Source organism: Mycoplana ramosa, from assembly GCF_041930185.1.
GTDB classification, from domain to species: domain Bacteria; phylum Pseudomonadota; class Alphaproteobacteria; order Rhizobiales; family Rhizobiaceae; genus Mycoplana; species Mycoplana ramosa.
The window spans coordinates 55,974-112,223 of the sequence record NZ_JBHEEW010000017.1 but is presented as its reverse complement, the minus strand read 5'-3'; the positions used below and the strand labels follow the sequence as shown (position 1 = coordinate 112,223).

Annotated in this window: 53 protein-coding genes (2 of these 53 running past the window's edge); 23 read left to right on the top strand and 30 right to left on the bottom strand. The window is 63.7% G+C overall.

Annotated features, from left to right (window positions below):
• The 6 genes from JNC62_RS19525 to polA form a co-directional block, all read right to left on the bottom strand.
• Window positions 1–908, bottom strand: partial view of a glycosyl hydrolase 2 galactose-binding domain-containing protein gene (locus tag JNC62_RS19525; RefSeq protein WP_374840988.1) — the 5' portion only. Its footprint begins 1,558 nt before the window's first position; the window shows 908 of its 2,466 coding nt (coding positions 1–908); the start codon lies at window positions 906–908; the stop codon falls past the left edge of the window.
• A gap of 11 nt (window positions 909–919) precedes the next feature.
• Window positions 920–1,942 carry a DUF1839 family protein gene (locus JNC62_RS19520; protein WP_374840986.1) on the bottom strand — a complete coding sequence of 341 codons (1,023 nt, stop codon included), beginning with the start codon at window positions 1,940–1,942 and terminating at the stop codon, window positions 920–922.
• Window positions 1,896–2,807, bottom strand: a complete 912-nt coding sequence (locus tag JNC62_RS19515) for an amino acid--[acyl-carrier-protein] ligase (protein WP_374840985.1) — start codon at window positions 2,805–2,807, stop codon at window positions 1,896–1,898. Before JNC62_RS19515 ends, JNC62_RS19520 begins: the two co-directional genes overlap by 47 nt.
• Window positions 2,808–2,812: 5 nt before the next feature.
• Window positions 2,813–3,985, bottom strand: a complete 1,173-nt coding sequence (locus JNC62_RS19510; RefSeq protein WP_374840983.1) for an acyl-CoA dehydrogenase family protein — start codon at window positions 3,983–3,985, stop codon at window positions 2,813–2,815.
• Complete coding sequence (locus JNC62_RS19505; protein ID WP_374840981.1) at window positions 3,982–4,236, bottom strand: acyl carrier protein; 255 nt, start codon at window positions 4,234–4,236, stop codon at window positions 3,982–3,984. Before JNC62_RS19505 ends, JNC62_RS19510 begins: the two co-directional genes overlap by 4 nt.
• Before the next feature lie 452 nt (window positions 4,237–4,688).
• Window positions 4,689–7,667, bottom strand: a complete 2,979-nt coding sequence (polA, locus tag JNC62_RS19500) for a DNA polymerase I (protein ID WP_374840979.1) — start codon at window positions 7,665–7,667, stop codon at window positions 4,689–4,691.
• A 404-nt stretch (window positions 7,668–8,071) separates the two neighbouring features.
• Between polA and JNC62_RS19495 the strand changes: the two genes are divergently transcribed.
• From JNC62_RS19495 to dnaJ, 11 genes are all read left to right on the top strand, one after another.
• Window positions 8,072–9,463 (top strand): M20/M25/M40 family metallo-hydrolase, encoded by a 1,392-nt coding sequence (locus JNC62_RS19495; protein ID WP_374840977.1) that lies wholly within the window; start codon window positions 8,072–8,074, stop codon window positions 9,461–9,463.
• A gap of 330 nt (window positions 9,464–9,793) precedes the next feature.
• On the top strand, window positions 9,794–10,744 hold the full coding sequence (locus tag JNC62_RS19490; RefSeq protein WP_374840975.1) for a lysylphosphatidylglycerol synthase transmembrane domain-containing protein: 951 nt from the start codon (window positions 9,794–9,796) through the stop codon (window positions 10,742–10,744).
• Between the two features lie 91 nt (window positions 10,745–10,835).
• On the top strand, window positions 10,836–11,297 hold the full coding sequence (locus JNC62_RS19485; RefSeq protein ID WP_374840973.1) for a BA14K family protein: 462 nt from the start codon (window positions 10,836–10,838) through the stop codon (window positions 11,295–11,297).
• A 311-nt stretch (window positions 11,298–11,608) separates the two neighbouring features.
• Complete coding sequence (locus tag JNC62_RS19480) at window positions 11,609–12,481, top strand: hydroxymethylglutaryl-CoA lyase (protein WP_374840971.1); 873 nt, start codon at window positions 11,609–11,611, stop codon at window positions 12,479–12,481.
• On the top strand, window positions 12,478–13,272 hold the full coding sequence (locus JNC62_RS19475) for a crotonase/enoyl-CoA hydratase family protein (protein ID WP_374840969.1): 795 nt from the start codon (window positions 12,478–12,480) through the stop codon (window positions 13,270–13,272). Before JNC62_RS19480 ends, JNC62_RS19475 begins: the two co-directional genes overlap by 4 nt.
• Window positions 13,273–13,709: 437 nt before the next feature.
• Entirely contained in the window at window positions 13,710–13,997 is a 288-nt protein-coding gene (locus tag JNC62_RS19470) for a hypothetical protein (protein WP_374840967.1), read from the top strand.
• Window positions 13,998–14,119: 122 nt separating this feature from the next.
• Entirely contained in the window at window positions 14,120–14,722 is a 603-nt protein-coding gene (locus JNC62_RS19465) for a hypothetical protein (protein ID WP_374840966.1), read from the top strand.
• 166 nt (window positions 14,723–14,888) lie between these two features.
• Complete coding sequence (locus JNC62_RS19460; protein WP_374840964.1) at window positions 14,889–15,443, top strand: tyrosine-type recombinase/integrase; 555 nt, start codon at window positions 14,889–14,891, stop codon at window positions 15,441–15,443.
• A gap of 121 nt (window positions 15,444–15,564) precedes the next feature.
• Window positions 15,565–17,784, top strand: a complete 2,220-nt coding sequence (locus JNC62_RS19455) for a transglycosylase domain-containing protein (RefSeq protein ID WP_374840963.1) — start codon at window positions 15,565–15,567, stop codon at window positions 17,782–17,784.
• Between the two features lie 281 nt (window positions 17,785–18,065).
• Entirely contained in the window at window positions 18,066–19,979 is a 1,914-nt protein-coding gene (dnaK, locus tag JNC62_RS19450) for a molecular chaperone DnaK (RefSeq protein ID WP_374840961.1), read from the top strand.
• Between the two features lie 243 nt (window positions 19,980–20,222).
• On the top strand, window positions 20,223–21,356 hold the full coding sequence (gene dnaJ / locus JNC62_RS19445) for a molecular chaperone DnaJ (RefSeq protein ID WP_374840959.1): 1,134 nt from the start codon (window positions 20,223–20,225) through the stop codon (window positions 21,354–21,356).
• A gap of 138 nt (window positions 21,357–21,494) precedes the next feature.
• On the opposite strand, the gene JNC62_RS19440 is transcribed toward dnaJ, so the two are convergent.
• Window positions 21,495–22,175, bottom strand: coding sequence for an HAD-IA family hydrolase (locus tag JNC62_RS19440; RefSeq protein ID WP_374840957.1), 681 nt, complete (start codon window positions 22,173–22,175; stop codon window positions 21,495–21,497).
• A gap of 208 nt (window positions 22,176–22,383) precedes the next feature.
• Here JNC62_RS19440 and JNC62_RS19435 point away from each other — a divergent pair, with 208 nt between their 5' ends.
• Window positions 22,384–22,626 (top strand): hypothetical protein, encoded by a 243-nt coding sequence (locus tag JNC62_RS19435; RefSeq protein WP_374840955.1) that lies wholly within the window; start codon window positions 22,384–22,386, stop codon window positions 22,624–22,626.
• 68 nt (window positions 22,627–22,694) lie between these two features.
• Here the strand turns inward: JNC62_RS19435 and JNC62_RS19430 are convergent, their stop codons facing one another.
• From JNC62_RS19430 to JNC62_RS19415, 4 genes are read right to left on the bottom strand one after another with little or no spacing between them, the layout of a single operon-like run.
• A complete protein-coding gene (locus tag JNC62_RS19430; protein WP_374840954.1) occupies window positions 22,695–24,296 on the bottom strand; it encodes an ABC transporter ATP-binding protein in 1,602 nt (533 codons plus the stop codon).
• A gap of 1 nt (window position 24,297) precedes the next feature.
• Window positions 24,298–25,431: an ABC transporter permease gene (locus JNC62_RS19425; RefSeq protein WP_374840952.1), complete on the bottom strand. Its 1,134-nt coding sequence runs from the start codon at window positions 25,429–25,431 to the stop codon at window positions 24,298–24,300.
• Window positions 25,424–26,347, bottom strand: coding sequence for an oligopeptide ABC transporter permease OppB (oppB, locus tag JNC62_RS19420; protein WP_374840950.1), 924 nt, complete (start codon window positions 26,345–26,347; stop codon window positions 25,424–25,426). Before oppB ends, JNC62_RS19425 begins: the two co-directional genes overlap by 8 nt.
• A 54-nt stretch (window positions 26,348–26,401) precedes the next feature.
• Complete coding sequence (locus JNC62_RS19415) at window positions 26,402–28,000, bottom strand: peptide ABC transporter substrate-binding protein (RefSeq protein ID WP_374840948.1); 1,599 nt, start codon at window positions 27,998–28,000, stop codon at window positions 26,402–26,404.
• A gap of 530 nt (window positions 28,001–28,530) precedes the next feature.
• On the opposite strand from JNC62_RS19415, the gene JNC62_RS19410 reads away from it, so the two are divergent.
• From JNC62_RS19410 to JNC62_RS19400, 3 genes are all read left to right on the top strand, one after another.
• Complete coding sequence (locus JNC62_RS19410; protein WP_374840946.1) at window positions 28,531–29,556, top strand: histone deacetylase family protein; 1,026 nt, start codon at window positions 28,531–28,533, stop codon at window positions 29,554–29,556.
• 136 nt (window positions 29,557–29,692) lie between these two features.
• The gene (locus JNC62_RS19405; RefSeq protein WP_374840945.1) at window positions 29,693–30,358 is read left to right on the top strand and encodes a YiaD family glycine zipper/OmpA-like lipoprotein; all 666 of its coding nucleotides are present in this window, start codon (window positions 29,693–29,695) and stop codon (window positions 30,356–30,358) included.
• 206 nt (window positions 30,359–30,564) lie between these two features.
• Entirely contained in the window at window positions 30,565–31,476 is a 912-nt protein-coding gene (locus JNC62_RS19400; protein ID WP_374840943.1) for an EamA family transporter, read from the top strand.
• A gap of 7 nt (window positions 31,477–31,483) precedes the next feature.
• Here the strand turns inward: JNC62_RS19400 and JNC62_RS19395 are convergent, their stop codons facing one another.
• The 4 genes from JNC62_RS19395 to JNC62_RS19380 all read right to left on the bottom strand — a co-directional run bounded on the left by JNC62_RS19395 (window position 31,484) and on the right by JNC62_RS19380 (window position 36,129).
• Entirely contained in the window at window positions 31,484–31,951 is a 468-nt protein-coding gene (locus tag JNC62_RS19395; protein WP_374840941.1) for a group III truncated hemoglobin, read from the bottom strand.
• A gap of 61 nt (window positions 31,952–32,012) precedes the next feature.
• Complete coding sequence (locus tag JNC62_RS19390) at window positions 32,013–32,612, bottom strand: NAD(P)H-dependent oxidoreductase (RefSeq protein WP_374840939.1); 600 nt, start codon at window positions 32,610–32,612, stop codon at window positions 32,013–32,015.
• Complete coding sequence (xseA, locus tag JNC62_RS19385) at window positions 32,609–34,219, bottom strand: exodeoxyribonuclease VII large subunit (RefSeq protein WP_374840938.1); 1,611 nt, start codon at window positions 34,217–34,219, stop codon at window positions 32,609–32,611. The genes JNC62_RS19390 and xseA overlap by 4 nt, the downstream gene beginning before the upstream one ends.
• 50 nt (window positions 34,220–34,269) lie before the next feature.
• Window positions 34,270–36,129 carry a hypothetical protein gene (locus JNC62_RS19380; protein WP_374840936.1) on the bottom strand — a complete coding sequence of 620 codons (1,860 nt, stop codon included), beginning with the start codon at window positions 36,127–36,129 and terminating at the stop codon, window positions 34,270–34,272.
• A 135-nt stretch (window positions 36,130–36,264) separates the two neighbouring features.
• Between JNC62_RS19380 and JNC62_RS19375 the strand changes: the two genes are divergently transcribed.
• From JNC62_RS19375 to JNC62_RS19365, 3 genes are read left to right on the top strand one after another with little or no spacing between them, the layout of a single operon-like run.
• Entirely contained in the window at window positions 36,265–37,275 is a 1,011-nt protein-coding gene (locus JNC62_RS19375; protein WP_374840934.1) for a glycosyltransferase, read from the top strand.
• Window positions 37,276–37,291: 16 nt separating this feature from the next.
• Window positions 37,292–38,011 (top strand): class I SAM-dependent methyltransferase, encoded by a 720-nt coding sequence (locus tag JNC62_RS19370; protein ID WP_374840932.1) that lies wholly within the window; start codon window positions 37,292–37,294, stop codon window positions 38,009–38,011.
• Window positions 38,011–38,373, top strand: a complete 363-nt coding sequence (locus JNC62_RS19365; RefSeq protein WP_374840930.1) for a DMT family transporter — start codon at window positions 38,011–38,013, stop codon at window positions 38,371–38,373. Before JNC62_RS19370 ends, JNC62_RS19365 begins: the two co-directional genes overlap by 1 nt.
• Before the next feature lie 39 nt (window positions 38,374–38,412).
• Here the strand turns inward: JNC62_RS19365 and JNC62_RS19360 are convergent, their stop codons facing one another.
• Window positions 38,413–39,399 (bottom strand): Gfo/Idh/MocA family protein, encoded by a 987-nt coding sequence (locus JNC62_RS19360; RefSeq protein WP_374840928.1) that lies wholly within the window; start codon window positions 39,397–39,399, stop codon window positions 38,413–38,415.
• Between the two features lie 156 nt (window positions 39,400–39,555).
• Between JNC62_RS19360 and JNC62_RS19355 the strand changes: the two genes are divergently transcribed.
• A complete protein-coding gene (locus JNC62_RS19355) occupies window positions 39,556–40,506 on the top strand; it encodes an aldo/keto reductase (RefSeq protein ID WP_374840926.1) in 951 nt (316 codons plus the stop codon).
• A 165-nt stretch (window positions 40,507–40,671) separates the two neighbouring features.
• Here the strand turns inward: JNC62_RS19355 and pheT are convergent, their stop codons facing one another.
• From pheT to JNC62_RS19320, 7 genes are all read right to left on the bottom strand, one after another.
• Window positions 40,672–43,098 (bottom strand): phenylalanine--tRNA ligase subunit beta, encoded by a 2,427-nt coding sequence (gene pheT / locus JNC62_RS19350; protein WP_374840924.1) that lies wholly within the window; start codon window positions 43,096–43,098, stop codon window positions 40,672–40,674.
• 25 nt (window positions 43,099–43,123) lie between these two features.
• Window positions 43,124–44,209 (bottom strand): phenylalanine--tRNA ligase subunit alpha, encoded by a 1,086-nt coding sequence (gene pheS / locus JNC62_RS19345; RefSeq protein WP_374840922.1) that lies wholly within the window; start codon window positions 44,207–44,209, stop codon window positions 43,124–43,126.
• 94 nt (window positions 44,210–44,303) lie between these two features.
• On the bottom strand, window positions 44,304–44,705 hold the full coding sequence (gene rplT, locus JNC62_RS19340; RefSeq protein WP_310412525.1) for a 50S ribosomal protein L20: 402 nt from the start codon (window positions 44,703–44,705) through the stop codon (window positions 44,304–44,306).
• A 40-nt stretch (window positions 44,706–44,745) separates the two neighbouring features.
• Window positions 44,746–44,949, bottom strand: a complete 204-nt coding sequence (gene rpmI / locus JNC62_RS19335; RefSeq protein ID WP_108001508.1) for a 50S ribosomal protein L35 — start codon at window positions 44,947–44,949, stop codon at window positions 44,746–44,748.
• Between the two features lie 163 nt (window positions 44,950–45,112).
• Window positions 45,113–46,477: a sensor histidine kinase gene (locus JNC62_RS19330; RefSeq protein WP_374840920.1), complete on the bottom strand. Its 1,365-nt coding sequence runs from the start codon at window positions 46,475–46,477 to the stop codon at window positions 45,113–45,115.
• The gene (locus tag JNC62_RS19325; protein WP_374841030.1) at window positions 46,474–47,139 is read right to left on the bottom strand and encodes a response regulator transcription factor; all 666 of its coding nucleotides are present in this window, start codon (window positions 47,137–47,139) and stop codon (window positions 46,474–46,476) included. Before JNC62_RS19325 ends, JNC62_RS19330 begins: the two co-directional genes overlap by 4 nt.
• A gap of 8 nt (window positions 47,140–47,147) precedes the next feature.
• Window positions 47,148–47,702 (bottom strand): PepSY domain-containing protein, encoded by a 555-nt coding sequence (locus tag JNC62_RS19320; RefSeq protein WP_374840918.1) that lies wholly within the window; start codon window positions 47,700–47,702, stop codon window positions 47,148–47,150.
• A 314-nt stretch (window positions 47,703–48,016) separates the two neighbouring features.
• Between JNC62_RS19320 and JNC62_RS19315 the strand changes: the two genes are divergently transcribed.
• Entirely contained in the window at window positions 48,017–48,595 is a 579-nt protein-coding gene (locus JNC62_RS19315; RefSeq protein WP_374840916.1) for a hypothetical protein, read from the top strand.
• A gap of 152 nt (window positions 48,596–48,747) precedes the next feature.
• Here the strand turns inward: JNC62_RS19315 and infC are convergent, their stop codons facing one another.
• Window positions 48,748–49,284: a translation initiation factor IF-3 gene (gene infC, locus JNC62_RS19310; protein WP_374841028.1), complete on the bottom strand. Its 537-nt coding sequence runs from the start codon at window positions 49,282–49,284 to the stop codon at window positions 48,748–48,750.
• Window positions 49,285–49,524: 240 nt separating this feature from the next.
• Here infC and JNC62_RS19305 point away from each other — a divergent pair, with 240 nt between their 5' ends.
• Both JNC62_RS19305 and JNC62_RS19300 read left to right on the top strand, forming a co-directional pair.
• A complete protein-coding gene (locus JNC62_RS19305) occupies window positions 49,525–50,343 on the top strand; it encodes an alpha/beta hydrolase (RefSeq protein WP_374840915.1) in 819 nt (272 codons plus the stop codon).
• Window positions 50,344–50,453: 110 nt separating this feature from the next.
• A complete protein-coding gene (locus tag JNC62_RS19300) occupies window positions 50,454–51,071 on the top strand; it encodes a transglutaminase-like cysteine peptidase (RefSeq protein WP_374840914.1) in 618 nt (205 codons plus the stop codon).
• A gap of 53 nt (window positions 51,072–51,124) precedes the next feature.
• Here JNC62_RS19300 and mbfA read toward each other — a convergent pair whose 3' ends face one another.
• From mbfA to JNC62_RS19275, 5 genes are all read right to left on the bottom strand, one after another.
• The gene (mbfA, locus tag JNC62_RS19295) at window positions 51,125–52,108 is read right to left on the bottom strand and encodes an iron exporter MbfA (protein ID WP_374840912.1); all 984 of its coding nucleotides are present in this window, start codon (window positions 52,106–52,108) and stop codon (window positions 51,125–51,127) included.
• 89 nt (window positions 52,109–52,197) lie between these two features.
• On the bottom strand, window positions 52,198–52,992 hold the full coding sequence (locus JNC62_RS19290) for a pyrroline-5-carboxylate reductase family protein (protein ID WP_374840910.1): 795 nt from the start codon (window positions 52,990–52,992) through the stop codon (window positions 52,198–52,200).
• A gap of 7 nt (window positions 52,993–52,999) precedes the next feature.
• A complete protein-coding gene (locus tag JNC62_RS19285; RefSeq protein ID WP_374840908.1) occupies window positions 53,000–54,256 on the bottom strand; it encodes an aminopeptidase in 1,257 nt (418 codons plus the stop codon).
• A 130-nt stretch (window positions 54,257–54,386) separates the two neighbouring features.
• Window positions 54,387–55,094: a glutathione S-transferase family protein gene (locus JNC62_RS19280; protein ID WP_374841026.1), complete on the bottom strand. Its 708-nt coding sequence runs from the start codon at window positions 55,092–55,094 to the stop codon at window positions 54,387–54,389.
• A gap of 21 nt (window positions 55,095–55,115) precedes the next feature.
• Complete coding sequence (locus JNC62_RS19275) at window positions 55,116–55,541, bottom strand: DoxX family protein (RefSeq protein ID WP_374840906.1); 426 nt, start codon at window positions 55,539–55,541, stop codon at window positions 55,116–55,118.
• Between the two features lie 20 nt (window positions 55,542–55,561).
• On the opposite strand from JNC62_RS19275, the gene JNC62_RS19270 reads away from it, so the two are divergent.
• Window positions 55,562–56,071, top strand: a complete 510-nt coding sequence (locus tag JNC62_RS19270) for a MarR family winged helix-turn-helix transcriptional regulator (RefSeq protein WP_374840904.1) — start codon at window positions 55,562–55,564, stop codon at window positions 56,069–56,071.
• Window positions 56,072–56,186: 115 nt separating this feature from the next.
• On the opposite strand, the gene ybaK is transcribed toward JNC62_RS19270, so the two are convergent.
• Window positions 56,187–56,250, bottom strand: partial view of a Cys-tRNA(Pro) deacylase gene (ybaK, locus tag JNC62_RS19265; RefSeq protein ID WP_374841024.1) — the 3' end only. 410 nt of this gene lie beyond the right edge of the window; 64 of the gene's 474 nt are visible here — the last part of the coding sequence; the start codon falls outside the window, past its right edge; it ends in the stop codon at window positions 56,187–56,189.

The following is a 56,250-nucleotide window of genomic DNA, read 5'->3' as shown; positions in this document are numbered from 1 at the left end:
CGGAGCGAAAAATCGCTGCCGTCCGGGCCACGGTCGATCTCGATCCGTCTGAAGCCGACGCGGCCAATCGCATGGGTCTGTCCGTCGACGTGCATTTTCACCGCATGCAGGGCGGGCCGGCCGTGGGTGTGCGGCCACCAGGCGTCGACATTGGCGAGGGAAAGCTCCGCGCTCCACCGGCCGTCCTTTGACAGCGTCATTTCAACACCGGAACCGGCGCATCGAAGTTCGGGCGTGCCGGAAAAGCCATCGCCTTGGAACGAGGCGACAAGGCGCCCGGCGCCATCGGGCTCAAGCGTCGCCTGCAGCCGCACGTCCTGCGGCGCCGCGGGTTGCGGTCGAACGAGGCGGACGGGGCGATAGGGCCCGACCGCTTGCACCGCAGGACACCAACCCGGCATGTGGCCGAGAAGTGTTGTCCGCACGAGCCGCAGGCCTTGCGGCACGATCATTTGCGGCCGCCACCGGGCGCGCGGCCCGCGCCTGTCCAGATGTGGCGCAAGTGCCCGGAAGCAGATCGCCAGACAATCGTCGCCGGTCAGCGTCACCGCAAGGTCGTGGGCGACGAACATCGAGCTGGCCGCAAGCCGCTTTTCTCCGTTCCAGTAGACTTCCGCGATCGTCGCAAGCCCCTCGAAAGCAAGCGTGGCCGGCCCAGGTTTCTCGCCTGCGAGGTCGAGGAAGTACCAGGCGTCCAGATCGATCAGGGGCAGGGGGTCGGTGCGGTCGAAGCGGCCGATGCGCTCCAGTGCGCCCGCGACGGTGCCGGGCACGGGTGCATCCATCGCTTCGACATCGTCTGACCGCATCGACGGGTCGGACCAGGCCCCCGCCTCCGTCAGGCAGAGGCGCCAACCTTTGCGGAGCACCACCTCGTGCGGCAGCGCGTCTGGTCCTGGACCATCCATGGCCTTCCACCTCAATCGATGCGGTCGACAAGCACCCGCATCATATCCTCCCAGGATTGGACGGCGGGGGCGAGCGCGGTCGTAAGCGGGTCGAAGCGCTTGCGCGCGACCGCCCGGGCCAACTGGAACTGGACCGATTTGGCGACTTCCGAAATGTGGCGGGCGGCCATCGCTGCTTCGGTCAGCGTGCCGTCGGGGGCCAGCCAATCGAGGTGGCTTGCGGCCAGCTCGAAATTGGCCCCCAGTTGCCGCAGGGTGTTAAACGCGTATTTGTGGAAGAAGCCGAACGGGCGCTCCGCCACCGCCTCCACCTGGCTGGGAAAGACCCTTGCGAAGGCCGCGACGGGATTGTCCTGTGGCCGGCGTTCCAGGTGGAAGCGCACCAGGCGCCTGGCCTCCCGAAAGAGATGCACCTGCGCTGGATAGGACCTCGGGAACTTGGCGAACTCGGTGTAGGGCAGGAACGGCAGCGCGCCGCCTGCATCGCCCAGCTGGAACAGCCCGTCGAAGTCTTCGCCTTCCAGACGGAAGAATCCGGCATTGTGGTAATAGTCCAGCGTGCGGTTCTCAAGGTCGATCCGGTTGATCGCAACCGTCGTCTTGCCGTGTTCCAGTCGGTAGGCCACACCGCGGGTATCCGGCATGTAGAAGCTGTCCATCTCCACCAGACAGAGCCGTCCGCGCCTGATCTGCTCGGCGACATGGCACTCGACGCGGTCATAGATCGCAAGCTCGGTGCAGCGGATGCCATAAAGGGCTTCGAGGTCTTCGAGCGGTACCTTGAAGAAGGTGAACTGGTCGCCCTCGAAGTCCTGCGTCAGGGTGAAGCCGAGCATGGCTTCCGGCGGAAGGCCCAGCGCGTTCAGCACCTCGATCCACAGATCGACGTAGCAGTTGGTTTCCGGCCACATGCGCTCCTGGGCGTGGAGCGCATGGGGACGGTAGGTGGCGGGATCGAGCCCGGGAAAGACCGACTGGGTCACGATCTCAACCCCAGAGGGCTTTGCGGACGTTCGCCGGCCATTCTGCGACATCGAGCCCATGGGTGTGGAACAGGGCCAGCGCGATGCGCTCGAGGCCGAAGCCGACGCAAGCCGTATGGGCGACGCTGCCGTCTTCCAGATACAGCTCCCACTTCGCGCCGAACGCATCCTGGTGGTAGTTGAAGCTCATGCAGGCCGTCGGCTTGGCGACCGAGGTGATCGGGATCAGCAGCTCGAATTTCAGGTTCTGGTCGCGCTGGTTGTTGGCGAGCATCCTGCCGGCGCGGCCGAAGAAGGGATCGTTGGCAACGTCGATCGCCACGTCGAGGCCGACTTCCTTCATCATCTGCACGCCGCGATCCATCCAGGTCTGGCGGAAATCGGTGACGTGCTTTTCCGTACCCATGCAGACGAATTCGCGCATCCGGAAAAGCTGCTGGCGCGCTGGATCCTGCGAGGGTTCGTGGCGGAAGCAGTAGGACTGCAAATCGAACAGCGCGCCCCGTAGCGAGATGCGGCCCCGTTTGGCGACAGTCGGATAGAGCGGATAACAGGCCGCCGGCGTCAGCACGATGTCGGTCGCCTTCTGGTCTTTCGTCCAGTCGTCTTCGCCAACTTCCATGCACTGCAGCAGGCTCATATGATCGAGTTCGTTCCCGCAGAAGGAATGCACGGTGCCGGCAAGCTGCGGGAAGCTCTTCATGTAGCCGCTCCTTTCGAAGAAGGTGCGGTTCATACCGGGCGGAAAGCGCATGGCTTCTGCGCCGTCCGCGCCGCCGAATCGGTCGATCATGCGTTCGAAGGCGACGATGACGTCCTCGAACTGGCCGCTGCGGCCATAGAGTCCATCAACGCCGGTATCGATCAACAGACCGGCGTCGAACAACCGGTCGAGAAACGAGGTTTGCATATCCATGTTCTTCACCCCAGGAGACTGGTGTCCTGCTTGTGAACGAGCAGGAGATTGGACGTGTTGCCGAGGATGCGGTCGTTCGAGATCATCAGTTGCGCCGAATGCGCGTCGCGCAGATGCCGGCCCAGGCTGTAGGGCGTGCCGTTCTTGTAACCCATGATACCGCAGATCAGCATGGCGTGGTTGATGATCGTCAGGATCGTCTCGGACGAGCCGATCTTCAGGTTGTTCATCGCCACCGCAAAGCCCATCGAGGATAGCCGGTCGGGATCGGCCTTTGCCGTCTCGAATTCCTTCAGGCCGGCGACCACGTTCGATTTCAGGAGCTGCAGGAGGTTCGATGCCTCCGCCAGACGCAGCGCGCCCGGCGGCGTCTGGCCGGGCGACTTGCGCGCGGCAGCCCGGACGAATGCCTGCGCGCGCGCCATCGCGTCGACGGCAATCCCGTACCAGACCGCACTCCACAGAAGGTGCGACGTCGCCAGCATCGACTGGGCGGCGATCTCTGCAAACGGCTTCGGCAGGATCTGCTCCGCCGGCGCCTCGCCCTTGAACAGATAGCCGTCCGAACAGGTGCCGCGCATGCCGAGCGTATCCCACACATGCGTGCGCTCCAGCGTGTACTGGTCCCTGGTGAAGACGGTCATCACCTGATCGGTCGAGGCGGCATTCGCATGGCTGCGCGAGGTGATCAGGATCGCGTCGGCCTCGGCGCCATAGGAGATGACGGTGGCGTCCTTCTGCAATTGGCAGCGATCGCCCTCGATCTCGATGGCGCAAATGCTGTTGCGCAGGTTTCCGCCGATTCCGCCCTCCGTCGTCGCCGAACCGAGCAGCAGCTGTTCGGCCGCTATCCGGCCCATGAAGGCCCGGTGCCAGGGACTGTCTTGTCCATGCGACACCAGGCTGGATACCTTGATCTGGTGCATGGCGAAGACCATGGCGGCAGAGGCGCAGGACTGGCCGAGAACCGAGCAGATCTCGGCGATTTCGGCAAGGCTGGCGCCTTCGCCGCCGAACTCCGGCGAAATCTGGATCGACAGAAGACGCTCGGCCGCCATGGCCGTGACCGCCTCGCGCGGAAAGCGGCCCTTGGCGTCGACATCGTCAGCGTGGCCGCCGGCCACCGCGGCGACACGGGCGGCACGCTGCACCAAACTCGCCCCGCTTGAGATGTTCATGCGGCAGCCTCCGAATTGCCGATCAGCCCCGCGACGGCACGCGTGATTGCGGCGATACTCTGAAACGATTTCCGGTTGAGCAGGCTGTCGGGGAACTCCACGTCGAACGCTTCCTCGATTGCCAGCATGATCTGGACGGATGCAAAGGAGGACATGCCGGCCGCATAAAGATCGGCATCGTCGGTGATCTGGTCGACGGCGACCGGCAGACCACCATGCTTGGCGAGCAGCTCACGGATTTTCTCTGTCATGGCAATCTTCTCCAGTGTGTACTTCTTGTCGCGATGCGTTGCGGTCGCCCGCCACGGCTATGTTCAACCAGAGGCATACAGGCGGGGGTGTAACAACGGTTGAAAGGACATGGATAAGATTTCGTGAAACGCGCATGCGCTCACGGCCCCGGGCCCGAAAGACCTTGGACGGCGGCAACCGAGCCGTTCGAAAATTCAAAGTATTTTCAGAGAGTTTTGGCGACGGGGCATGATTTCGCCGTGCTGTGCACGGTTTAAGGGTTGTCAACCATGACCCGAATGGACCCGACCGTCGCCCCGTTGACCTCTGTCGGCAAGGGCAGCGTCGTCATTGCGCGGCAGACCCAGCACCGCAGGTGCCCCTGACCGATCAATGGCCCAGCGCTGCGTGCCGTGGGACAAGACGCGTCCAGGAAAACGCAGTCGCCTCCGGAAGCCGGGGCGGGATCTGGCTAGTGTGCCTCGTCCCAATTGTGCGCGGCCCTGGCGTCCACCTTCAGCGGCACCTTCATCGAGACCGCCGGCATTGCGGCGGTCTCCATCACCTCGACGACGACCGGAAGCGTGCGTTCGACTTCCGCCTCCTCGACCTCGAAGATCAGTTCGTCGTGCACCTGCAGCAGCATGCGGGCGGAGAGTCCGCCTGCGGCAAGCGCCGGCTCCATCTTGACCATGGCGCGGCGGATGATGTCGGCCGCGGAGCCCTGGATCGGCGCGTTGATCGCCGCACGCTCGTTGAACGCGCGGACGGAGGGATTGGACGACTTGATCTCCGGGTAGTGCGCGCGGCGCCCGAAGATGGTTTCCACATAGCCGTGCTCGCGGGCGAAGGCCTTGGTGTTGTCCATGTAGTCCTTGATGCCGGGGAAACGCTCGAAGTAGCGCTTGATGTAGTCACCCGCTTCGGAGCGTTCGATGGAAAGCTGGTTGGCGAGGCCGAACGCGGAGATGCCGTAGATGATGCCGAAGTTGATCGCCTTGGCGCGGCGCCGCACCTCCGCCGGCATGCCCTCGACCGGCACGCCGAACATCTCGGACGCCGTCATCGCGTGGATATCGATGCCGTCGGCGAAGGCCTGCTTCAACTGGGGGATGTCAGCGACATGGGCAAGCACGCGCAGCTCGATCTGGCTGTAGTCGGCCGAAACGAGCTTGTGTCCGGGCGAGGCGATGAAGGCGGCGCGGATCTTGCGCCCTTCACCGGTACGGATCGGAATGTTCTGGAGGTTCGGATCGACCGAGGATAGCCGGCCTGTCGTCGTCGAGGCGAGCGAGTAGGAGGTGTGCACGCGCCGGGTTTGCGGATGGACGTACCCGGGCAGAGCGTCGGTATAGGTGGACTTCAACTTCGTCAGTTGCCGCCAGTCGACGATCTTGCGGGGCAGCGGTACGCCCTCGGCCGCGAGGTCCTCCAGCACCTGCGCCGACGTCGACCACTGGCCGGTCTTGGTCTTGGCGCCGCCGGGCAGGCCCATCTTGCCGAAGAGGATGTCGCCGAGTTGCTTCGGCGAGCCGATGGTGAAGCGCTCGCCGGCAAGCTGGTAGATCTCGTCCTCGAGCGCGGCCGCTCCCTGACCCAGTTCGCCGGAAAGCCGCGACAGCACCTGACGGTCGATCGTGATGCCGCGTTCCTCCATGCGGGCGAGCACCGGCACGAGCGGCCGTTCCAGCCGTTCGTAGACGGTCATCAGCCCCTCTGCCGCTAGCCGCGGCTTGAGCACGTGCCACAGGCGCAGCGCGACGTCAGCGTTTTCGGCCGCGTAGGCGCTCGCCCGGTCGATGTCGACGAGGTCGAAGCTTTGCGCGCCCTTGCCGCTGCCCGTCACGTCCTTCAGCGCGATCGGCTTGTGACCGAGCCAGCGCTCGGCCAGGGAATCCATCCCATGCGCGCCGGCGCCAGCGTCGAGCGCATAGGACATCAGCATGGTGTCATCGAAGCTGCGCACGCTGATGCCGTGCCGCTTCAGGACGAGGTAGTCGAATTTGAGGTTCTGCGCCACCTTCAGGATCGACGGATCCTCGACCATCGCCCGCAGGCGCTCGAGCGCCTCAGCGGTCGGAACCTGCCCGTCCGCAAGCCCGGCGCCGAGCAGGTCGCCCGCTCCGGTCCTGTGCTGCAAGGGAACGTAGGCGGCGCGGATGGAGGCGCCGGTCGGATTGTTGGCGTTGTCTGCGATCGCCAGTGAAAAGCCGCAGAGATCCGCCTGCATCGCGTCCTGCGTCGTCGTCGCCGTGGCAAAGCCGACGAGGCCCGCCTCGCGCGCATCGGCGATCCAGTTGTCGAGCGCCGCAAGGTCACGGATCGTCGCATAGGCGGAATGGTCGAACGGCCGGCCCGCGAAGAACGCGGCGCGCGCCTTTGCCAGGGCCGCCGGCGTCGGCGCGTCGGGAGAGGCATCCGGCAGCAGCGTCCCGGCCGCCTGCGCCGCGCTCGTCGCGTCGTCGGTCACCGGTCGCCCGGCCACGATGTCGAGATCCGGGCCATGGGCCTCCGTGCCCCATTCGACCGGAACGAAAGCCGCCTCGATCGCGGATGCATCGCAGCCGCAAACCTCGGCGACACGCCGGGTGAGGGAGTTGAACTCCATCGCCTTGAGGAAGGCGATCAGCCTCGGGCCGTCTTGCGGCTCAAGCACGAGACCGTCGAGCGGCACGTCAAGCGGCGTGTCGGTCTTCAAGGTCACCAATTCGCGCGACAGCAGCGCCTGGGCGCGGTTGGCGATGATATTCTCGCGCCGCTTTTGCTGCTTGATCTCCTCGGCGCGCGCCAGCAGCGTGTCCAGGTCCCCATATTCCTGCAGGAGCTGGGCCGCCGTCTTCGGTCCGATTCCGGGAATGCCGGGAATGTTGTCGGTCGAATCGCCCGTCATCGCCTGCAGGTCGATCATCTTGTCCGGGGTCACGCCCCACTTCTCGATGACTTCCGGAACGGAGATCTGCTTGTCCTTCATGCTGTCGTACATCGACACCTTTGGTGTGACCAACTGCATGAGGTCCTTGTCGGAGGAAATGATGGTGACGTCGGCGCCGGCCTCCTCGGCCAGGCGCGCATAGGTGGCGATCAGGTCGTCGGCCTCGTAGCCCTCTTTTTCGATGCAGGGGAGATTGAAGGCTCGCGTCGCATGGCGGATCAGCCCGAACTGCGGGATCAGGTCCTCCGGCGGCGCGGTGCGGTTCGCCTTGTACTGATCATAGAGCTCGTTGCGAAAGGTCTTCGAGGAGTAGTCGAAGATGACGGCGAAATGGGTGGGCGTCACCCCGACATCGGTGTTGCGCGCGTCCTTGAGCAACTTCCACAGCATGTTGCAGAAACCAGAGACCGCGTTGACCGGCAGGCCGTCCGACTTGCGGTTCAGCGGCGGGATCGCATGGAAGGCGCGAAAGATGAAGCCGGAGCCGTCGACGAGGAAGAGATGATCACCATTTTTCATGGCTCATGGATAGCGCGCGGCGCTGCGCGCGTCCATCATCCTTTGCCCCGAGATCGTCGCGCAAACCACTTTGAAAGCCTCACACAAACGTTACCAATTTGTAATTTTCCCGACGGCTCGAATCCCTTGAAAAGCCATATTCCGGGGCCCAAATGATGGTCATCGGCACCTGATCAAGCCGTGGTCTGGCATCCCGGCCTGTCCCCCGCCGCGCCAGACTATAGGACAAAGGCCTTATCCCCCTCTCCGGGCCTTTGTCCACAATTCGCAAAAGCCGCTGCGGACGCGCCTCCCGTCCGCAGCGGCTTTTTCTTTTCGTCCGACGGGTCGCGCTTGCCGGTTGGAAATCGATTCCGATCCGCATCGGCATGCGCTATGGTCCGGCCGGAAAGAAGGATTCGACCATGACCAATCTGTTACCCGTACTCGACCACGCCGCCGCGAATGTTCCCGCCAGTCTCGATCGCCTGTTCGAACTCGTGCGCATCAAAACGATATCGACCGATCCGGCCTACTCGGCCGAGGTTCTGCGCGGTGCAGAGTGGCTGGTGGCAGAGCTTCGCTCCCTCGGCTTCGACGCGAACGTGCGCGAGACGTCCGGTCATCCGATGGTCGTCGCCCATCACGACGGGGCAACGCCCGACGCGCCACACGTGCTGTTCTACGGTCATTACGATGTCCAGCCGGTCGACCCGCTCAATCTCTGGCAGAACGACCCGTTCGAGCCGGCTGTGCGCGACATCGGCGGCGGACGGCGGGTCATCACCGGCCGCGGTACTTCCGACGACAAGGGCCAGTTGATGACGTTCGTCGAGGCCTGCCGCGCCTACAAGGAAACGGTCGGAGCGCTGCCTTGCAAGGTAACGATCCTTTTCGAGGGCGAGGAGGAGTCCGGCTCGCCTTCGCTGAAGCCGTTCCTCGAAGCCAATGCCGCTGAACTCAAGGCCGACTACGCACTGGTCTGCGACACCAATATGTGGGACGCCGATACGCCGGCGATCTCGGCCGGGCTTCGCGGCCTCGTCGGCGAGGAGATCGTCGTCAAGGCGGCCGACCGCGACCTTCACTCCGGCTATTTCGGTGGTGCTGCCGCAAATCCGATCCACATCCTCAGCGATGTTCTTGCAGGTCTGCACGACGCATCCGGTCGCGTTACGCTCGACGGTTTCTACGAGGGCGTCGAGGAAACGCCAGAGCACATCAAGGCGACCTGGGAAAAGCTCGGCCAGACGGCCGAAAAATTCCTGGGCGAGATCGGTCTCTCCATCCCGGCGGGAGAAAAGGACCGCTCGGTCCTGGAACTGACCTGGGCGCGGCCGACAGCCGAGGTGAACGGCATCGTCGGGGGCTACACCGGCGAGGGGTTCAAGACGGTGATCGCCGCGGAAGCCACCGCGAAGGTCTCCTTCCGACTGGTCGGCAACCAGGATCCGGCCAGGATCCGCGACACCTTCCGTGCCTATGTCCGCTCAAAGATCCCGGCCGACTGCCAGGTGACGTTCCACGCCCATGGCGGTTCGCCTGCAATCCACCTCCCCTACGATTCGCCGCTGCTCAACAAGGCCAAGGACGCGTTGTCGGAGGAGTGGCCGAAGCCCGCCGTCATGATCGGCATGGGCGGATCCATCCCGATTGTCGGCGATTTCCAGCGGATGCTGGGCATGGAATCGCTTCTCGTCGGCTTCGGGCTGTCCGATGACCGGATCCACTCGCCGAACGAGAAATACGAACTGCGCTCCTTCGAAAAGGGCATCCGCTCCTGGATCCGGATCCTGGCGGCTCTCGGCGCCCGCTGACGCGATCCCCACGCTGCGATCCGATGGCGCAAGGCTTTCCGCAGGACCAAAGCGGGTTGCGCCATCCGATCAGTTGAGCGCAAGGCAGAGGCTCGCCACGGACCGATCACGATCGATCAAACCTGCGCGGGTTTTCGATCGCATCATTGTCCTGTCCGCCGACGATGGTTAATTTCGCGGCCAACAATTCGGCGTGAAGGGGCGTCTCCGCAACGCGAGGCGGAGACGTAGGGAGGAAGCACACCGCATGCGCAACACCAGTCCGGACAAGCCGCGGCAGACATCGCTGATCCTGGCAGGCCACAGCACGTACGCACGGTTATCGGTCACATGAAACTCGGCAAGCTCATTTGGCCCGCCGTCGGAGCGGTGGCCATCGTCTTCTCCGTCTGGATCCTCTACCACGACCTCAAGGGGCTTTCGTATCACGATTTCCGGGACAGCCTGCTGGCAATCCCACCCTCCGGCTGGCTGCTCGCCGCCGCGGCAACCGTCGCGGCCTATGCCGCACTGGCCGCCTACGATCACCTGGCGCTGGAGCATCTCGGTCATCGCATCTCGCTCTGGTTCATCACCGTGGCGTCGTTCACCGCCTATGCACTGGCGCACAACATCGGCGCGTCCGTGCTCTCCGGCGCCGTCGTGCGTTACCGCGCCTATTCCTCGAAGGGCCTGACGGCCAGCGAGGTCGGCGTGCTTGTCGCCTTCTGCTCGTTCACCTTCGCGCTGGGGACTGCGGTGCTGTTCGGCCTTGTCCTGATCATCGAGCCGGAAATCATCGAACGCTTCGCAGCATTTTTGCCGATCGAGGCGGCATTCTCCACCGGCGTGCTTATCCTCTTTCTTGTGGCCCTCTACATCGTCGGCAGCCTCGTCGGGTTTCGGCCGATCCGCACGCGCTGGCTGCACCTGGAGTATCCCCGCCCCTCTGTTGCCCTCCAGCAGTTGCTGATCGCGCCGGTCGAGCTACTGGCTGCCGCGGCGATCATCTATTTCGTGCTGCCCGCGGCTGGCAATCCCGGCTATCTGGTCGTGCTCGGGATCTTCCTTGCGTCTTTCTCCGCCGCCCTCCTGTCGCACGCGCCGGGCGGCATCGGCGTTCTGGAACTCATCTTCATCGCAGCGCTCCCCGAACTGGAGCCCGTCGACGTTCTGGCAGCGCTCGCCGTCTTTCGCGTTTTCTACCTGATCATCCCCTTCGTGTTGGGACTGGGTGCCGTGTTCGTCTTCGAGCACGCACGCTACAGCCAGATGAGGGCCAACGAGGACGATCAGGGATGAACAAAAGGCCGGTTCATCCTCTGTTCAGGCCAATCAATCCATAAGAGGCCCATCACTGTTCTCAGAAGTCAGTCTTTTTGGAGTTGAAGATATGGGAAAGTTCGTCACAGGCCTCATGGCGGCCGTCTTGTCTGCGGCCACGCTTGCAACCGCTTTCGTTCCGGTACAGGCAGGTGCCATGCCCCGCGCTGGCGCGACCCTTCCGACAGCCGTGGAGAATGTCGACTATTACGTCCGGCGCGGCTATCGCGATCGCCGCGACTATGACCGAGGGCATCGACACGGTTACTACCGCGGCTATCGCGGCTATCCTCACTATCGCGAGGGCTATCGCCGCTACAACGATGGCTACTGGTATCCGCTGGCCGCCTTTACGGCCGGTGCCCTGATCGGGGGCGCTGTCGCCAGCCAGCCGCGCTACTATGACGGCGGCGGCGTCAATCCGCGGCATTTCGACTGGTGCGCCGCACGCTACCGCTCCTACCGGGCCTACGACAATACGTTCCAGCCCTATTATGGGCCGCGCCAGCAGTGCCTGTCGCCATACTATTGACCCAGCGAAAGAGCGGCCACGAGCCGCTCTTTTCGGCGACATCGCTGTACCGCGAATTATCGACCGTCCCGCGATACCTTTCCGTCATGCCGCTTGCTGCGGTTTGAACCTCCGGCCGAAGCATGATGACAAAAGATCATCGTGTTTCGGCCGTCTCGATTCATCCGCAAGCGTGCTGCCACCGGCGGTGCCGTCTCTGCGTCGAGTTTGCTGCGCCACGCGACGGGGTGGGATTGCATCAATCACCGTTGCCGCCGCCGGCCAAGTGAGCGAGGGTAGGGTGTTGGTGAACCCGGCGAAGAGGAACGCTGATGGGCGATTTCGTCGAGATCGTTGAAATGGCCGCGCGTGACGGCCTGCAGAACGAAAAGCGGATCATTCCGGCGGCGGAAAAGATCGCCCTGATCGACCGGTTGTCGGCTTGCGGTTTTCGCCGCGTCGAGGCGACCAGTTTCGTCAGCCCGAAATGGGTGCCGCAACTCGCCGATGGCGCCGAGGTGATGGCCGCAATCGTCCGCCGCCCGGGCGTGCGCTTTTCGGTTCTGGTGCCGAACATCAAGGGCTATGAGGCGGCGCGGGCCGCACGCGCCGACGAGGTGGCGATCTTCGTTTCCGCCTCCGAAGGGTTTTCTCGAGCGAACATCAACTGCTCGATTGCGGAAAGTCTTCATCGCCTGGAGTCCGTCGCGGAGGCGGCGCGGGCCGACGGCATTCCCATGCGCGGCTATGTCAGTTGTGTCGTCGCCTGCCCCTATGATGGGCCGACCCCACCTGCGGCCGTCGCAGATGTCACCGAAAGGCTGTTCGCTCTCGGATGTCACGAGGTGAGCCTTGGCGATACGATCGGGCGCGCAACGCCCGACGAGATCGCCGCGATGCTGGACGCCGTTCTGGCGCGAGCGCCCGCACAAAAGCTGGCCGGACATTTTCACGACACGGGCGGGCGCGCGCTCGATAACATCCGGACCAGTCTCGACATGGGGCTGCGGGTCTTCGATGCCTCGGTCGGCGGACTTGGCGGATGTCCCTACGCGCCGGGGGCGAGGGGCAACGTCGATACGCTCGCCGTCGCCCGGATGCTGGAGGCGATGGCGTATCCGACCGGGCTGGACCTGGATTTGCTGGCAGACGCGGCGGACTTCGCACGCGACCTGGTGAGAATGTCGGAAGGGAACCGGCCATGACTTTCGAGACGCTTTCGATCGCTGTTGATCAACGGGGCGTGGCGGTGCTGACGCTTGCCCGGCCGGAACAGCACAATGCCCTTTCAAGCGAGATGATTGCCGATTTGACCAGCGCCGCCGCACTGCTGGGGGCCGATCGGCAGGTGCGCGTGGTGGTCGTCACCGGTGCGGGCGCGAGTTTCTGCGCAGGCGCCGACCTCAAATGGATGAGGGCGCAGGTTGATGCCTCCAGGGCGCAGCGGATCGTCGAGGCGCGCAAGCTTGCGCTGATGCTGAAGGCGCTTCGCGAACTGCCGAAGCCGCTGATCGCCCGCGTGAACGGCCAGGCCTATGGCGGAGGCGTCGGTCTGGTCAGCGTCTGCGACGCCGCAATTGCAGCAGCCGGGGCACGCTTCGGCTTTACCGAGACCCGCCTCGGCCTCATCCCGGCGACGATCAGCCCCTACGTGATTGCCCGGATCGGCTCCGCTGCTGCGCTTCGCTACTTTACCTCCGCCCGGATCTTCGCCGCGGACGAAGCCCGGTCCGTGGGGCTTGTGAACACCGTCGTCGAGCCGGATGGACTGGAAGCGGCCATCGAGGCCGAGATCCAACCCTATTTTTCCACCGCACCGGAGGCCGTCGCCGCAACAAAGGCACTGGTCCAGGCTGTCGGCCGACCGATTGATGAGCAACTGATTGAAATGACCCTGTTGCGCCTTGCCGATACTTTGCAGACGGTCGAGGCACACGAAGGCCTGTCGGCCTTTATCGAAAAGCGACCGCCGTCGTGGAAGGTGCAGGCACGCTAGTGCCGGGCACGCTTGCCGCCAGATGGTAAACACCTTCAATAGGCTGGTGTCGGACGTTCGGTTTGTGGCGGCCTGGCGCCTGCCGCACTGGGGCGCATAGATGGTGTAGCGGCCATCAGGATGGCGGATTAGGCGCAGCCCATACATTCGCATATCGTCACTCATCTGGACATCGACGAATGCTACGCAATCTCTCTTCCCGGTTTCTCGGGTGGGGTGAACATATAGAACTTTCATGGTGTCTCCTAAGGTCAAGGCGCACGAAGGCGCGCCCGCCGGCAGAGGCCGGCAGGGTGGTTGAGTTCATCGCTGCGGTAACGCCCGCAAGCCAAATCAATCGCTTGCCCCTAAGGGGTGGTTAAGGACGGATTAACGCGGAGGTTGCATTTTCTGCGCCCCCCTGATTGCACCGTCTCAACCAGGATGGGCGTGGCCCGATGCGCGCGATCGTGATTTCCACTTTCACCGGCCGCTGCTATTGTATCGGCGCAGCAAACAAGGAGACGGCCATGAAGCACATCCTTCTATTTGCATTCGCCCTTGGCTTGTCCGCCCCGATGGCACAGGCCGACTGCGCCTATCACCAGACCAGCGCGAAGGCGAACGTCGATCAAACGACGACGACTGCAAGCACATCGAAAGATCCGCAGATGTCGTCCGAACAGTTGGTGCTTCTGAAGAAGCAACAGCAGTCCGCCACCGACGAAGAGCGTGCGGCTGAGTGATGTTCAGCACAATCTAGCCGCTGTGAACGTTCCGGAAAGGAGCGTCTGTTGGCTGTTTAGCTTCAGCAAGCCTCTTGCCGAGCGACTGACCGCTCTTGCTGTCGAGGCGCTGGAGGCGGCCAATGGACGATAGTCTTGAGAACAAGTTTCGGCTGGCCACCATCGCGCCGTTGGACCGGCGAATGAAGCGGAAGCATCTTGCAGTCTACGGCTTCATTTTGGACTGGTATCATCGAAAGTATGGCGATGCCCTCGCCAGTGTCCGGCACATTGTTGCAACCCTGAAAGAGCGCGATCCAGACGGCATCGGCCTCTATACCGGTGACGTGCACTCTGCCCTCAAAGATCTGGTCAGCTGGGGTTATCTGACGCAGGAGAAGGGTTCCGGACGCAGGGCTTCCCGCTATGTGCCCGATTGGGCGCACGGCCGTAGTGTTCATAAAACCCCGAACACTACGGAGAGTGAGATTAGCGTTCTGGAAAACCAGAACACAAGTGTTCGGGGAATTCCGAACGCTACGGCCGATAGCGTTCATAAAACTCAGAACCAAGACCCATCTACCGTGACCCGGTCACTAGACCCGGGTACACGGAAAGATGGATATGATTGCGCACCGCCTTCGGCGCCGCCCGTCCCCGGCCTTGGCCGCCGCTGCGACCTGCAGGGCGATCGTCGAAGCCGCGGTAAAGCATGGGATCCTCTGCCGCTTCGATGGTTGCATTGAAGTTCGGGAAATCCTGCGGGCCGCTCGAGAAGATCTACCGCAACCACGTCGCCGTGAGACAGTCATTACCGCTGAACAAGCAATCGCGATCAGGAAGGCGGCACATGCTGCAGGGCGGCCGTCCTCTGCCCTTCTATACGCCATCGTTTACGAGACCACGCTTCGCTTGTGGGACGTTGCTGGCCAATGGTGGCCGATCGATCAAGGCGGGCTCTCAGATGTGATCGATGCTGGAGGAGATAGGAAGTGGTTCGGGCTGCGCTGGGACCACATCGACGATGAGCTCGTCATGCGGTTCACACCGTCGAAGACTTCAGACACCACCGGCAAGTCAGTCACTTACCCGCTGACGCTTGCACCGATGGTCCTAGAGGAGCTTGAGCATTGGCCACCAGAGAGGCGAGTCGGGCCGGTTATTGTTTCGGAGGCGACCGGACTGCCATATGTGACGCGGGCCATTAGTGACCGATGGGCAGATGATAGGAAAGCCGCTGGCGTGAGTCCGAAGGTATGGGCACGTGACTTGCGCGCATCCGCGATCACTGAAGCAAGGGCGTCCGTAGCGTCGACCGATGACGCTGCCAAGGTCGCCGGCCATAGCAGCGTCAAGACAACAGCATCGGTATATGACCGTGCTGAACAAGAAGCTGCCGAGCGGTTCGCAGAATCTCGCATCAAGCTGCGAGAACGGAACGGTAACGGCAGCGGTAACGCGCGGTAACGGCTTAGGGGGAACTGGTTGAGAACTATAGCGAATTCGTTAATCCGTCCTTAACCACCCCTTAAATCGCCGCAATTACAGTTCATCGCACCCACGATCACGAAAGGTGTCTTCTCCCGGCATGGCAGGCCAGCGCAAATCACAACGGATCGAGCCCTCCTTCGAGGACGAGGACGACTATGACGACGATGATTTGCGCATCGACGAGGACGACCGCGTGACGCGCACCGCCGGGCGCCGCGCGAAGCCGGCAAAGCGAAAATCCAAATCCTCTGCCCGCAGGAAGCCGTCGTCCAGACGGGGGCCGCGCGGCGGCGGTCTCCTCGGCGCTGTCCGCTTCCTGACCTACTGGAGCATCGTTCTCGGCATCTGGGGCGGTATGGCCGTCGGTGCCCTGGTCCTCTATTACGGCGCCCAGATGCCCAGTGCGAAGAGCTGGTCGATCCCGGTGCGCCCGCCCAACGTCAAGATCGTGGCGCGCGACGGCAGCCCGATTGCCAATCGCGGCACCACCGGCGGCGAGGCGCTGTCGCTCGAACAGATGTCGCCCTACATCCCCCAGGCGGTGATCGCGATCGAGGACCGGCGATTCTATTCCCACTTCGGCATCGACCCGCTCGGCCTCGCCCGTGCAATGGTGACGAACGTCGTCAGCGGCCGCATGGTGCAGGGCGGCTCGACCCTGACGCAGCAGCTGGCAAAGAACCTGTTCCTTTCGCCGGAGCGCACGCTTGAACGCAAGGTGCAGGAAGTGCTGCTCGCCTTCTGGCTGGAGCACAAGTATTCCAAGGACGAGATTCTCGCGATGTATCTCAATCGGGTCTTCTTCGGCTCCAACGCCTATGGCGTCGAGGCGGCCTCGCGGCGCTACTTCAACAAATCCGCGCGCGACGTGAACCTCGGCGAAGCCGCGATGCTCGCCGGGCTCCTGAAGGCGCCGTCGCGCCTTTCGCCCGCCCGCGATCCCGAAGCCGCCGAGGAGCGGGCCCAGGTCGTGCTCGGTGCCATGCGCGAGGCCGGCTTCGTCACCGACCGCGAAATCACCACCGCCATGTCGCAGGCGCCGACGCGGGCGAAGAGCTACTGGTCGGGGGCTGAACATTATGCAGCCGACCTCGTCATGGATCAGGTGCCGAAACTGGTCGGCGACATCACCGAGGATCTCGTCGTCGATACGACGATCGATCTCGACCTGGAGAAAAAGGCGGACGAAGCGATCACGGCCGTTATCCAGACCGAGGGCGAAAAGCTCAATGCCTCGCAAGCGGCACTCGTCTCGATCGACGGCACCGGCGCGATCCGCGCGCTCGTCGGCGGGAAAGACTATGCCACCAGCCAGTTCGACCGCGCCTCCAAGGCGAAGCGCCAGCCGGGGTCGGCCTTCAAGCCATTCGTCTATGCGGCGGCGCTCGAAGCAGGGCGTTCACCGCTTTCGGTGCGCAACGACGCGCCGGTCAAGATTGGCAAGTGGACCCCGGAAAACTACGACCAGAAGTATCGTGGGCAGGTGACCTTAAGCTCCGCGCTCACCAATTCGCTGAACACGATTGCCGCGCAGCTTGTCATGGAGGTGGGGCCGGATCAGGTGATCAAGCTGGCGCACCGGCTCGGCATCGAATCCGAAATGCAGGCGAATGCTTCGATTGCATTGGGCACCTCGGAAGTCTCGCTCGTCGAGCTCACGTCCGCCTATGCCCCCTTCATGAACGGCGGCTACAAGGCAACGCCGCACATCATCCGCCGCATTTCCACGGTGGAAGGAAAGGTGCTCTACGAGAACACCTACGACAATCCTCCGCGCGTCCTCGAGCCGGAGATCGTCGCCATGATGAACGGCATGCTGATGCGGGTGATTACCGAAGGCACCGGCAGGAATGCGAAGCTGCCGGGTTGGCAGGCGGCGGGCAAGTCCGGCACGACTCAGTCCTTCCGTGACGCGCTTTTCGTCGGCTACACCAGCAATCTGACGACCGGGGTCTGGTTCGGCAACGATGACGGCAAGTCGATGAAGAAGGTGACGGGTGGCGGGCTGCCAGCCAAGACCTGGAGCCGGTTCATGACGGCGGCGCACGAGGGCCTGTCGCCTTCGCCGCTGTTCGGCACGACCGGCGGCGATCTTCCGGTCGTGCAGCCGGCGCCGGCCGAGGACGAGCCGGACACGCTGGCGGAAATGGTGGCGCGTGCACTGGGGACCAGTACCCGGGGTGCCGGGATTGAAAGCCCGGCTCCGACGCCGGAGACGATCGACAGCAATGCCCTGCCGGTTCCGCCGGCCGAGGTCGGCCAAACGCCGCCTGTGAAGCGGCGTTCCACCCTGCTCGATGTCCTGATTGGCGGCTGACGGTCCCGACGGCACGGTCATCTGGATCAGTTGCAGCGCGCGGCCTTGACGGAGTTGCCGCGCACTCCCACATTCAGTCGATGGCGGCAATTTGCGGACGCCTCAGCCTTCTGATTGCGCGTCCTTTTCGGCACGATTGACGCCTTGCAGTCACCTAGGCTGATCCTTATATAGCCGGAAGACGCGGCCTCCGTCGCGAATTCCTGCACTACCATCCCACTAGGGACTGCCGAACGAATGCCTGATTGGGTTCCGGCGGTTCGCTTCAAGGAGAGAATGACATGGCTAAAGTAATCGGTATCGACCTCGGAACGACAAACTCGTGCGTCTCCGTCATGGACGGCAAGGACGCAAAAGTCATTGAGAACGCCGAAGGCGCGCGCACCACGCCCTCGATGGTCGCCTTTACGGAGGATGGCGAACGCCTCGTCGGACAACCGGCCAAGCGCCAGGCTGTGACGAACCCGGAAAACACGCTCTTTGCGATCAAGCGCCTGATTGGCCGCACCTTCGACGATCCGACGACGCAGAAGGACAAGGGCATGGTGCCCTACAAGATCGTCAAGGCCGGCAACGGCGATGCCTGGGTCGAAGCGCACGGGACGGATTATTCCCCGTCGCAGATCTCCGCCATGATCCTGCAGAAGATGAAGGAAACGGCTGAGTCCTATCTCGGCGAAAAGGTCGAGAAGGCGGTCATCACCGTTCCGGCCTACTTCAACGACGCCCAGCGCCAGGCCACCAAGGATGCCGGCAAGATTGCCGGTCTTGAAGTGCTGCGCATCATCAACGAGCCGACCGCGGCCGCCCTTGCCTACGGTCTCGACAAGAAGGACGGCAAGACCATCGCCGTCTACGACCTTGGCGGCGGCACCTTCGATATCTCCGTTCTGGAAATCGGCGACGGCGTGTTCGAGGTGAAGTCGACCAACGGCGACACCTTCCTTGGCGGTGAAGACTTCGACATGCGTCTGGTCGAATACCTGGCCGGCGAGTTCAAGAAGGACCAGGGCATCGACCTGAAGAACGACAAGCTTGCCCTGCAGCGCCTGAAGGAGGCTGCGGAAAAGGCGAAGATCGAGCTGTCCTCGTCGCAGCAGACCGAGATCAACCTACCGTTTATCACGGCCGACGCCTCCGGTCCGAAGCACCTGACGATGAAGCTGACCCGCGCCAAGTTCGAGGCACTGGTCGACGACCTGATCCAGCGCACCATTGCGCCGTGCAAGGCGGCCCTCAAGGACGCCGGCGTCTCTGCGGCCGAGATCGACGAAGTCGTTCTCGTCGGCGGCATGACGCGCATGCCGAAGGTTCAGGAAACCGTCAAGCAGCTGTTCGGCAAGGAGCCGCACAAGGGCGTCAACCCGGATGAGGTGGTCGCCATGGGTGCCGCCATCCAGGCCGGCGTGCTGCAGGGCGACGTGAAGGACGTTCTGCTGCTCGACGTGACCCCGCTGTCGCTCGGCATCGAGACGCTCGGCGGCGTCTTCACCCGTCTGATCGAGCGCAACACGACGATCCCGACGAAGAAGAGCCAGACCTTCTCGACTGCCGAAGACAACCAGTCGGCCGTGACGATCCGCGTCAGCCAGGGCGAACGCGAAATGGCGGCGGACAACAAGCTGCTTGGCCAGTTCGACCTCGTCGGCATTCCGCCGGCGCCGCGCGGCGTACCGCAGATCGAAGTCACCTTCGACATCGACGCCAACGGCATCGTGCAGGTTTCGGCCAAGGACAAGGGCACCGGCAAGGAGCACCAGATCCGCATCCAGGCGTCCGGTGGTCTGTCGGATGCCGACATCGAGAAGATGGTGAAAGACGCCGAAGCCAATGCCGAGAGCGACAAGAAGCGGCGCGAGACGGTCGAAGCCAAGAACCAGGCCGAGAGCCTGGTCCACTCCACCGAGAAGTCGGTCACGGAGTATGGCGACAAGGTGTCTGCAGACGACCGCAAGGCGATCGAGGATGCGATCGCGGCCCTGAAGACGGCCATCGAGGCTTCCGAGCCCGACGCCGAGGACATCAAGGCCAAGACCAACACGCTCATGGAAGTCTCCATGAAGCTCGGTCAGGCGATCTATGAGTCCCAGCAGGCGGAAGCCGGCGCGTCCTCGGGCGAGGCAGGCGACAACGTCGTCGATGCCGACTACGAGGAAGTCAAGGACGACGACGACCGCAAGCGGTCGGCTTCCTAACAGCACAAGCTCCCGGCCGCGCTCGGCGCGGCCGGCCTTTCCGGTAGAACAGAGGCGGAAGACAGACGAAGGACACGGCCATGGTGCTTCGCGTTCACTGCGGTGACGATATCATGGTGTCTTCTGCTCGCATTCCTTTCGCCGCCTTGCATTCGGACCATGATGCCGGATACACCAGGGCACGGCTGGCATTTCCCCTTTCAACGAACGAGACACCGTCCATGAGACGGGCGCGGCAGTGATATGGCTAAGATTGACTTCTACGAAACGCTGGGCGTGGCCAAGGGCGCCGATGAGAAGGAACTGAAAAGCGCCTTCCGCAAGATGGCGATGAAATATCATCCCGACAAGAATCCCGGTGACGCTGCGGCCGAGGTGAAGTTCAAGGAAGTCAACGAGGCCTACGAGATCCTGAAGGATCCGCAAAAGCGGGCTGCCTACGACCGCTACGGCCACGCCGCCTTCGAGCACGGCGGCATGGGCGGCGGCGGATTCGGTGCCGGCGGCTTTGGCGCCGGCGGGTTCTCCGACATCTTCGAGGACATCTTCGGCGAGATGATGGGCGGTGGCCGGCAGCGGCGCTCTTCCGGCGGCCGTGAGCGCGGCGCAGACCTGCGCTACAACATGGAAATCTCGCTGGAGGAGGCATTTGCCGGCAAGACCGCGCAGATCCGCGTACCGACGTCGATCAGCTGCGACGTCTGCTCCGGGTCCGGTGCCAAGCCGGGCTCGAAGCCGCAGACCTGCGGCACCTGCCAGGGCGCCGGCCGCGTGCGCGCGGCCCAGGGCTTCTTCTCGATCGAGCGCACCTGTCCGACCTGTCAGGGGCGTGGCACGATCATCCCCGATCCCTGTACGAAGTGTCATGGGCATGGTCGCGTGACCGAGGAGCGTTCGCTCTCCGTCAACATCCCGGCCGGCATCGAGGACGGCACGCGCATCCGCCTGGCCGGCGAAGGCGAGGCCGGTCTGCGCGGCGGGCCGGCGGGAGACCTCTACATCTTCCTGTCGGTCAAGCCACACGAGTTCTTCCAGCGCGATGGCGCCGACCTGCATTGCAGCGTGCCGATTTCCATCACCACGGCGGCGCTGGGCGGAACCTTCGACGTTTCGACCCTCGACGGCACGAAGTCACGCGTCAGTGTCCCCGAGGGGACGCAGAATGGCCGGCAGTTCCGCCTCAAGGGTAAGGGCATGCCGGTGCTGCGATCGACCCAGGTCGGCGATCTCTATATCCAGATCCAGATCGAGACACCGCAGAAGCTGACGAAACGACAGCGCGAACTGCTCAAGGAGTTCGAGGAGATTTCCTCCAAGGAGAACAATCCGGAATCGACCGGGTTCTTCGCCCGGATGAAGGAATTCTTCGAGGGCTGAAACACCGGCCCGTCACAGATCACGAATGCCCGGGTCCACCGGGCATTTTCATGCCCAGCCAAGACACGCAGTTTCTCCAGAACGGAGCCGTCACCATCGGCACCAATGCCCGGCGGTTTGCCTGTAGGACGGGGCTGCTCACGCCGCTGCGACGCGCCTCAGGGACAACATGCCGGCAACATCGACACGCACGTGGAGATCGTCATAGGCCGTGATCCTCGGATGCGGCGTCTTGGGGCCGTGACCGTGCGTGGCTGCCACGACCACCACGCTGGCGCCCGCGCTCTCGCCGGCCCGAACCCCTGCCTCGACATCCTCGAACACCAGACATTGGCCCGCTTCGACGCCGAGGCGGCTCGCCCCAAGCAGATAGCCTTCCGGCGAGGGCTTACCGATCCTGACATCCTCGGCCGTGACCATGACGGTCGGAATCGGGATGCCGGCGGCGGCAAGGCGGCGATGGGCAAGGGCAATCGGAGCCGATGTCACAATCGCCCATCGATCCGCGGGCAAGGCGGACAGGAACGCCACGGCGCCGGAAATGGCGACCACGCCATCGACATCGGCAATCTCGCCCTTCTCGATCTCCAGCGCCTCGGCGATCGGATCAATCCCGGGCAGATCCAGTGCACGGATCGTATCGATGCCGCGCTTGCCATGCATCGTCGGCAGGAAGGCATCCACATCCAGCCCATGCCGGCGGGCCCAATTGCCCCATACACGCTCGGTCGAAGCGGTCGAGTCGAGAAGGGTTCCATCCATGTCGAAAAGGAAGGCGGAAAAGGTCTTGCCGAAGACTGGAGAAAAAAGCGCGTCCACGTTCCCGATCTCGAAATATGCGCCGGCAGCGGCGCTCGCATCCTTCGCTTAGCTTCCCATCAGGCCGCTGGCAACCGGTCTCGGTTTCCAAGTGGGACCTTGCAGCGAACGACAGACTGTCAACGCCCAGGCTATGGCGCGGTTAAGGCTTGCATATTATTTCTTTGCTGATGAGGTGCGGCTCTCTTCCGAACGGGCGGAGGATCACATGAAATACGCAGTGGCGACCTTCACGCTGACAAGCCTTCTTATGGTGGGCATTGCTCGTGCCGATTCGGCCGACGACGACAAAGACCAGTCCTACGATCTGCCGACGATCGTCCATGGCAAGACGAGCATGACCAAAGCGATGCAGTCGAGCTCCACCTTCAGCTTCAAGCTGTTCCGGGCAGACGACCCGGACAAGCGGCAGCCCTATTCCTATCCCGAGCCGAGCCCGAACCGTCGATAACGGCAATCCGGAGCGGATTGCCGTTGACCTGTTGGGCTTCCACCCGCGTCCGTCGCAATGACCCGCTCTCAGATATTGAAGGCGGCCCCGATCAGCGCTTTGGTGTAGGCGTCGCGCGGCGCCTCGAAGATGGCGTCCGTATCGCCTTCCTCGACGATGCGGCCGTCCTTCATGACGATCACATAGTCCGACATCGCCTTCACCACGGAAAGATCGTGGCTGATGAAGATGTAGGAAAGCTTGTGGCTGGCCTGCAGTGTCCGCAGCAGGTCGATCACCTGACCCTGGACCGAGCGATCGAGAGCGGATGTCGGCTCGTCGAGGATGACCAGATGGGGCTTCAGGATCATCGCCCGGGCGATCGCGATGCGCTGGCGCTGGCCGCCGGAGAATTCGTGCGGGTAGCGGTTGCGCGCATCCGGATCGAGGCCGACCTCGGTGAGGGCTGCCACCGCGCGCCGGTCTCGCTCGGCCTTGCTGAGACTCGGCTCGTGCACGAACAGACCCTCGGTGACGATCTCGCCCACCGTCTGCCGTGGAGACAGCGAGCCGTAAGGGTCCTGGAAGACGAGTTGCGTTTCCCGTCGCAACGGCCGCATCCGCGCCCGGTCGAAGCCGGAGATATCCGTTGAGCCGAAACGATAGTAACCCGCGGCTGGAATGAGCCGCAGCAGCGCGCGCCCCAGCGTCGACTTGCCGGAGCCGGATTCCCCGACGATGCCGATCGTCTGTCCCTCGCGCAGTCTCAGCGTAACGCGATCGACGGCGCGAAACACGGAGGAGCGGCTGGAAAAAAGCCCGCCGCCGATCTGATAGTCCACGGTGACGTCACGGCCTTCCAGCACGATGGGTGCCGTTTCGGCCGGCGGCGCCTTGCGGCCGCGCGGCTCGGCCGCGAGCAGCATCTTCGTGTAGTCGGAGGTCGGCCGCTCGAAGATCGTCGCGGTCTCGCCCTGTTCCACGACCTCGCCGCGCCGCATCACCGCAACCCGCTCGGCGAAATGCCGGACGATGCCGAGATCGTGTGTGATCAGCACGATCGCCATGCCGAACCGCTGCTGCAGCATTCGCAGAAGCGAGAGGATCTGCGCCTGGATGGTCACGTCCAGCGCCGTCGTCGGCTCGTCCGCGATCAGGATATCGGGCTCGTTCGCCAAGGCCATGGCGATCATGACGCGCTGGCGCTGGCCACCGGAAAGCTCGTGCGGATAGCTGTCGATCCGCCGCGCCGGCTCGGGGATGCCGACCAGTTCCAGCAGGTCCAGGACGCGCTTGCGCGCGTCTTGGTAGCTGCCGCCGCGGTGGTGAACGAAAGGCTCGGCGATCTGCCTCCCGATCGTGTAAAGCGGATCGAGCGACGTCATCGGCTCCTGGAAGATCATCGTGATCTTGGCGCCGCGCACCTTGTTCAGTTCGGCCGGCGGCAGGCCGATCAGCTCCCTGCCGCGATACTTCGCCGAGCCACCGGCCGTGCCGTTGTTGGCGAGCAGGCCCATGATGCCCATCATGGTCTGGCTCTTGCCCGAACCGGATTCGCCGACCACGGCCAGCGTTTCCCCGGCGCGGACGTCCAGGTCGATGCCCTTGACCGCGTCGACGACACCGTCGGGCGTCGTGAAATTCACACTCAGGTCGCGGATGGCGAGAATGGTTTCGTTGTTGTCTGCCATCTCAGCGGTCCTTGGGGTCGAGCGCGTCGCGCAGCCCGTCGCCGACGAAGTTTAGCGAAAACAGCGTCGCGACGAAGAAGATCGACGGGAAGATCAGCAGCCAGGGCGCCGACTGGATGTTGTTGGCGCCTTCCGAGATCAGCGCCCCCCAGCTCGTCAGCGGCGCCTGGACGCCGAGACCGAGGAAGGAAAGGAAGCTTTCCAGCAGGATCACCTTCGGTACGACGACGGTGACGAAGACGATGACCGGACCGATCGTGTTTGGAATGATGTGGCGGCGGATGATCTGCGCATCGGTCAGACCCAGCGCCTCGGCGGCGCCGACGAACTCGCGCCGCTTCAGCGTCAGCGTCTGGCCGCGCACGATGCGGGCCATGTCCAGCCACTCCACCGCGCCGATCACCAGGAAGATCAGGATGAAGCTGCGGCCGAAGAAGACGACGAGCACGACGACGAGGAAGACGAAGGGCAACGAATAGAGGATTTCGACGAGCCGCATCATCACGTTGTCGACGCGCCCGCCGATATAGCCGGACGTCGCACCGTAGGTCACGCCGATGCCGAGCGAGACGAGGCTCGCCAGCAGCCCGACGGCAATGGATATCTGGCCGCCGAGCATCACGCGGACGAGCAGGTCGCGGCCATTGGAGTCAGTGCCGAACGGGAAATAGTCCCGATTGACCTGTCCGGTCAGCTTCAGGGTGCGCCCTTCGTTTTCCGTGGTCTCGACCTTCGTGTCGCGGAACTCGTTCGCCCGGTCGAAATAGCGCGTCGCGCGGGGATCGATCGGGTCGTTGGCGCTGATGGTCGCGGTGAAGGTCTGGCCGTCGACGGCGAAGCTGTCGAGCTTCACCCGGGCGCGCGCGGCGACACCCTCGATCGCCTCCTGGAGTGTCGACGTGTCCGGTCGCGGCTGCAGGCTCGGTGGAACCGAGACGTAGGAAGGAAACACCTGGTCGTAGGCATGGGGTACGAACAGCGGCCCCACGAAGGAAAACAACGCGATCAGCAACAGCGTCACGCAGCCGGCCATCGCCGCCTTGTTGCGGCGGAAGCGGATGAGGGCGAGCTGGAACAGGCTTCGGCTGACCGTTTTCGGCCTCTCGTGCGTCGGGCTTGCGGCAATGTCAGTCATGGCGAACCCTTGGATCGAGAAGGCCGTAGAGGATATCGACCAGCAGGTTGAAGGCGATGACGAAGATGGCGACGAGGATCACCGTGCCCATCACCAGCGTATAGTCGCGATTGATCGCGCCGAGCACGAAGTAGCGGCCGACGCCGGGAATGGTGAAGATCGTCTCCACCACCGCCGAGCCGGTGAGAAGCGCTGCGGCACAGGGGGCGAGATAGGACACGACCGGCAACAGCGCCCCGCGCATGGCGTGGGTCACGACGACGACGCGCGACGGCAGGCCATAGGCCTTGGCCGTGCGGATGTGGTCCGCGTGCAGCGCCTCGATCATCGAGCCGCGGGTCAGGCGGGCGAACACGGCAAGCTGCGGCAGGGCCAGCGCGATCATGGGCAGGACCAGGAAGCGCAACGAGCCGTCGCCCCAGCCGCCGGCCGGCAGCCACGACAGCACGATTGCGAAAATCAGTGTCAGGACCGGACCGACGACGAAGTTCGGCACCGTCGTTCCAACCGTCGCCAGGGACATGATGGAGAAATCAAGCGCACTGTTCTGCCGCAAGGCCGCGGTCGTGCCCATCAGGACCCCGCCGATCAGCGCGAGCAGCAGCGCATAGAAGCCGAGTTCCATCGAATAGGGCAGGCCCTTGCCGATGAGTTCGGCAACGGTGTTGTCCTTGTAGACATAGCTGGGGCCGAAATCGCCCTTGACGGCATTGGTGAGGTAGGTGGCGTACTGGCGCCAGAGCGGCTGGTCGAGCTGATAGGTCCGCATCAGGTTCTCCATGGTCGTCGGAGGCAGCGGACGCTCGAGATTGAAGGGTCCGCCGGGGGCAAACCGCATCAGAAAGAAGGAAATGGTGACGACGATAAACAGCGTCGGCACCGCGCTCGCCAGGCGGCGCAATACGAAGGACATCATGCCCGTGCTCCTGCGAGGCGGCGCGCGGGGTGCCCTGCGCGCCGCCTCTTCTCGTTACTCGGAAAGGCTCAGGAACCGGCTCAGATGCTGGTTGGCGGCATTGTCGCTCCAGCCCTTGACGCGGCCGGAGACCAGCCAGAGATCGGCCGATGTCATGAACGGAGCGACCGGCTGGTCCCTCATCAGCATCGCCTCGGCTTCGTGCATGACCTTCGAACGGGCGACCGGATCGCGCTCGTCGTAGGACTTCTGCATCAGCGCGTCATATTCCGGGTTCTCGTAGTGGCCGTAGTTGAAGGTCTTGTTGGAGCTCAGGTTGAGCGCCAGGAAGTTCTCGGCGTCGGCATAGTCGGCAGACCAGCCGGCACGCGCGACGTTGAACTTGCCGCCCTCCTGCAGGTAGGCGTAGTGCGAGGACACGTCGAGGTTCACCAGCGAGACATCGGCCTTGAAGGTGTTCTTCCACATGTCGGCGACCGCCGTCGCCACGCGCTCGTGGTTCGGGTTGGTGTTGTAGCGGATCTCGATCTTCAGCGGCTTGCCGCCGTCGCCGTAGCCTGCTTCCTTCATCAGTTCGATCGCCTTGTCCTCGCGATCAAGCTGGGACATGTCGGCAAAGTCGGCCTTGGACGGATCGCCGTAGGTGTCGATGCCCGGGGGAACCATCGAATAGGCCGGGATCTGGGCGCCCGAATAGATCTCCTTCGCCAGGAAGTCGCGGTCGACGGCCATGGAGAGTGCGCGGCGGACACGCACGTCGCTGTAGGGTTCCTGGCGGGTGTCGAAGACGTAGTAGTAGGTCGCCAGTGCCGGGGCGACATGAACCTGGTCGCCATAGGCGCCGCGCAGGCGGTCGATCTGGTCGGCGGAGAAGTTGTAGACGAGGTCCATTTCCTTCGCCTCGAACCGGCGAACGGAGGCGGCCTGATCGTCGATCGGATAGAAGACGACCTTGTCCAGCTTGACGTTGGCAGCATCCCAGTAGTTCGGGTTCTTCTCGACGACGAGGTTGTCGTTCGGGACGTGGCTGACCAGCTTGAACGCGCCGTTCGACACCATCACGCCCGGCTTGACGAAGTCGGTGCCGTTCTTCTCGACGCTGGCCTTGGAGACCGGCAGCGCGGTCTGGTGTGCCAAGAGCTCGAGGAAGAAGGGCGTCGGACGCTCAAGCGTGATCTCGACGGTCTTCTCGTCGATTGCCTTGATGCCGAGCTCCTCGGGCTTCATCTCGCCCTTGTTGACCTTTTCGGCGTTCTTGATCGGGTAGAGGATGTTGGCATAGCCGGCGGCCGTCTTCGGGTCTTCGACGCGCTGGTAGGAGAAGACGAAGTCTTCGGCGGTGACCGGCGAACCGTCGGACCACTTGGCGTCCGCCCGCAGCTTGAACGTGTAGGTCAGGCCATCGTCGGACAGGTCCCAGGTCTCGGCCGCCCCCGGGATGATCTTGCCGGCCGCGTCATAGATCGTCAGGCCCTCATACAGGTCCTTCAGGATGAATTCCTCGATGTTGATCGAGGTGTGCGCCTGGTCGAGCGTCTGCGGTTCACCGGCATTGCCGCGATGGAGGACCGCCTCGGCGAGGGCCGGGCTGCTGCCGAGCAGGACAGCGCCAAGCACAAGTGCCGCGCGAAAGTTGAGAAGACGAGATGCCATGTTTTATTTCCTCCCCATATATTTTGCATCGATATGGCGGAGTGAATTCCAGTTGTTTCGGGAAAGCAAGGGATTTTGCGACGTATATCGCCAATTCTTTGCTTCGATCGGCTCTGGCTAAACGTCCTGATTGCATCGCCGGCGCGGTCCGGTTCAAGCCGTCGCGGACGGCTCGACCACTTCCGCTAAAGGCCAGGGAGAGCTGTCGACGCAAGAAACGGAATGGTCGGCTGTCGTCCGCGTAATATGTGAAAATTGTGGCGGCGGTGATTGCGCCATTTGCTGCGCGCGCTCTTCCGGTCGGCGGCTGTCGGCGCGGAGCCTGTAACCCTGTCGCATGCTACTCTGGGTAGGTCCATCATCTTGGCGGTCGTTTGCCCGTGTGGTACGAGCAAAGATCATACGGCGGGTGGCAAGCGTGTGGAAACGGCCATCATGTCGCAAATCCGCACACCCGATTTGTCGCGCCTTGCCACAAGCGGCGCTTCAAGGCTAACGTCCGCGCAACCAACGCAGGGGAGCATATGGGAATGCGCGTTATTTTTTCCGAGGATCACAAACTGAGGAACGCCAAGACGGAACTCTATGGCGGCGAACTCGTGCCGCCGTTCGAGGCACCGTTCCGCGCGGAATGGATCCTCGCTGCGGTAAAGGAGGCCGGTTTCGACGACGTTGTCGCTCCGGCCCGGCATGGGCTCGAGACGGTGCTCAAGGTTCATGATGCCGGCTACCTCAATTTCCTCGAGACCGCCTGGGACCGCTGGAAGGCCGCCGGCTACAAGGGCGAGGCGATCGCCACTTCCTTTCCTGTCCGCCGCACTTCGCCGCGTATCCCCACCGATATCGAAGGTCAGATCGGCTACTACTGCAATGCCGCCGAAACGGCGATTTCGCCCGGCACCTGGGAAGCCGCGCTTTCATCCATGGCGTCGGCGATCGATGGCGCCGATCTCATCGCCGCCGGCCACAAGGCCGCCTTCTCGCTCTGCCGCCCGCCGGGGCACCACGCCGGCATCGACATGTTCGGCGGCTACTGCTTCATCAACAACGCCGCCGTCGCCGCCCAGCGCCTGCTCGACAAGGGCGCCAAGAAGATCGCGATCCTCGACGTCGATTTCCATCACGGCAACGGCACCCAGGACATCTTCTATGAGCGCGGCGACGTCTTCTTTGCCTCGCTGCATGGTGACCCCGCGGAAGCCTTTCCGCACTTCCTCGGCTATGCGGAGGAAACCGGCAAGGGCGCCGGCGCCGGCACCACGGCGAACTATCCGATGGGCCGCGGCACGCCCTACAGTGTTTGGGGAGAGGCGTTGACGGATTCGCTGAAGCGCATCGCCGCCTTCGGGGCCGAGGCCATCGTCGTCTCGCTCGGCGTCGATACGTTCGAGCAGGATCCGATCTCCTTCTTCAAGCTGACCTCGCCGGACTACATCACGATGGGCCGCACGATCGCCGCCAGCGGGGTGCCGTTGCTCGTGGTGATGGAAGGTGGCTACGGCGTTCCGGAGATCGGACTGAACGTCGCCAACGTGCTGAAGGGTGTGGCAGGCTGACACCGACCCTGTTTATTTGCGCGCCGCTCCCGGTCGGGGGCGGCGGAAGATGGGGACAGTCCGCGGCCCTTCATGTTCCTGCCGCAATCGCAAGTTTGAAGCAGAATCAAGTCAACCGCTCGGGAATCAGGTTTTCATGTACAAGAAGATTGCAATCGTTTCGCTATCCGCCATCTATCTCTCCGCCTGCACCACGACCGATCCCTATACTGGGGAACAGAAGGTTTCCAACACCGCCGGCGGCGCCCTGATCGGCGCGGGCCTCGGTGCTGCGACCGGACTTCTGGTCGGCAACAACCCGGTGCAGCGGCGCAATGCCGCCCTGATCGGTGCTGGCGTCGGCGCGCTCGCCGGCGGCGCGATCGGCAATTACATGGACAACCAGGAAGCCGAGCTTCGCGCGCAGTTGCAGGGCACCGGCGTGTCGGTCACCCGCGCCGGCGACCGCATCATTCTCAACATGCCGTCGAACATCACCTTCGCCACCGACCAGGACCAGATCGTGCCGGGCTTCTATCCGACGCTGGATTCGGTCGCGATCGTTCTGCGCAAGTTCGACAAGTCACTGATCGACGTTGACGGACATACCGACTCCACCGGTTCGGCCGGGTACAATCAGGGGCTCTCGGAGCGGCGCGCCTATTCCGTTGCAAACTATCTCGGCTCGCGCGGCGTCGACCAGCGCCGCATCTCGGCCATGGGCTATGGCAAGGAACGGCCGATTGCCTCCAACGCGTCCGAATCCGGCCGCGCCCAGAACCGCCGCGTCGAAATCTCGATCTCGCCGCTGCGCCAGGGTTGATGACCCCAATCCCGAGGGGCGCATGGACACGTGCGCTCCTCGGTGACTCAAGCCAATTGCGCAAACCCGCTCCCGCGCCTCCCGGAGCGTGTCGTTGCTCCACGCACGCCGCTCCACCCATCAGTTTCATTGAGCATTGAGCTCACCACTATCAATTTGAAGAGCAGCAGCCCCTCCGGTAGAAGGGCCGGGCGGAGGGAGCTGCGATGGATCAAAGGGTAGGGACGAGCGATACGGGAGAAATCGGCACCGCCATGCGCGGAGTGCCGTCCGATCGCGCCAGCTTGTCGAGTGGTGTCGTGTTCTGCCTGCTTTCGATGTCGAGCGTGCAGATTGGGTCGGCGCTCTCAACCGACATGATAGCGGCCTACGGGCCGTTCGCCACAAGCTTCCTGCGCCTCTTGTTCGCCGCACTGATCCTGATGGCGGTGCTGCGCCCGCCGATCCTTTCCTACAGCAGCGCGCAATGGAAAAGCGCGATCCTGCTCGGCATCACCATGGCGGCGATGACGGTCTGCTTCTACGCCGCGATCGAGCGCATTCCGCTTGGCCTTACGGTCGCGATCGAATTTCTCGGACCGCTGGCAGTGGCAAGCTTTGGTCTCATCGGCTGGCGGCTGGCCTTGCCGGCCGCAGCGCTCGTCGGTGTCGTGCTTCTCTGCCACAATGGCGAGAGCTGGAGCATCGATACCGTGGGGCTTTTGCTCGCATCCGGCTCCGGCGTGGGCTGGGGCTGCTACATTATCCTGATGCAGAAGTCTGGACGGCTTTTTTCGGGGCTGGAAGGGCTGGCGATGTCTTTGCTCGTCGCTGCCATCGCATGCGCTCCGGTCGGGCTGCTGCAGGTGCCGAACATGATGTCGCCGACCGTGCTGTCGACGATGCTGGGCTTGGCGATCCTCGTCCCGCTGTTTCCTTATGCCCTGGAAATGATAGCGCTCAGGCGGATGCCGACCACCGCGTTCGGCATCCTCATGAGTCTGGAACCGGCATTCGGCGCACTTTCCGGCTTCCTGATCCTCGGCCAGCCGCTGGCGCCGCTGCAAATGCTCGGCACCGCGCTGGTCGTGGCGGCAAGTGCCGGTGTCACGATTAGCGTGAACCCGGAGCGCGCCTAGAAAAGTCTTAGGCTTGCTTCAGGGCCGGGTCATCATTGGCCGGGTTGTAGAACAGTGACAGCACTAGGCTTCGCGCGATCCGCTCTGCGGTTGCCATGAACCAGGCTTTTGCTTCCTGCGACGGTGCGATGTCGTCCAGCGTTGCGGAAAAGAGGCTCATCCAGACCTGAAACAGCGGCGGATTGATGTTGGCGACCCCCTGGTGCGCCATCACCGGCTTGCCGTCATAGCCGCCATCCTTGAAGGCAACGGCAGACCAGAAGCGTTTCATCCGCTCCATGTGTTCCGGCCATCGGCCGGAGAGGCGCGCGTCGAACACTGGCCCAAGTTCGGGATGAGCGCGCACGCGGCCATAGAAAGTTTCGACGAGCACGGGGATAAATGCGCCGGTCACGCCGATCCGGCCCATCTCGTCCGCGGCTCTGGCGCGGATTTCCTCGAAGTGCGAGCGGCGGTTGTCTGTGGCGCTATCCATCGAGACAAGATAGTCGGAGCGCGCTGACCCGGCAATGGCACACATCGCCGCGGCGTGGCGGTCAGAGCCGGGTGAGGAGTGCCTTGACCCGTTCGAGATGGGCGTCTCTCTTGGCCGCATCGGCACGATCCATGTCGTGCAGCGTCACCATGCGGAAATCGACCTCTTTCGCGCAGAAGGCGGCAATCCCTCTTTTCAAAAGGCGGCGGACAGGGTCGCCCATGTAGAGGCGTGCAACCCACCAGGGCGAGCCGGTGGTGGTGAAGGCCCAGAACAGCTTGATGTTCGACAGGCGCGGGATGATGCGCCCGCCCTTCGGATCGTTGTCGAAGGCGACACCGGGCACGAACACGCGATCGAAGAACCCCTTCAGGATCGCCGGGAAATTGAACCACCACTGCGGGAAGACCAGGACGAGAGCGTCGGCCGCCATCAGCCGTTCGACGAGCGGGGCGGCCGAACCCGGATCGTAGCCCCCGGCGAAGTAGCCCGATCGCTCGCTGTCGCTCAGCCTCGGGTCGAAGTCCTCACGATAGAGATCGAGCAGGTCGACCTCATGGCCGAGGGTTTCGAGTGTCGTGCGGATCGCTGCCGCCACGCCGGCCGCAAAGCTGTCCTCCAGCGGATGGGCAAGAACAAGGAGAAACCGCCTGCGGCTCAAAACAGCGACCCCTGCTTCGGTGCGGCGGGATCGGACGAGGGTTTTGTTGTCTTGCGCTTTGAGGGCGGAGCCCCGACGGGCGGCATGCCGCCAGCCGGCACCTGTGTGCCGGCGACCGCATCGAGCGTGCCGTCGGCGAAGGTGATGGTGATTGCCGCACCCGGGTCGAGTTCGGCCGCCTGCTTGACGGCATGCCCGGCCTCGTCACGGACCAGCGCGTAACCGCGGCTGAGCACGTTCTTGTAGGACAGGGACTGCAGGACACGATCCTGGGCCGAGACCAGCGCCTTGCGGCGGGCAAGGTCGCCGGCCAGCGCCGCGTCGGCACGCAGCGCGAGGCCTCTCAGGCGATCGCGCGCGTGCGCACTGCGCACACCGATGCGGGCGGGCGTGGCCCGCAGTGCGGCGTCGAACGCGGCAAGCCGGGCCCGGTTCTGATCAATGCGGCGCTCGACCACGCGGTCGGCCCGCCGCAGCGCATCGGTCAGCCGCTGGCGCCGCTCGGCAAGGCGGCCGGACAGCAGTTCCGGCCGCAGGTGCGCCGCCGCCCGTTCGAATGCGCGGCGCTTGTTGACAGTGTTCATCTGCAGCCCGCGGCCGAGCCCCGCCGCCGCCTCATCGAAACGGCGGCGCGGCAGCGCCAGCAACTGATCCAGCGACGGCAGCGCCCGGGCCAGCGCGCGCAGGCCCTGGCGACGGGTGTCCATCTGGCGACTGGCCGCTCCTTTCAAGCGCGCAGCCAGCGCCGCAACCGCTGCGTCGAGATCGGCTTTCACCGGCACGGCCATTTCGGCCGCGCCCGTCGGTGTCGGCGCGCGCCGGTCGGCCGCGTGGTCGATCAGCGTCCAGTCCGTCTCGTGCCCGACCGCCGAGATCAGCGGGATCTGGGAGCTTGCGGCCGCACGGACGACAGCCTCGTCGTTGAAGCTCCAAAGGTCCTCCAGGCTTCCGCCGCCGCGCGCCACGATCAGCACGTCCGGGCGGGGGATGACGCCGCCTGCCTCAAATGCGTTGAAGCCACGGATCGCCGCAGCGACCTCCTCGCCCGAGCCATCGCCCTGCACCCTGACGGGCCAGACGAGCACGTGAACCGGAAAGCGGTCGGCGATGCGATGGATGATGTCGCGGATCACGGCGCCGGTCGGCGAGGTGACGACGCCGATGACATGCGGCAGGAAGGGCAGCGGCCGCTTTCGCCCCGCATCGAACAGCCCTTCCGCCGCAAGTTTGCGCCGACGTTCTTCGAGCAGCGCCATGAGCGCGCCGGCGCCGGCAGGTTCGAGCGTCTCGATGACGATCTGGTACTTCGAAGAGCCCGGGAACGTGGTGACCTTCCCGGTCGCGATCACCTCCATCCCCTCCTCGGGGCGGAACTTCAGCTTTGAAAAGCTGCCTTTCCAGATGACGGCGTCGATCCGTGCGCGGTCGTCCTTCAGGCTGAAATAGGCATGCCCGGACGAATGCGGCCCGCGGTAACCGGAAATCTCGCCGCGCACCCGCACCTGGTCGAAAGCCTGTTCGACCGTACGCTTGATCGAGCCGGAAAGCTCGGAAACCGAGTATTCGGCAAGGTTGGTGGGCGAATCACGGTCCGGAAACATGCTCATGGCGCGATCTTACCGCCCCGGCGTCTCGTTGCCAGAGGAAAGACGTGGTTTCACCCGCCCGTTTCCTGTCGGTTCGTATCGCCGGCTTCGGGCAGGACACGATAGATCTGCAGCTGCGATCCGGCGTTCTGCACCTGCTGGAGATAGGGCGGAACATCGCCGGCGGCGAGACGCGCATAGAGTCCCTCCGGCTCGGCCCGCGCAAGGCTGCGAACCTGTCCATTGGACGGGCAGAAGGCCAGCAGCGTCACGCCCGCTCCGCGGAGAAACGCTTCGGCCTGCTTCGGGGCGGACAGGCCGATGTGCAGTTCGGTCAGCATGCCGCCCTGATTGCGATGATAGGGCGCCGAAAGTGCGCGGTGGGGCGTGTAGCGAAGAATCTCCGCGCCGAGGTCGGACGCCGCCGCCACCACGCCGACCGGTTCTGTCGCCAGCACCGCCATCGACCGGCGACTTTCGCAGTCAGACTCGCTTATCGCAGCCATAGATGCCGCGCCCCCGGGCAAACCCTGCCCCGTGACCGTCGTCACCAAAAACCCGGCGATCGCCCACACCGTTGACACCGAAGCAAGCGTGAGCGCCGCGAAGCCAAGGCCGAGCCGCAGGTTCTTCGTATCTGCGTTCGCCCGATTCCGTAGATCAGTAATCGCTAAGGCGAGCGGCGGCATGGCGAGAAGATTGGTGAAGACGTTTCCCCGGACCTGGACCAGCGAGATCGCAAGGGATGTCACGAGCAGCGCCAGGAGGGTGAGATGTGCCTCCATACGGTCGTGCCGAATTGTGCGAAACACGCAAACCACAATCGCAATCAGTCCGGGCAGATAGAACGCGCCCAACCGCTCCGGCTTATAATGCCACTGGCCGAAAATGGACTGGGCTTCGGTGACCGATGACAGCCAGAAGGTAATCAGCATCGGATCGAGGTCGGCGAGGGGGTTGCGCAGGCAGTTCGGTGCGATCAGGATTGCGGCCCCGGCCAAAACGCCTCCCGCAATCGCCAAAGCCGCCAGCCGCGCCCTGCCGCTCCACCCACTTGCGAGGGAGGCAACCAGGAAGAGCGCGGCGCCGCCGTAGGTCGCCAGCGCGTAATAGCCGTAGGACAGGTTGTCGCAAGTGACCTGCCGATAGAGCGCCGGCGGCACCGTGACAAAGAAAGCGATGGTCGCCGTCGCCGCAAACGACATGCCGAACGCGGCGGCGGCCGGGCGATAGATTTCACCATGCCATGCCCAGCGCAGGGCAACGACGATGCAGACGACCGCGACCAACGGCGTCGTCTCCGCGCCGATCGCGATCGCCAGTGCGCAGAGAAGGCCCGCGATTGCGTAGCTTCGTGCACTGTGCCGCGGGTCGACCAGCATCGCTGCGATCATGGCCAGCAGCACAAGCTGAACGTTGTGGTGGTCGATCGCACCCGGCTGGAAACGTCCCATGGACATGACGAAGATCGTCGCCAGCACGAGCGCGGCGTGCATGGTCGCCCGGCCGCCGAGGCGCCAACCGGCAAGGCCGATGCCGCAAAGAACCGGTGCGATCAGCAACAGCGGCCAAGCCGTCAGTGCCGCCGCTTCGGCCCTTTCCGGCGACAGGAACAGGCCGAAGATTTCAATCAGGTTGGCGATCGGCAGGTCTATCAGGCGCGACCAGTGCATCAGCGTGCCGCCTTCGAGGCCGAGGCGATACTGCGTCATGTCGAACCAGTTCTGGCCGGCGAGCAGGTCGCGAACCTGGACCAGGCGCATGACATCGTCATTGTCCGGCCCGACATAGTCGGTCGCAAAGGGCAGCGATATCGCCAGTGCCAGAACTATCGTTGCGAGCGCGTACAATGCCGTCGTTCGAAAGAGCCGCATGGCATTGTCTTCGGTATCGCCAACATCTTCGACTGTAGTTGCCTGCAAGTTTGTCATCCGGCATCCCGGGTCAAGCATTTTTGTCCGCGAAACCTAGCTTTAACCTTCTCAAGAAATAGTAAAGCGCGCGGGGTTTGGCGCGCGCCTGCGGCCTCGCCTATGGCTCATTTCGCGCGGGGGCACGGAATCCACATGACGCAAGATTGGCCAGTGGCGCTGGACGTGGCAGTCCTCCTGCCCTGCTACAACGAAGCGCAGACGATCGGTGCCGTCGTGACCGGGTTCAAGACGTCGCTGCCCGGCGCGCGGATCTATGTCTACGACAACAATTCAACCGACGGCACCGCGCTGCGCGCCCTTCTTGCCGGCGCCACGGTCCTACGCGAACGCCGCCAGGGCAAGGGCAATGTTGTGCGGCGGATGTTCTCGGATATCGACGCTGACATCTACGTCATGGCCGACGGCGACGGAACCTACGCGCCGCAGGACGCGCAGCAACTGATCGACACACTGTTGTCGGAGCGGGCCGACATGGTGGTGGGCACGCGTCGTGGCGTGCATGCCGATGCCGGCAGGCAGGGCCATGCGTTCGGCAACCGGATTTTCAACATCCTCTATCGCAAGCTCTTCGGGACGGATTTCACCGATATCTTCTCCGGCTACCGCGTCTTCTCCCGCCGGTTCGCCAAGAGCTTCCCGGCGCTTTCCGGCGGCTTCGAAATCGAGACGGAGATGTCGGTGCACGCTTCACGGTTGAAGTTGCCGGTTTGCGAGATTGAGCTCGACTACGGCCGCCGTCCGGAGGGCTCACACTCCAAGCTCTCCACCTACCGCGACGGAGGCAAGATCCTCTGGATGTTCGCCATGCTGATGAAGGAGACCAGGCCATTCACCTTCTTCGGCGCGATCAGCGGCGCGGTCATGCTGGCAAGTCTCTGCTTCATGACGCCGGTCCTGACGGAATATTTCGAGACAGGGCTAGTCACGCGCCTGCCGACATGGGTCCTCTCCATGGCGCTGATGATGGTCTCGTTCCTGGTCTTTGCGGCCGGCTTGATCCTCGATTCGCTCGCGCGGGCGCGCAGCGAGCAGTTGCGCATGCACTACATGACCTTGCCGGCCAATGCATGGATGCTTGTCGACCCCCCTCACGGGCAACCGGCCAGCGAGGACAAGCCGGAACAGCCAGACGTCGCGGCCTGACCGCGAAAGGAGACCCATGAATAGGGAAACGACCAATCGGATCCGGTTCGTCATCGAAGACCTGCTGCCGCCGATCCTGCGTGACTCCGCCTTGTTTCGTGCCGCCGCAAAACTTGTCTGGGGCGAGCATATCGTAAAGCTTGCACGCTTTCGCGAGCGCGCGCCGTTCCTGACGGCCGGCGAATATGAGGATCTCTATCGGCATCACCCCCGCGTCCACGCAGGCACCGACAATTCGGCCGCCTGCATTGCGCGCATCGTCGACGCGATCGACGGAACGAGCGTCTGTGATGTCGGCTGCGGAACCGGCGCGCTTCTCAGTTACATTCGCGCGGCCAATCCCGGCCTGACGCGTCTGACAGGCGTCGACTTTGTCGTCGACGATGCCGCCAGGCTTGACGGCCTGGAGTATGTCGCGGCGAAGATCGAGGCGCTACCGTTCGCCGATGGCGAATTCGATACGGTCGTCTGCACGCATGTGATCGAGCACGTCCTTGATTATCGAAAGGCGATTGCCGAGCTGCGCCGCATCGCCCGCAGGCGCCTGATCATTGTGGTGCCGCGCGAGCGCGAGTACCGATATAGCTTTAATCCGCACTTCAACTTCTTTCCCTATACGCATTCCTTCCTGCGCGCCGTGCATCCGGTGCCGCAGACCCACCTGTGCATCGACATCGGCCGTGACATTTTCTATTGCGAGGAACCGGTGCAGCGTGATCTGGAGCAAGCGGCGTGATGCCGGAAAACTATAATTCCGCTCTTTGGATCGGTCTGCTCGGCACACCGCTTCTGATTGCGACGGGCCAGGTTCTGTTCAAGCTGACCAGCGCGACCGCTGGGGAATTCGGTTTACGCGGTCTTTGGCAGGTGCTGTTTAACCCGCTGATGATCACAGCACTCGCCATCTACGGCATCGGCACGATCATATGGATTTTCGTCCTCAAGTCGGTGCCGTTGACGATTGGCTATTCGTTCATGGCGCTGACATTCTGCTTCGTCCCGCTTCTTGCCAGCATCTTTCTTGGAGAGGCGCTGAGCCTTCGCTATTTTGTCGGCGCCCTCCTGATCATTGGCGGGATGATTGTCATCAACAGCTAAGGCCAGGATCAAAACTGGTCGCAGATGGTCCGGAGGGCTTCAGACGTCTGCCCAGCCGGTCTTCTCGCTGGCGCGATAGATCGCGTCGATCAGCTTCTGGTTCGCCACCGAACTCTCGAGGGTTACCACTTCTTCCGCCTCGCCCATCGCCGCCCGCGAAAACGCCTCGACCTCGCGCCTGTACTGGCGGGCGTCCTGATAGCGGAACAATTGCGACTGCGAATGGTTCTGGTTGGTCAGTTCGATCTCTTCGGCACCATAGCGATCGGCGTTGAACGGTGACTTGACCTCGATAAACCCCTGGTCGCCGTGAAAGACCATCACCTGGCGCGCCGCGAGCTGGGTGGAGATGTAGAAGCTCAGCTCGAAGCCGCCAAAATCGGCGCGCACGCTCGAATAGATGTCGGTGCCGAACTCGGGGTCGCGCTCGGTCGTCGCCTGCACGCGCAGCGGCTCCCTGCCGGTGACGAAGCGGGTCGTGATCGTCGGATAGACGCCGATATCCGGCAAGCCGCCGCCGCCGAGTTCGGGAATATTGCGCATGTTGGCCGGGTCGCGGTTGAAATAGGTGAACGCCCCTTGAACGTGCCGGAGCCGCCCGATGGCGCCGTCCTGCAAAAGCTCGCGCACCTTGCGCCAGACCGGGCTGTAGGTGACCATGTAGGCTTCCGACACCAGCACCTTGTTGCGATCGCGCGCGGCAATCAGCGCGTCGATCTCGGCTGCCTTCAGCGCGATCGGCTTTTCGCAGAGGACGTGCTTGCCGGCGTCCGCCGCCTTGATCGTCCATTCGACGTGCTGGGCGGTGGGAAGCGGGATGTAGACCGCATCGATCAGGTCGGAGGCGAGCATTTCTTCATAGGAGCCGAAGGCGTGCGGCACCGAGAAACGATCGGCCATGGCGCGGGCCTTGGAAAGGTCGCGGCTGGCGATCGCGGTCACGACGCAATTCTCCGCGTCCTGGATCGCGGGCACGACGAGTTCGCGGCCGATCTTGGCCGTGGACAGGATACCGAAACGCAGCATGGGCAGATCCTCCTCAAATCCCGGAGCAACCTAATCCCGGGGGCCTGTACCGGGCAAGTGCGGTGGCGGGCAAGAATTCGCCAATGCGCGCGTGCAATCGAGCCGGTGCCGTCCTATGCTCACACCTCCCCCTCCCACCGACTTCGGAGAATCTACATGCAGAAACGTCCCCTTGGCCGTACGGGCCTCGACATCGCGCCGCTCGTCTTCGGCGGCAACGTCTTCGGGTGGACGGCGGACGAGAAGACGTCATTTTCGTTGCTTGACGCCTTCACCGACGCCGGCTTCAACGCCATCGACACCGCCGACGTCTATTCCTCCTGGGCACCCGGCAACAAGGGCGGCGAGTCGGAGACCATCATCGGCAACTGGCTGAAGCGGTCCGGGCGCGCCCGCGACAGCGTCGTGCTGATCACCAAGGTCGGTTCCGACATGGGGCAGGGCCATCGAGATCTGTCGAAAAAATGGATCCTGCAGGAGGTCGAGGCCTCGCTGAAACGGCTCCAGACCGACCATATCGATCTCTATCTCTCGCATTGGCCGGATGAGCGCACCCCCTACGAGGAGACGCTCGAGGCGCATGCCGCGCTGGTCAAGGCCGGCAAGGTGCGCGCCTTCGGCGCCTCCAACCTCGACGCGGCGCAACTGCTGGCCTCGTTCGATGCCGCGGACAAGGCGGGACTGCCGCGCTATGCGGCACTTCAGCCGGAGTACAATCTGTACGATCGCGCGAGCTTCGAAGGGCCGCTGGCCGATCTATGTCGGCAAGAACACATCGGCGTCATTACCTATTATAGCCTCGCGAGCGGGTTCCTGAGCGGAAAGTACCGGTCGCTTGCCGACACGAAAGGCAGCACACGGGGTGGAGGGGTTGCCCGCTATCTGGACGACAAGGGCCTGCGCATCCTCGCCGCACTCGACAAGGTCGGCGCAGAAACGGGCGCCAAGCCCGCCGAGATCGCGCTGGCCTGGCTGATGGCGAAGCCGGCCGTGACCGCACCGATTGCCAGCGCGACGACCCTTGGCCAGTTGGAGAGCCTGGTGAAGTCGGCCGACCTTCAACTCTCTCCCGACCAGATGTCCGCACTCGATGCCGCCGGAGCCTGATCCGTTGCTTTAAAGATCCGTGCCGGCTGACCGGCGGGCCGAGGAGCGCTACCGGCCAATAGCGTGAAAATTTCGCCGGGGCGCAGGTCCGGCTGCCTGCAAAGAAAGCGGGGACTGGTAGAACCAGTCCCCGCTTCGATTTCCTCAATAGAGCATCCGCGTTTTTTAGGCGCGCAATACACCGCCGGTCGCCTTGGCGACATTGGCGACGATCTTTGCCGTCAGCGCCTCAAAATCCTCGTCGGTCAGGGTCTTGTCGGTCGGCTGGATGACGACTTCGATGGCGAGCGACTTCTTGCCCTCGCCGAGCGACGCGCCCTCGAACACGTCGAAGACGTTGACAGCGGTCACCAGCTTGCGGTCGGCGCCGAGGGCGGCGCGCTGCACCGCACCCGCCTCAACCGCCTTGTCGACCACGAAGGCAAAGTCGCGCTTGACCGCCTGGAAAGGCGACAGTTCGAGCGCCGGCTTGGTCCGGGTCGCCTTCTTCTTCGGCTCCGGCATCGCGTCGACGAAGATCTCGAAACCGCAAAGCGCGCCGGAGACGTCGAGGGCGGCCAGCGTCTTCGGATGGAACTCGCCGAAATAGCCGAGCACGATCTTCGGGCCCATCTTGATGGTGCCGGAACGGCCGGGGTGGTACCAGGCGGGGCCGCCGGGCTCGATCTGCACATTGCCCATCGGCAGCCCGCAGGCCTCGATCACGGCGAGCGCATCGGCCTTGGCGTCGAAGACGTCGACCGGCTTGCCGCCGCCCTTGGCCGCATTCGACCAGAGCCGGCCGGCGCCTGCAAGCGAGGCCGTGCCGCGGCGCACACCGCCGGCAACGCGACGCTGGCCTTCCGGCCGGTCGTTCTCATAGGTGCCGGACACTTCGAAGATCGCCACGTCACCGTAGCCCTTGTCGGCATTGCGCTGTGCCGCCGTCAAAAGACCCGGCAGCAGCGACGGCCGCATGTCCGACATGTCGGCTGCGATCGGGTTTGACAGCGCCAGTTCCGGCGCGCCGCCGCCGAAGAGCTCGGCCTGCGCCTTCGGGATGAACGACCAGGTGACGGCCTCCATCATGCCGCGTGAGGCAAGCGCGCGCCTCGCCAGGCGCGAGCGGCTCTGCAGCGTGGTCAGGATCTTGCCGTTGACGCTGTTGTGGCTTGGAAGCGGCGCGGCATGGATGTTGTCGACGCCGTGGATGCGCATGACCTCTTCGACGAGGTCCGCCTTGCCATCGACGTCGGGCCGCCAGGAGGGGACGGAGACCGAGAGCCGTTCGCCGGAGCCGGACACGCCGAAGCCGAGCTTCGTCAGGATATCGCGGCTTTCCTCCGAGGAGACTTGAAGACCGGTCAACCGCTTGACCTCGGAGACCGGGAAATCGACGACTTTCGGCTCGTATCCCTTGTAGCCGACCACGTCCGCCTTGGCGGCGATGCCGCCGCACAGCTCTATCACCAGCTCGGTCGTGCGCTCCAGCCCCGGCACCATGTATTCCGGATCGACGCCGCGCTCGAAGCGGTAGCGGGCATCGGTGATGATGCCGAGCGTGCGGCCGGTCTTGGCTATGTTCATCGGGTCCCACAGCGCCGATTCGATCAGGACGTCGGTGGTGTTCTCGTCGCATCCCGAATGTTCGCCGCCCATGATACCGCCGATCGACTCGACGCCTTCTGCATCGGAAATGACGACGTTGGCCGGCGACAGCGTGTATTCGCGCTGGTCGAGCGCCAGCACCGTCTCGCCTTCCTTGGCGCGGCGGACCGTCAGGTTGCCGTTGACCTTGGCGGCGTCGAAGACGTGCATCGGTCGGCCCTGGTCGAAGGTCATGTAGTTGGTGATGTCGACCAGCGCGTTGATCGGACGCAAACCGATCGCCAGCAGCCGCTGCTGCATCCAGCGCGGGCTCGGGCCGTTCTTCACCCCGCGGACGAGACGCAGCGCGAAGCCGGGGCAGAGATGCGTGTCCTCGCCAAGCTCCAGCGCCACCTTCACCGGTGTCTCGCCTTCGACCTTGAAGGACGGGGGCTTCGGCGATTTCAGGGTGCCGAGACCGGAGGCGGCGAGGTCGCGGGCGATGCCGAAGACGCTGGTGCAGTCCGGGCGGTTCGGCGTCAGGTTGATCTCGATGACCGGATCGTCGAGGCCGGCATAGGCGGCAAAGCTCGCGCCCACCGGCGCATCGGCCGGCAGTTCGATGATGCCGTCGTGATTGTCCGACATCTCGAGCTCTTTTTCCGAGCACATCATGCCACGGCTTTCGACGCCACGGATGTTACCGACGGAAAGGGTGACGTCGATGCCGGGAACGTAGGTGCCGGGGGCAGCAAAGGCGCCGACGAGGCCCTCACGCGCGTTCGGCGCGCCGCAGACGACCTGCACCGGCGACCCGGTGCCGGTATCGACCATCAGCACGCGCAGCTTGTCGGCGTTCGGGTGCTGCTCGGCGGAAACCACCTTGGCGATGACGAAGGGCTTGAACGAGGCCTTGTCGTCGACCTCTTCGACTTCCAGCCCGATCGAGGTCAGGCGTTCGCAGATCTGTTCGAGCGTGGCGTCCGTTTCCAGATGCTCTTTCAGCCAGGAGAGTGTGAATTTCATCGTTTTAGATCCTTACGCGCGCCGCTTACGCACTCAAACCGCCGAACAGGGTCGGCATGTCGAGGGGGCGGAAGCCGTAGTGGTTCATCCAGCGGACATCGGCGTTGAAGAAGTCGCGCAGGTCGGGCATGCCGTATTTCAGCATGGCGATGCGGTCGAGGCCCATGCCCCAGGCAAAGCCCTGGTATTCGTCCGGGTCGAGGCCGCCGGCGCGCAGTACATTCGGATGCACCATGCCGCAGCCGAGGATTTCCATCCAGTCGGTGCCCTCGCCGAACTTGACGATCGGGCCGGAGGAACGATCGCACTGGATGTCGACCTCGAAGGAGGGCTCGGTGAAGGGGAAGAAGGACGGGCGGAAGCGCATCGTCACGCTGTCGACCTCGAAGAAGGCCTTGCAGAATTCCTCCAGCACCCAGCGCATGTTGGCGACGTTCGCGGACTTGTCGATGACGAGACCCTCGACCTGGTGGAACATCGGCGAGTGGGTCGCGTCCGAATCCTGCCGGTAGGTCTTGCCGGGGATGATGATGCGGATCGGCGGCTGCTGCGCCTCCATGGTGCGCACCTGCACCGGAGATGTGTGCGTGCGCAGCACCTTGCGCTCGCCGTTGTCATCCGGCGGGAAGAAGAAGGTGTCGTGCATCTCGCGCGCCGGATGGCCTTCGGGGAAGTTCAGCGCGGTGAAGTTATAGTAGTCGGTCTCGATGTCCGGGCCCTCGGCGATGGAGAAGCCCATGTCGGCGAAGATCGCGGTGATCTCGTCGACGATCTGGCTGATCGGATGGATGCGGCCCCGCTCGGCCGGCGAGGAGCGGACCGGAAGGCTGACGTCGACCGTTTCGGCGGCGAGCCGTGCGGCGATCGCCGCATCGCGCAGTTCGCTCTTGCGGGCGGCGATCGCGTCCGTCAGTTCGTTCTTCAGCGCGTTGATCGAAGCGCCGCGCGTCTGGCGCTCTTCCGGCGTCATCGTGCCGAGCGTCTTCAGGAGTTCGGAGACGGAGCCCTTCTTGCCGAGGGCGGCCACGCGCACGGCTTCGATGGCCGTTTCATCGCCAGCGGCCGCGACGTCCGCCAACAGGGTGTGTTTCAGGGTATCGAGATCGGACATCGTTCAAATCCATTGGCTCAAAGAAAAACCCGCGCCAGCCCTGCCAGCGCGGGTTTCCCAACTTCTATGTACAAAGGCTTGGGAAGCGCTGGTCTTAACGAACCGCGCTTTCAAACTCGTTCGCCGTGCCGGCGTCCTTGAGATATTCAAGGGCCTTCTTCGAAGCTGCAACGAGGGCGCCGAATGCCGCCGGCTCGTGGATCGCCATGTCGGACAGCACCTTGCGGTCGACTTCGATGCCGGCCTTGTTCAGGCCGTCGATGAAGCGGCCGTAGGTCAGGCCGAATTCGCGGACGGCAGCGTTGATGCGCTGGATCCAGAGCGCGCGGAAATTGCGCTTGTTCACCTTGCGGTCGCGGTAGGCGTACTGCTTGGAACGGTCAACCGCGGCCTTGGCGGCGCGGATGGTGTTCTTGCGGCGGCCGTAGAAACCCTTGGCGGCCTTGAGGACCTTCTTGTGCTTGGCGTGGCCGACAGTGCCTCTTTTTACGCGCATGTCATGATCTCCTTAACGTGTCCAATATGCCAGATCAGTCTCAGAGACCGTTCGGCAGGTAGTTCTTGATGACCTTCTTGCCATCGGCTTCGGCCAGCACCATCGTGCCGCGCGCGTCGCGAATGAACTTGTTGGTACGCTTGATCATGCCATGGCGCTTGCCGGCAGCAGCGGCAACGACCTTGCCCGTCGCGGTGATCTTGAACCGCTTCTTGGCAGACGATTTCGTCTTCATCTTGGGCATTTTGCTCTCCATTCTTCTTTGAATTTGAGATGGCTGACGAGGCGCATCTCCAGCGTAAAGAACGGCCACGGCATGCCCTGCCGGACCGTTCGGACGGGGGCTTGTAACCGAACTGCCCGAAAAGCGCAACCGGGGAATCGGGCGAGCGAGGAGAAGCGGCGCTTCAGACAGGGATGCGGCTCCGCTTTGGCGTAACTGCCGCCGGAAAGGCGACCGCCGCCCGCAGCCCGCCGAGCGGCGATCGATCGAGCCTCAGGTCGGCGCCATAGGCCTTGGCGATGTCCGCACTGATCGCCAGTCCGAGCCCGGTTCCGGCGGCCGGCCCGTCGGCCTGCGGCGGGAGCTGGGCACCCCGTCTCAGGAGCAGGGCGCGATCGCTGTCGGCAATGCCCGGTCCATCATCCTCGATTGCCACCACGATGGACGCGCCGTCCGCCTGTGCCGAGAGCCGAATGCGCGCGCGCGCCCATTTTGCAGCGTTGTCGAGCAGATTGCCGAGGCATTCGGCGAGATCCGCCGGATCCACGTCGATCGACAGGGCGGGATCGATATCGACGTCCCAGTCGATGCCACGCGCGCCCGTCACCGGTCGCAGCACGTTGACGAGCTTTCCCCCAAGGCTCATCACCGAGGTGGTTGCCATCTGTTCGACTCCCATTCGGGCCGCCTGCAGCTGCCGATCGGCGCGCTGTCTGATCAGTTCCACCTGCTGCAGGGCCAGCGCGCGGTCCTCGCTCGGAAGATTTTCGGCGAGACTCGAGAGCACCGTCAGCGGCGTCTTCAGACCGTGGGCGAGGTCACTGGCGCGGGCCCGGGCGCGTTCGATGGCCGTCTCCCGCTCGGCAAGCAGCAGATTGATTTCGGCGACAAGCGGTTGCACCTCGCTGGGGCCCGCCGTGCCAAAATCCCGCTCCCGCCCCGACCGCACCAGCGCAGCCCGCTCCCGCAGCCGCCGCAGCGGCATCAGGCCGATCGCGCCCTGTAACAGCGCGGCGGCGGCGAGCACGCTGGCTGTGGCCAGCAGCATTTGCCGTAAGCTCCCGTGAAAGGCGCCAAGGGCATCGTCCAATTCCTTTCTCGCGAATGCGGCCTGAACAACGAATCGCGTCGTGGAAGGCCCTTCACCGAGTGTAAGGGGCTGATTTTGAACCAGGATCTGCTCGCCGTCAGGCCCTTCGGCGATCGCGAAACTCTCGTAGTGATCGGACTGCCCGGCATCAATCGGGATAATTGTGTCCCAGAGCGAGCGCGAGCGTATGACATCGCCAGTGACGGGAGAAACCTGCCAGTAGCGGCCGCCCGCCGGCAGGGCAAAGCGTGGGTCGGGCGGCTCGCGCTCCAGTGTGATCCTGCCGTTTTCCAGCGCCAACTGTGCTGCGACCGTATCGACGATTGCTGTCATCTCGCTGCGGTAGTGCCCCACCACATAGTCGGTAAACAGCCGGCTGAGCAGCAACCACAGCACCAGCAGAACCAGGCCGATTGCGACGACCGCTCCTGTTGCCAGCGTCAGTCGCAGCGACCTCATGCACGATCGTCCGGCAAGCAATAGCCGAAGCCTCGCCGCGTCTCGATGGCACCGCTCTCGGTCTTGCGCCGCAATCTCGCGATCATGGCCTCGACGGCGTTCTTGGCCGCATCATCGTCACGTCCCTGCACGTGGCCCGCCAACCTCAGTTGCGAGATCACCTGGCCGCGGTGCTCGATGAGATAGGCGATCATGCGGTACTCCAGCGGGCTGAGGTCCAGCGGCAGGCCATCGAAGCTGACACGCCTGGTCGCCTCGTCGAGGGTAAAGCGACCGGCGGCCTTGATTGGCTGAAGGTAGGGCGCGGCGCGGCGTAGAAGCGCCCTCAACCGCGCGAGAAGCTCCTCCGTGCGGAATGGCTTGGGCAGGTAGTCGTCCGCGCCGGCGTCGAAGCCGTCGACGCGCTCCATCCACGAGCCGCGGGCCGTCAGCACCAGGACTGGCGTGGCGACCCCTGACTGGCGCCAGCGCTTCAAGATGGACAGGCCGTCCATTCCAGGCAGGCCGAGGTCGAGTATGATCGCCGAATACGCACCGCTCTCCCCTCGTTCCCAGATCTCCGGACCATGTGAGAGCGTGTCGACGCCATATCCCTCTGCTTCAAGCTTCGCCGCGACGTGCACGGCAATATTTCGGTCGTCCTCGGCCACCAGAATGCGCATATCCAATCTCAGAATCCGAAAAAGTTGATGAGCTTGCCCGTGCTGGCGTCGATCCGGTAGTCGCGGATGGTTCCCCCGCCGTCGCGTGTCTTCAGCCGATACACATCGCGCCCGCCATATCGCTTCAGATCAACCGCGATCACGGTGCCATAGCGCCGCTCGTCGACAAGCCGAAGGACATCCTTCAAGGGGAGCACACGCCCCTCCTGGACCGCGGCACGGGCACGCTCCTGATCGCTGCGATTGCGCCCGTCGCGGCGCGACCGATTGCCGTTCGATCCGGCATCATCGTCGTCCTTGCCGTCGTTGTCGTCGCGATCGTCCTTGTTGCCATCATCCCGGTCGTCACGATCATCCCCGTCATCGCCGTCTCGACCATGGCCACTGTGATCATCGTTGCCGCTCTTGCCGTCGTACCGGTCGTCGCCACCGCCACCACCGTCATCACCCCTATCCGATCGGTCTCCGCCGTCGCGGGCAAACGCGTCGATACCGCGGGCCGGCGGCGCAAGCGACAAGGCCGAGGACCAGCACATGAGAGCCAAGAGTTCGCGACGCGTCATCGACATTGATCACCCAATTGCGCCCGCCACTTCTGCGGCGGGTATGTCAGTACCCCGCAATTGTCGGGCCGCGTCAAGGTTTTCTCCGGCGGGCGGCCGTTCCGGCATCCCTTTTTGACGCTGGATCGCCCCCCGCGTCAACGAACGCAGGGGGCGAATGCGAAGAGGCATCCTTCCTTGACCGTGATCGACGGGCCTCCTCGCGACCGGCGCGGTGCGGGGCGTTGACCGTGCCGGATTGCTGGCGCCGATCAGTTTGCCGGTCGGATCGATACCTTCTCGATCGGGCCGGGCTTGCGGCGGATATCGGAGCGATGCGGCTGGACGCTGACGATGCGCGTGCCGTGCTCGTACTCGATCTCGACCTCCAGCACGCGACCGAGATTGTCGACGGCGATCAGGGAACCGTTGAGAAGGCCCTTCAGGCTGCGGTTCGAGACCTTGAGTTGGGCCTCGTACCGATCGTCACCGTTCTTGTCGGTGTCGTCGGCGCGGTCATCGTCACCGTCGTTACGGTCGTCTTCGGCATGGTTGCGGCCGTGGCCGTCACCGTCGTCATCGCCCTGGCGGTCGTCGTCCTGATCGTTGTCGTGACCATCATCATCGTTTCGACCATGATCACGGCCGCTGCGATCGTCGCCATCGTCATCGTCCCGGTCGTGCCCGCTGCGACCATCGCCATCGCGATCGCCGTTGTCGCGCCCCCCGTGGTCGTCGCCGCCACGATCGCCGCCATCATCATCATCATTGGCAAGAGCCACCGCGGAAAGCGGATGGTGCGGGGCGAGCGCGAAGATCGACGCGCCGACAGGCCCGCCGACGACGCCGCATATGCCGACCGTGGTAACCAACAAAGCCTTGCGAAGCGTAGAATGCATGAAACCGTCTCCTGATCTTGATGATGTCAGGAGTGTGCCAGAGGCAAGCTGAGAGACCGCTGAGAGCGTCTGTCAGCATTCTGTCAGGGAGGTGCCTGATGGCTTTGGCCGAAACGAAGAAAGCCGCCTTTAGGGCGGCTTCGTCGCAGACATGCGGGAGGTAGTGCTCACTTCGGAGCGAGCACCATCATCATCTGGCGGCCTTCCAGCTTGGGTTCGGCCTCGACCTTGGCAATTGCCAGGGTGTCTTCCTTGACCTGCTGTAGGAGCTTCATGCCGAGTTCCTGGTGCGCCATTTCACGGCCGCGGAACTTCAGCGTCACCTTGACCTTGTCGCCTTCCTCGAAGAACCGGTTCATCGCCTTCATCTTCACGTCATAGTCATGCGTGTCGATGTTCGGGCGCATCTTGATTTCCTTGACCTCGACGATCTTCTGTTTTTTGCGCGCTTCCGACGCCTTCTTCTGGTTGGCGTATTTCAGCTTGCCGAGATCGAGGATCTTGCACACCGGCGGGTCGTTGTTGGGGGAAATCTCCACGAGATCGAGGCCGGCGTCTTCCGCCATGCGAAGGGCCTGATCGGTGGGAACGATGCCGTGGTTCGTGCCTTCGGCATCAATGAGCTGAACCCGGGGGATCCGGATTTCTCGGTTGGAACGCGGGCCGTCCTTGACCGGTGCGTCCGTTTTGAAGGGTCTGCGAATGGTCGTATTCTCCTCGAATAGTTTCGGATAGAGATGCAGTTTCTGGAAGGCAACCCTCACCGCCGCGTCACGCGCGAGCGCTGCTCGCGGCAATGTGTTGATCACCGAGCCGATGTCAATAGCATGCCGCGCGGAAAAAATCACCCCTGTCCCGCTTCGGGCGAAATCGTGTAGATCGGGCCTTTCAGAGTGTTCGAGGCGGCCGCGGATGCACCGGCCGCAGCAAGTCGGGAGCATCGCATGAGCCAGAATGAAAGCAACGGCGCGATCGAGACGCTGACGGTCGGCGAGGGCACGGGAAGGCGTGACATCGCCATGATGCTTCTGCCGCCAAGAGACGGCAACACGCTGCCGCACCTTCTCTGGCTCGGCGGGTATCGCTCGGACATGACTGGCACCAAGGCCGTGGAACTGGCGCGCCTCGCTGAGGAGCGCGGCACGGCCTGCATCCGCCTCGATTATTCCGGCCACGGCGCGTCCGGTGGCGCATTCGTCGACGGCACGATCTCGCGATGGCTGGAGGAGGCGCTCGCCGTTGTCGATCATGCGCGCACCAGGCTCGGCAGCCGGCGCCTTGTCATCGTCGGCTCGTCGATGGGGGGATGGCTGGCACTTCGGCTGGCGCAGGAGTTGCGGCAGCGCGGTCGGGAAGGTGACGTCGCCGGCATGGTCCTGATCGCCCCCGCGCCTGATTTCACCTCCGAACTGATCGAGCCGAACCTGACGGAGGACGAACGCGCGTCATTGGCCGCGCGCGGCTTCTTCGAGGAGCCGACGCCCTATGGGCCGGATCCGAACATCTACACCCTCAAGCTGATCGAGGACGGGCGCCGCAACAGGGTGCTCGACGGTGTCATCGATGCGGGATGCCCGATCCACGTGCTGCAGGGCATGAAGGATCCGGACGTTCCCTACACGCATGCGATCCGGTTGATGGAGCACCTTTCCTGCGACGACGCTGTGCTCACGCTCATCCGGGACGGCGATCACCGATTGTCGCGTCCCGAGGACATCGAAAAGCTGCGGGAGGCGGTGTCCCACATCCTGGAGCCGTCCTGACGGTCACCCGGCGCGGCGCATCTTAACCATGTTGTCGCATTGCCAATTATCGTGATTGACTTCCCGCCCCTCAAAAATTTAACGTTTCGTTAACTATCGAGGGGACACCCATGGCGCGAATGATTGGTGCTAAGGCTATTTTTGTGGCATTGACGGCCTTGTTCGTATCGTCTTCCGCTGCACTGACGGCCCCCGCAGCCGCCTTGTCGATGCGCACCGGCGCCGTCACCTCGCAGCCGATCGGCCATTACGAGTTCTGCCAGTCGAACCGTTCGGAGTGTGCCGCAGGCCAGCGCGATCCGGGAGCGGCCAAGGTCACGGCCTTCGGCTGGAAGACCATCCGGGAGATCAATGCAGCGGTCAACCGTGACATTGCGCCGATGACCGACAAGGAACTGTTCGGTACCGACGAGCATTGGACCTACCCCGACGGCGCCGGCGACTGCGAGGATTTCGTGCTCCTGAAGCGTCGCAAGCTGATCGAGCAGGGTTTCGCTCCCGCCGACCTCCTCATCACCGTTGTTCGCAAGCCGGACGGCGAAGGGCACGCGGTCTTGACCTTGCGCACGACGCAGGGCGATTTCATCCTCGACAATCTTGAGAATGACGTCAGGCATTGGACCGAGACGCCCTACCGCTATCTGAAGCGTCAGGCCTCGTTCCATCCGGGGCGCTGGGTCTCGATCGAAAACGGCGACGCGGTCATGGTGTCGTCGGTCGGCAAGTAAGCGGCGACCCGTGCCGGTCCGTGAGGCGGACCGGCTTCCGCCCCGCGCCAATCCTACGCATTGCCGATCAGAACGCCGCAGGCAAAGACAAGGCTGCCGCCGAGGACGACCTGGGTTGCCGCCCGCCAGAATGGCGTCTCCATGTAGCGGTTCTGGATGAAGGCGATGGTCCAGAGTTCAACGAAAACGATCGCGACGGCGAGGCCGGTCGCGAGGCCGAAATGCGGAATCAGGTAGGGCAATGCGTGGCCGAGGCCGCCGATCGCGGTCATGATGCCGGAGGCAAAGCCGCGCTTGACCGGCGAGCCCCGCCCCGAAATCTTGCCGTCGTCATGGGCCGCCTCGGTGAACCCCATCGAGATCCCGGCGCCGACAGAGGCCGAGAGCCCCACCAGAAAGGTCTGCCAGGTGTCCTGCGTGGCGAAGGCGGCCGCGAAGATCGGCGCGAGCGTCGAGACCGAACCGTCCATTAGGCCGGCCAGGCCCGGCTGCACGTAGGTCAGGATGAACTGACGGCGCTCGACATGCGCCTCCTCGGAGAAGGCGGCCTTGCCTTCGTCGCTTTCTTCAAGAAGGCGCGCCTTGCTTTCGTGCCCCTTCTCCGCCATCGCGAGATCGCCGAGCAGCTTGCGGGTCGACGCATCCGTCGCGCGCGCCGCCGCTTCGAGATAGAAGCGGTGTGCCGCCTCCTCCATCGCCCTGACGTTGGCGCGAACCGTCTCAACCGGCATTCGCGCAACCAGCCAGTCGGGTTTGCGCTTCGGGAAGTCTCTGATGTACTCGCGCCGGACCAGTGGAATAGTGTCGCCGAACCGCGTCACATGCATGTCGATCAGCCTGCGCCGGTGCTCGTTCTCCTCCTTGGCCATGGCGTCCAGCATGCTCGCCGTATGCGGAAACCTGTCGCGCAGGCCATTCGCATAAGCCAGGTAGATGCGAGCGTCATCCTCTTCCGCCGATATGGCCAGGGCCAGAATTTCCTGTTCGCTGAGTGATTCGAGGGTCCGTTTGGCGGGACTGAAAAGGCGGGTGATCATTGCGAGCCCATTAATTTAGAATAATTCTAAATCTAGGACTCGCAATCGCACCGGTCAATCCGGCGTTGCCGTATTTTTTTTGAATGACGTCACAACGCCGCCAGGCCCTTTGCCGCGCGCCGCCGTGCGGCCGAAAGCCCCTTGAAGATCGCCGAGCCCACGTCGGCTTCGATCATCGCGGTTAGGCCGGCGGCCGTCGTTCCCTGGTAGTCCAGAAACACATCGACAAGCTCGGCGGGCGTTGTCTCCGATTGGGCCATCAGGACGCCGGCGCCCATGAAGAGCTGGCGCACGGCGGCGACCGCCGTGTCCGGGGCGATGCCTGCGCCGATCGCATGGCGGATCATCGCATCGGCAAACAGCGCCGGGAACGCAGGCCCCGAACCGGTTAACGCGGTGAAGTAGTCGAGTTGCGCCTCCTCGGTGATCCCATGCGCCCGACCGGAGGCAGAAAAGAAGCGAAAGACAAAATGCGCTTCGTCGTCTGACACGCTGTCGGTGGCAAACCAGGGCGTGAAGGAGAGCCGCTGCTCGGCGCAGGCATTAGGCATGGCGCGTACGATCCGCCTGGCACCGAAGCTGCGCGCCAGCACATCCATAGTGACACCGGCGACGACGGAAATGACCAGCTTCCCGGAAAGGTCGAGCGAAAGCTCGGCAAGATCGTTCGGCCGAACGCAGAGCATGACGATATCGGAGGCCGCCACAAGCTCGGCATTATCGGTCGTCGCCCGGATGCGCGGCCAAGCGTCGAAGCCCGACATGTCACCCGAACGGGAGGAGAGGATCAAACGCTCCGGGCGGATGATGCCATCGGCAAGCGCGGGCCGCAACAACGCCCCCGCCAGCCAGCCCCCGCCGCCAATGACGCCGATCGTCCGCATCAGCACCTCAGACCCATTCACCGGCGCGCATCACCGGCGACCGGCCGCCGTCGGCCCTGATGCCGTCGATGTCGATCTGGCCGGAGCCGATCATCCAGTCGATATGGATCAGGCTCGAGTTGCCGCCCTGCGCCTGGATCTGCTGCTGGGACAGGTCCGCCCCGCCGACGAAGCACTTGGAATAGCATTGCCCCAGCGCGATGTGGCAGGCGGCGTTCTCGTCGAAGAGCGTGTTGTAGAACAGAAGTCCGCTCGCCGAGATCGGTGAGGAATGCGGCACCAGCGCCACTTCGCCGAGGCGGCGCGCGCCTTCGTCGGTGTCGAGCACCTTCGCCAGGACCGCTTCGCCCTTCGCCGCGTGCGCCTCGACGATGCGGCCCGCCTCGAAGCGGACGCGGATGTCGTCGATCAGCGTGCCCTGGTGCGAAAGCGGCTTGGTGCTCGAGACATGACCCTCGACCCGCAGCGCATGCGGTGTCGTGAACACTTCCTCGGTGGGAATGTTGGGGTTGCAGGTGACGCCGTTCTTGGCGACCGAGGCGCCGCCATGCCATTCGTGACCGTCAGCAAGGCCCACCGTCAGGTCGGTGCCGGGACCCCGGAAGTGAAGGGCTGCAAAGCGCTCGCCGTTCAGCCAGGCCGAGCGGCTGTGCAGATTGGCGTTGTGCGCCGCCCAGGCGCCGACAGGGTCTGCGACATCGACCCGTGACGCGGCGAAGATCGCATTGGCGAGTTTCTCGACCGCCACCTCTTCCGGGGCGTCCGGAAACACCTGCATCGCCCAGGACGGGCTCGGATAGGAAATGATGTTCCAGTTTATGTCGAAATTGGCGATCTTCTCGAGTGCGGGCTTGTAGGCGAGAGAGTTGGCCTTGTTGGCGCGCGCCACCTTGGCCGGATCCTCCGAGGACAACAGCATCGGGTTGTCGCCGGCGATCGCAAGGCGTGCGGCGCCATTGGAGTAGGCCTTCGCCATGCCCTCATAGAGCCAGCCCGCCGCCCGGTCGAAGCTTTCATCCGGCGCGTGGCGATAGCGTGCAAGCGTCGCTTCCTCATCGGCGTAGAAGGTGCTGACAAGGCCGGCGCCGGACATGTAGGCGTGCTTGGTGATGAGGCGCACGAGCGGCAGCGCGGCAATCGGCGCGGTGATCACCAGGTCTTGCCCCTTCTGCAGCTGGAGGCCGACCTTGACAGCCACCTCAGCGAGCTTTTCCAGCTTGACGGGGTCGACCGGGGTGATTGCGTTGCGAAGCGGTGCGTTCATCGGTTTTCCTGCTGTTTTCGGTTTCGTTGCCCTCTTGTAGGACGGAATTGTGCAAAACAGAAGGTCGGCGATGAAGGCGCACCGGCGCACCATTGACAGGCCGGCGGTGAGACGACGCGACCGTCGGATGTCACCGCACCGATCGCGCCATCGGGCGGTTGCCTGGCGCAGCAAGCAGGATCGCGTCATGCTTGTGCAAGAAGGCCATGAGCCTTTCAGGGTAGTCGGCGGCGACCGCAGCCTTGACGCTCGCACGCGCCGCAAGGCCGCGCCGCCAGGCAATGACGCGCGCCAGTCCATCGAAAATGCCGTGGTCGATGATTGCATCGAAGACATCGAAATACCGGAAGATCGGCGCGAAGACGGCGTCGACGATGCTAAAATGCTGCCCGGCGAAGAAGGGGCCGTCCTGCAGCTCCGCTTCGATCTGCGCAAATTTCGTGGCGAGGGATTGCCGCTTCGTCGCGAAGGCCCGCGCGTCCGTGGTGGTCTCCAGCACCCAGATATCAGCAAGAATGGACGAACCGAATTCCATCCAGCCGCGGTGACGTGCCCGAACGAAAGGGTCGGCTGGATGCAGCCGCGGCCCTGGCAACGCCTCATCGATAAATTCGCAGATCGCCGCGCTTTCAAAAAGCACCCGGCTCCCACTGGCGCCGTCGATCCGCAAGAGCGGAACCTTGCCGAGTGGGGAGATGTCGAGAAACCAGTCGGGCTTGGCCGACAGATCGATACTGACACGCTCGAACTTGGCGCCCTTTTCCATCAACGCAATCGCCGCGCGCTGAACATACGGGCACAAATGATGGCTGATGAGGGTGAATGTGCTTTCGATCATCATGTGCTCCCTTGAAGTGGGTCAGTGTGCAGGGACGCCGGCCAGTTTGGGTGAGGGCCGAAGGGCGAACGCGCCGTCGCCGAGCAGGGCTTGGGCGATCGACGCAGCGATCAGGAACAGCGGATACTCCCAACCGCCGCCCGGCGCGGTGAAAACCCAGCCATTGGCGCCATGGGCCCAGATGATCGCCCCGGCCAGCGCCGGCACCAGCGAGAGCACGACCGCGCGCGTGTAGATGCCGAGCACCAGCATGACGCCTCCGGCAGCTTCCGCCGCGAATGTGAGATAGGCCAGCCACGCCGGCAGGCCGATCGAGGAGAAATAGCCCGCCGTGCCATCGAGACCGTAGGTGAGCAGTTTCAGCAAGATGCTGTGGGCCAGGTACATGGCGCCGAGGCTCACGCGCAGCAGCGCCGTGCCGTAGCCTGTCAGTGTGTGCTGTTGCATATCGTATCTCCGCATTATAGATGCATCTGCATATAACTCCGCTTGCGCACGGCGTCAAGATAGATGTAATTGCATTTATGCCCCAGAGAACAAGCCCGCCCCCCACACCCTCCGTCGAAATCACCCGTGCCTGGATCGAACTGATGCGCGCGCAGCGAAGCCTGGTCGCGGCCATGGAGAAAGACCTGCGCGTCGCAGACCAGCCACCGCTGGGATGGTACGACGTTCTCTGGGAGCTGGATCGCGCTACCGACGGACGGCTGCGTCCCTACGAAATCGAGGAACGCACACTGCTTGCGCAGTACAATCTCTCGCGCCTGATTGATCGGCTTGAAAAGGAGGGATTGGTCAGGCGGGAGACCTTCGATCAGGATGGCCGTGGCCGCTGGGTGGTGATCACCGAAAAAGGCCGCGCTGTCCGCGCCGACATGTGGAGCGTCTACGGCCGATCCATACAGGCGCACATCGGTGAAAAGCTCGACAAGGCTGAGGCGGCGACGCTGGCAGCGCTCCTTTTGCGGCTGCGGTAAAAAACGAACTTCGGCGTCCGCGCCTGTGCCGGAAAGCGGAGCCCGTTTCGAACAAAGACATGCAAAAGAACAAGAATCTGAAGCGTTGCAGGGATTTGGAAGGGCGCAACGCGCTTCAGGCCACCACCGGCGCAGCAATCGCCTTCAGCGCATCGCGCGCGTCCATGGGGGAGAGCCGC

What these genes read in the sequence shown, in the direction of transcription:
- pheS (WP_374840922.1), bottom strand. Translation starts at nt 44,209, where the DNA reads ATGTCCGATCTCGATACCCTGAAACACACCCTGTTGGCGGACGTCGCG.
- JNC62_RS19315 (WP_374840916.1), top strand. Translation starts at nt 48,017, where the DNA reads ATGCGGCTGGACGCTGACGATGCGCGTGCCGTGCTCGTACTCGATCTC.
- JNC62_RS19355 (WP_374840926.1), top strand. Translation starts at nt 39,556, where the DNA reads ATGCAGAAACGTCCCCTTGGCCGTACGGGCCTCGACATCGCGCCGCTC.
- JNC62_RS19400 (WP_374840943.1), top strand. Translation starts at nt 30,565, where the DNA reads ATGGATCAAAGGGTAGGGACGAGCGATACGGGAGAAATCGGCACCGCC.
- JNC62_RS19495 (WP_374840977.1), top strand. Translation starts at nt 8,072, where the DNA reads ATGACCAATCTGTTACCCGTACTCGACCACGCCGCCGCGAATGTTCCC.
- JNC62_RS19270 (WP_374840904.1), top strand. Translation starts at nt 55,562, where the DNA reads ATGCATCTGCATATAACTCCGCTTGCGCACGGCGTCAAGATAGATGTA.
- JNC62_RS19405 (WP_374840945.1), top strand. Translation starts at nt 29,693, where the DNA reads ATGTACAAGAAGATTGCAATCGTTTCGCTATCCGCCATCTATCTCTCC.
- mbfA (WP_374840912.1), bottom strand. Translation starts at nt 52,108, where the DNA reads ATGATCACCCGCCTTTTCAGTCCCGCCAAACGGACCCTCGAATCACTC.
- JNC62_RS19275 (WP_374840906.1), bottom strand. Translation starts at nt 55,541, where the DNA reads ATGCAACAGCACACACTGACAGGCTACGGCACGGCGCTGCTGCGCGTG.
- JNC62_RS19470 (WP_374840967.1), top strand. Translation starts at nt 13,710, where the DNA reads ATGCGCGCGATCGTGATTTCCACTTTCACCGGCCGCTGCTATTGTATC.
- JNC62_RS19320 (WP_374840918.1), bottom strand. Translation starts at nt 47,702, where the DNA reads ATGACGCGTCGCGAACTCTTGGCTCTCATGTGCTGGTCCTCGGCCTTG.
- JNC62_RS19280 (WP_374841026.1), bottom strand. Translation starts at nt 55,094, where the DNA reads ATGATCGAAAGCACATTCACCCTCATCAGCCATCATTTGTGCCCGTAT.
- JNC62_RS19505 (WP_374840981.1), bottom strand. Translation starts at nt 4,236, where the DNA reads ATGACAGAGAAAATCCGTGAGCTGCTCGCCAAGCATGGTGGTCTGCCG.
- JNC62_RS19375 (WP_374840934.1), top strand. Translation starts at nt 36,265, where the DNA reads ATGACGCAAGATTGGCCAGTGGCGCTGGACGTGGCAGTCCTCCTGCCC.
- JNC62_RS19510 (WP_374840983.1), bottom strand. Translation starts at nt 3,985, where the DNA reads ATGAACATCTCAAGCGGGGCGAGTTTGGTGCAGCGTGCCGCCCGTGTC.
- JNC62_RS19290 (WP_374840910.1), bottom strand. Translation starts at nt 52,992, where the DNA reads ATGCGGACGATCGGCGTCATTGGCGGCGGGGGCTGGCTGGCGGGGGCG.
- JNC62_RS19395 (WP_374840941.1), bottom strand. Translation starts at nt 31,951, where the DNA reads ATGGATAGCGCCACAGACAACCGCCGCTCGCACTTCGAGGAAATCCGC.
- JNC62_RS19475 (WP_374840969.1), top strand. Translation starts at nt 12,478, where the DNA reads ATGACTTTCGAGACGCTTTCGATCGCTGTTGATCAACGGGGCGTGGCG.
- JNC62_RS19380 (WP_374840936.1), bottom strand. Translation starts at nt 36,129, where the DNA reads ATGACAAACTTGCAGGCAACTACAGTCGAAGATGTTGGCGATACCGAA.
- rplT (WP_310412525.1), bottom strand. Translation starts at nt 44,705, where the DNA reads ATGCGCGTAAAAAGAGGCACTGTCGGCCACGCCAAGCACAAGAAGGTC.
- JNC62_RS19480 (WP_374840971.1), top strand. Translation starts at nt 11,609, where the DNA reads ATGGGCGATTTCGTCGAGATCGTTGAAATGGCCGCGCGTGACGGCCTG.
- JNC62_RS19410 (WP_374840946.1), top strand. Translation starts at nt 28,531, where the DNA reads ATGCGCGTTATTTTTTCCGAGGATCACAAACTGAGGAACGCCAAGACG.
- JNC62_RS19330 (WP_374840920.1), bottom strand. Translation starts at nt 46,477, where the DNA reads ATGAGGTCGCTGCGACTGACGCTGGCAACAGGAGCGGTCGTCGCAATC.
- dnaJ (WP_374840959.1), top strand. Translation starts at nt 20,223, where the DNA reads ATGGCTAAGATTGACTTCTACGAAACGCTGGGCGTGGCCAAGGGCGCC.
- JNC62_RS19490 (WP_374840975.1), top strand. Translation starts at nt 9,794, where the DNA reads ATGAAACTCGGCAAGCTCATTTGGCCCGCCGTCGGAGCGGTGGCCATC.
- JNC62_RS19305 (WP_374840915.1), top strand. Translation starts at nt 49,525, where the DNA reads ATGAGCCAGAATGAAAGCAACGGCGCGATCGAGACGCTGACGGTCGGC.
- dnaK (WP_374840961.1), top strand. Translation starts at nt 18,066, where the DNA reads ATGGCTAAAGTAATCGGTATCGACCTCGGAACGACAAACTCGTGCGTC.
- JNC62_RS19515 (WP_374840985.1), bottom strand. Translation starts at nt 2,807, where the DNA reads ATGGATATGCAAACCTCGTTTCTCGACCGGTTGTTCGACGCCGGTCTG.
- oppB (WP_374840950.1), bottom strand. Translation starts at nt 26,347, where the DNA reads ATGATGTCCTTCGTATTGCGCCGCCTGGCGAGCGCGGTGCCGACGCTG.
- JNC62_RS19325 (WP_374841030.1), bottom strand. Translation starts at nt 47,139, where the DNA reads ATGCGCATTCTGGTGGCCGAGGACGACCGAAATATTGCCGTGCACGTC.
- xseA (WP_374840938.1), bottom strand. Translation starts at nt 34,219, where the DNA reads ATGAGCATGTTTCCGGACCGTGATTCGCCCACCAACCTTGCCGAATAC.
- JNC62_RS19520 (WP_374840986.1), bottom strand. Translation starts at nt 1,942, where the DNA reads ATGTCGCAGAATGGCCGGCGAACGTCCGCAAAGCCCTCTGGGGTTGAG.
- polA (WP_374840979.1), bottom strand. Translation starts at nt 7,667, where the DNA reads ATGAAAAATGGTGATCATCTCTTCCTCGTCGACGGCTCCGGCTTCATC.
- JNC62_RS19300 (WP_374840914.1), top strand. Translation starts at nt 50,454, where the DNA reads ATGGCGCGAATGATTGGTGCTAAGGCTATTTTTGTGGCATTGACGGCC.
- JNC62_RS19485 (WP_374840973.1), top strand. Translation starts at nt 10,836, where the DNA reads ATGGGAAAGTTCGTCACAGGCCTCATGGCGGCCGTCTTGTCTGCGGCC.
- JNC62_RS19360 (WP_374840928.1), bottom strand. Translation starts at nt 39,399, where the DNA reads ATGCTGCGTTTCGGTATCCTGTCCACGGCCAAGATCGGCCGCGAACTC.
- JNC62_RS19430 (WP_374840954.1), bottom strand. Translation starts at nt 24,296, where the DNA reads ATGGCAGACAACAACGAAACCATTCTCGCCATCCGCGACCTGAGTGTG.
- JNC62_RS19465 (WP_374840966.1), top strand. Translation starts at nt 14,120, where the DNA reads ATGGACGATAGTCTTGAGAACAAGTTTCGGCTGGCCACCATCGCGCCG.
- rpmI (WP_108001508.1), bottom strand. Translation starts at nt 44,949, where the DNA reads ATGCCCAAGATGAAGACGAAATCGTCTGCCAAGAAGCGGTTCAAGATC.
- JNC62_RS19455 (WP_374840963.1), top strand. Translation starts at nt 15,565, where the DNA reads ATGGCAGGCCAGCGCAAATCACAACGGATCGAGCCCTCCTTCGAGGAC.
- JNC62_RS19365 (WP_374840930.1), top strand. Translation starts at nt 38,011, where the DNA reads ATGCCGGAAAACTATAATTCCGCTCTTTGGATCGGTCTGCTCGGCACA.
- JNC62_RS19435 (WP_374840955.1), top strand. Translation starts at nt 22,384, where the DNA reads ATGAAATACGCAGTGGCGACCTTCACGCTGACAAGCCTTCTTATGGTG.
- JNC62_RS19285 (WP_374840908.1), bottom strand. Translation starts at nt 54,256, where the DNA reads ATGAACGCACCGCTTCGCAACGCAATCACCCCGGTCGACCCCGTCAAG.
- JNC62_RS19370 (WP_374840932.1), top strand. Translation starts at nt 37,292, where the DNA reads ATGAATAGGGAAACGACCAATCGGATCCGGTTCGTCATCGAAGACCTG.
- pheT (WP_374840924.1), bottom strand. Translation starts at nt 43,098, where the DNA reads ATGAAATTCACACTCTCCTGGCTGAAAGAGCATCTGGAAACGGACGCC.
- JNC62_RS19415 (WP_374840948.1), bottom strand. Translation starts at nt 28,000, where the DNA reads ATGGCATCTCGTCTTCTCAACTTTCGCGCGGCACTTGTGCTTGGCGCT.
- JNC62_RS19425 (WP_374840952.1), bottom strand. Translation starts at nt 25,431, where the DNA reads ATGACTGACATTGCCGCAAGCCCGACGCACGAGAGGCCGAAAACGGTC.